We start from the raw sequence: 57,671 nt of genomic DNA on the forward strand, positions 1-57,671 counted from the left end.
TTGCAGGGAGGAATGGTAGGGAATCCTAGAGAGCTGAACGGTTCGGGATAAGTCCTCTCAGGCACACTGCTTTGGTTCTAAATTTGCACCAATTGTGCACGACGAAGATTTTTATCTACGTCAGATGAGCTACTGGGGTCTGACGGCGTCTTATATCGTGTTGCTCTGTTGGTGGATTTAACCGGAATAAGACCCTGTCTCAACGCAAAAGCCCCGCGGCGATAGCCGACGGGGCTTGTTGTCTTGCATGGCACTCAAGCATCAAAGGTGGAAATGCAATCTTCGCTGTTGATGCCTCACTTGCTCATTGACGCGTTCATTCATGAGAAGTCGGAGTGCTTATTTCTTTTCACCGAAATATTTGGTGTGGATGGTGTCGTAGGTGCCATCGGACTTCAGATCAGCCAGCGCGCCGTTGATCTGCTCGGCCAGGTCCTTGTCACGCTTGCGCATGGCAATGCCGAAACCGTCACCGAAGTACTTCTTGGGTTCAGTCACGACTTCGCCCACGGCCTTGTAGTTGCCATTGCCGCCATCAATCAGCGTTGACTTGCCGACCGGGAAATCTAGGAATGCGATGTCGAGACGACCGGCATCCATGTCGAGTACCAGATCATCGGCAGTGGTGTAGCGCTTGACGTCAGATGACTTGCTGTACAGATCGCTGACGTAGTTATCCTGCAGCGTACCGCGCTGCACGCCAATGGCTTTGCCTTCGAGTGTTTCTTGCGAGGCTTCGCTCAGCGTGCTTTTGGCCGGCGCGAACCAGGCAGACGGCGGTGTGATGTAGGTATCAGAGAACAGTACCTTTTCGCGACGCTCGTCGTTGATGGTCATCGACGACATGATCGCGTCGTACTTGCGCGCCATCAGGCCCGGGATGATGCCGTCCCATGCTTGAATGACCCACTCGCATTCGCGGTCGATCCTGGCGCAGATAGCGTTACCCAGCTCGATGTCGAAGCCGGTCAGTTCGCCGTCCGGCGTCTTGTATTCCATCGGCTCGTAAGGCACGTCAACACCGATACGCAATGCATCGGCGGCCTGTGCGCCACCGGCCATCAGGGCAGCACCCAGTAGGGAAATTCCCAGCAGCTTCTTCATGTTGTTCCCTTCCATCGTTGTTGTTTGTCGTTCTTGCTGATCAGCGCAGGTGTAATGAGTCTGGCTTATGAGACTACCCAGTGCCGCTGTCAGAATAGTCCACCCCACACTAGCCCAGACTGGCGCTGTCGAGAAGAGGGTAAATGGTCGGATTCAAACGATCGTTAAACGAGATTTATTTCGGCCAAACTAGTCATGAGTAAAGGAAAGCGCTCCATATTGAGCGCTTTCCCAGTTCAGCTTAATGGTCTCAGGTGCGCTAGCAGGCGTTTTTCTAACTGTCTGAAAATCGCGATGATCGTGAAGGTCAGACACAGGTAGATGGCCGCCACGAACAGGAAGGCCTCGAAGGGCGCGTAGAAGCGTGCATAGATATCACGCGCAGCACCGGTGAGGTCCAGCAGCGTGACCACACTACAGATGGCGCTGGCATGTAGCATGAAGATGACTTCATTACCGTAGGCCGGTAGCGCACGTCGAAAAGCGCTGGGCATGATGATACGACGCATCATCTTGCCGCGTGACATGCCATAGGCGCGGGCTGCCTCCATTTCGCCCTTGGGCGTAGACTGGATGGCACCGTGGAAAATCTCGGTGGTGTAGGCCGCGGTGTTGAGCACGAAGGCCAGCATGGCCGGCACGAAGGGATCGCGGAAGTAATCCCAAAGCCAGGTCTGCTGGATGCTTGGGATATGCACGCTACCCAGTCCGTAGGAGACATCGAAGCCGTCAAAGAACACCACGCCGTAGTAGATCAGGTAGAGCTGGATCAACAGCGGTGTTCCGCGAAACACGTAGGTGTACAGATAGACTGGCATCTTGATCCAGCGACGGCGCGAGCCGCGCAGAATCGCCAGTGGCACCGCCAGTATCAGGCCGATGATCAGCGACAGGAAGACTAGCTGTACGGTCGTGACCAGACCATCCCAGTAGTGCCAGAGAGTGGTCGCGGTGAAGATGTAGTTCTGACTCAACACATCGTTGATCATCTGACCGAGCTGAGCGATGAAGCCTGACTGGGCCACGTCGTTTAATTGTTCCATGCGCTGGCCTCCCCGAAGCCGGTGTTATAGCGCACCTTGAGGCGTGCCAGCCCCCACTCGGACACGGTGGCAATCAACAGATAGCCTGCGGCCACCGGCAACAGGAAAGTGAAGGGTTCGTGAGTCGCCTTGGCGGCCTCACTGGCCACGCGCACCATGTCGACCAGGCCTATTACCGACACCAGTGCGGTAGTCTTGAGCAGCACCATCCAGTTGTTGCCTAGCCCCGGCAGGGCGTGGCGCATCATCAACGGGAAGCGAATGCGCTTGAATACCTTCCAGTCGCTCATGCCATAGGCGCGTCCGGCCTCTACCTGGCCGGCATCCACTGCCATGAAGGCACCGCGGAAGGTCTCGCCCATGTAGGCGCCAAAGATGAAGCCGATAGTGATGACACCTGCGGTGAACTCGTCGACATTGACGAAGACATCGAAGCCATAGCTCTCGTACAGCCAGTCGGTGACCATGTTGATACCGATCTGGCCACCGAAGAACAGCAGCATCATCAGCACGATGTCCGGTACGCCACGGATTACGGTGGTGTAGAGCGTCGCGATCCAGCGCAGCGGTGTAGAACGCGACATTTTGGCCGTGGCGGTCAATAGCCCCAGCATGATGGCCAGCAGCTGTGCGAGCACGGCTAGCTGCACCGTGACCCAGGCACCCGCCAGCAGGCTTGGGCCATAGCCTTGAAGGTCGATCATGGGAAGTCTCCCGTGAAGCGCTGATACGAGAGGCCATACGGTTGCCCACAATTGGGCCTTGGCAGGCAGTATCAGCGCAAATGCTATCCGTCAGGTATTCAGCAGGTCACAGCGGTAGTGATATCACTGCCGCCAGGAGACTTACTGGCTGGTAGTCGTGGTTTTTTCCGCTGCAAAATACTTGGCGCTCAGGCGCTTGAGAGTGCCATCGGCTTTTAGCTGTTCCAGCGCAGAATCGATGGATTTCTTGAGTGCGCGATCACGCTGTTTCATGGCGATGCCGAAGCCGTCACCGAAGTATTTCTTCGGTTCACTGATGGCGGTACCGGTGTTGACGAAGTTGCCATCATTGGCATTCACCAGCGTGTCCTGTCCGACCGGCTGGTCGAGGAAAGCGGCGTCAACGCGACCGCTATCCATGTCCAGTACCAGGTCATCCAGCTTGGTATAGCGACGCACTTCTGCCACCTGGCCATAGAGATCGGTCACGTAATGGTCCTGCAGGTTACCGCGCTGCACGCCGATCACCTTGCCCTTGAGTGCTTCGCTGTCGAGCGCGCCGGTGACCTTGGCCAGCGGACTATCGGCCTTGACGAACCAGCCGGACGGCGGCGTGAAATACGGCGCGGAGAATAGCACCTGACGCTCACGTTCCGGATTGATGGTCAGTGCCGACATGATGACGTCGTACTTGCGTGCCAACAGACCCGGAACGATGCCGTCAAAGTCCTGCTCGACCCACTGGCAGTGAGTAGCGAGCTGCTTGCACAGGGCATTGCCTAGCTCAATCTCGAAGCCAGTCAGCTCACCGCTTGGCAGCTTGTAACCGAAGGGGGCATAGGGCATGTCGATACCGAGCCGCAGCGGGTCGGGCACATCGGCAGCCTGCACGGAGGTTGCGGTCATCGCGAGAGTAGAAAGGCCGAGGGTGATGCCCATCAGAGAACGTGTTACGTACTTTTTCATCACTTGTCATTCCTGAAGTCTTGTCCGCCCCGAGGCCTGCTGTAGCAGATGCACTCGTGGTGATGAATCATGTGCCGGTCACGGGATCGCCGTGCCAGCGAGGATGCCGGTCGGCAGAGTGGATAGATCAGTATTTGGGCGCAAGGAACTGCTTGAGGCGCTCGGACTGGGGATTCTCCAGCACGTCGGCCGGCTTGCCGGACTCCTCGACAAGTCCCTGATGCAGGTAGATCACTTGGCTCGAGACATCGCGAGCGAAGCTCATTTCATGTGTCACCACCACCATGGTGCGGCCTTCTTCGGCCAGGTCACGCATGACCTTGAGGACATCGCCGACCAGTTCCGGGTCGAGTGCCGAGGTCGGCTCATCGAACAGCATCACTTCCGGCTCCATTGCCAGTGCACGGGCGATCGCTCCGCGTTGCTGCTGGCCGCCGGACATCTGGGCGGGGTAGTAGTCGGCACGTTCCAATAGGCCAACGCGATCCAGCAGACTGCGGGCATGCGCGATGGCTTCCTTCTTCGGCTTGCCCAATACGTGAATCGGCGCCTCGATGACATTTTCCAGCAGGGTCATGTGCGACCACAGGTTGAAGCTCTGGAAGACCATCGAGAGGCGGGCACGCATGCGTTCGACCTGACGCCAGTCAGTGGGCTCGCGGCCACGGCGGGTGTTCTTGAAGCCAATTTGCTCACCGTGGACGAGGATATCGCCGCCATCGGGTTGCTCGAGCAGGTTCATGCAGCGCAGGAAGGTGCTCTTGCCGGAGCCAGAGGCGCCGATCAGGGTAATGACATCACCCTTGCGTGCTTCAAGCGACAAGCCTTTTAACACCTGATTGGTGCCGAAGGACTTGGTGATATTGCGGACCTCGAGAGGCAGCACCTCGCTGCTCGTGCTCTCGGTCGCGGGGGAATTCATGGTCATGCTGTCACTCCGGTCCATGCACAAGTCCCGCACCACCGACATTGTGGTGGTTGCCTTCTTGCGCCTTGAGTCTGCCGTATCGAGGCATGACTCAGGGGGTACTTGTTCGTGGTCAACGCGGCGCGAGGCGGCGTCGGGGGAATATCGGCCGTCCGTGACGCGTGCCGTACTAGCTCTGGCATCAGGGTCGCGATCGGGAAAGGGGGCCGATTCTACCAGCTCAACGCAGGGTTAACTGCTGTCGGCGAGTGTCTCCAAGTACAACTTTGGTTGAGGTGATGAGCTGTGACAGCCGACGGAGCTCTGACAAGCGGGAAATGACACGGAGAGGAAGGAGGGCGGGAGAGGTTTGCACTCAGTGGTGCGGACAATCGAAAGAGTCATGAGGGTTGCCTGTTATCGTTATGGGATGTGGCAGATGAATCAGTACAGATGAATCAGGGATAGGGCATTGCAACACCGTCGCGTAAGCAGTACGCGACGGTGTCGTGATCATTCGGAGGAGGTGTGATCTGATGCAAGAGCGACCTGCGGCGGCTCGCAAGCGGCGAGCAGTAGCGCGGCACGTGCCCCGATCTCGACTCGTGCATTTGGGAAGACCACGCTGAGCGGCGTGTCGCCGACGGTGCATGGGCCTGCTTCACCATCTTCAGCTACCACTGTGCCTGGTGTGAAGGTGGTGAAGTTGGCGACGTCGTCATTGAAGCACAGGCGAAAGTCGGTAGAGCGCCGCATCAGCTCTATCTCAACCTTGAAGTAGGCCATTCTCTCCGGTGCTGCACTCGGTGCTTCGATGCCCATCGCCAGTGCCGCCAGCAGCTGAGACATTGGGGCTAGTGCCACCATGTCATTCTCGCCGAAAGGGTGTACCTGCCCCAGCTCGAGCGTGAAGGCATCGGCATCATGGTAGTGGCGCGAGTAGTGCGAGAAGGTCCAGCTGTGCTGATGTTGATGCAGCACGGCCTGGAGGCCGGCAGCGCTCAATATCGACCACTGTGAGGGACTGATGGCCTCTCCCTCGCTGAAGGGCACCACGGCAAAGCGCGGGTAGTGGCTGTCGCGGATCGCGGTATGCATGTCGTAGTGCAGGCGTCGCGTGCCATCGGCCGGCGGGAAGCGGGCGTAGAAGTCATCCACTGCCGCCATCAGCTGGCGGGCGCGTGCCGGCTCATCATCGGCTGGACAGTCATTGGCCTTGCCGGCAGTCGCGTTGCCGGCGTCCACCGAGATGGCGGTCGCCGTCTCGGTACGTCGGAACAGCCGATTGAGGTTGGTCGCATGGAAGCGCTCACCGGTGCGGATGGCGGGCAGGTTGCCCAGAATCAGCAGCAGCGGGGCACCGGCGATCAGGTGGCCGCTCTCGAGACCGGCGATCAGCTCACCCATCAGCTCGATAGGAGCAGTCTCGTTACCGTGGATACCCGCGGAGATCACTACGGGGCGCGCGTGCGGCCCACTGTCATCAGGGCATATCTCGAGTACGCCAGGTGCCACGATTTCGTAGCGTCCGCTGGGGATGCGTCCCATGCCCCGCGCGCTGGCGTGGCCTTCAAGTGTCAGGTCAAGCCAGTCGGCAATCACGAGGGGGTGTGCTCCCGGGGAGTGGCGTTGGTGGATTCGAATATCTTGTCAGCGCTGGCGGCCACGAAGCCTTGATACAGCTGACCGTTGGCATCCGGGTAACGGCGCGCAAATTCGTAGTAGCAGGTGGAAATCTCGTGTTGCTCACCACCGGCGAAGGTGAAGGTCTGGCGGTCGGCGAGTGTAGAGGCCTGCTCCAACAGCACATCGGCAGAGCCCTTGATGCGACCACCGGCCGGATTGATGCCCAAGCCAAGCGCTTCCACGCGCGTCAGCACCTTGTCGAGCGTGTCATGACGGGTAAGTGCATTGACGCTGATGGTGAAGTGATTGCGCGCAGGCCGATGATCGACAGCCAGGCCGCGTATTCGCTCTCCTCCATCAGACGCTGATACTGCTCGAAGGTCGGCGCGTCCCACAGGCGACCTGACCACAGCACGGAGGGCTGGGTGGCGGCATCCGGCGAGATCTGGCTGACCAGACCATCGATGATCGACTGGGCGCGCTCGGAAAGCTCATGGCATTTCAGCTCGGAGAGGAAGACGCGCGGCATGTCGGGAGACGGCGGCAGATAGCCGAAGGCGCGCAGTTTCTTCTCAGCGAAATCATAGGGGGCGAAGCGGGTGTAGCCGAGCGCCAGCAGATGAGGTTCCAGCGCGCTCAGGGTGATCGGCCCGCGGTCGAAGGTCCGGAAGGCCACGTGGTCGTTGACGATGGTCTCGCCATCGGCCACGAAGGCATCCTGGATCTGTTGGGCCTGGGGCGTCATGGCGACGTAATCATCCCACAGGGCGCTGAAGAACTGCTGGATATCCATGGCACGAGCTCCCTCTGAACTGAGTTGCCCAGTGCAGCGAGGTGTCACTGACACTGGGCGACGGCATTTGGCGATTGGCAGCAGGGCAGCGCACTCGGCGAGACGCTGCCTCGGCAGATTGTCAGCTCACCATTGGCGAGCCGCTGGCGCGTGGCAAGAGGCAAGGTCGGTTGGATGAAAGCGGCTGTCCGCACCATGTAAACGTCACGTGTCGGTTTAGACCTTGGATGGAGCCTGCGCCATGAGCAAGAGTCTGCGTCTGCGTCATCAGCTCTCACCGTCAGCGACGGGGCATGCCACACCCTGCTCGACCTTGATCAGTGAGTCGGTTGCGAAGCCGAGCTCGGCGGCCTGATCGACCAGTGCTTGATAGGTGCCGTCATCCAGCTGCGGCTCGCGCGCCAGTATCCACAGGTAGTCGCGATCGGCACCGGCCACCAGCGACCACTGATAGTCGTCATCCAGTGCCAGCACGTTGTAGCCACCATAGAAGGGGCCGAAGAAGCTGACCTTGAGGGCCGCGGTCTCGCTGCCCTGCGTGAAGTAGGCCCGCCCTTCGGCCTGACTCCATTCGCCCTTGTCGGCATCAAGGCCGCTATTGATGACGCGCACGCCGCCGTCCTCGCGGGGCGAGTAATCGGCGGTGACGCAGCTCAGTCCCTCCTCGAAGCTGTTGGGCAGGCGGGCGATCTCGTGCCATTGCCCGTAGTAGCGTTCGAGCTGGAACCCCCCGACGGGCTGGGTGCCGGACGGGACACCGGCACAGCCGCCAAGGAGGCTGAGGCCAGCGAGCGAGAGGGCGAGATGCGGCAGGCGTGTCATTGGCGGGCTCCATGAGACAGGACGCCCCGGCGAATCGTCGCGGGGCGTCGTTACGTGATGAAAGGATGCACAGGCATCCTTCTCTCATTGGGGCGTCTGCGGTTGTCTCAAGAGGGAGGGGGCATCATTCGTGGTGGGCTCACAGCACCAGGCGCAGCGGGTTGGCTGCGACAACTCGCCCGCGGCCACGTTGCTTGGCTTCATACATGGCACCGTCCGCACGCGCGATGATGGTTTCCGGCGTGGCACCGGAGAAGGGGAACAGACAGACGCCCACGCTGGCGCTGACACCGATGATCAGCGGCTCGCCGTCGACCTCGAGGTGGATGGGCCTGCTGATTGCGTCCACCAGGCGATTGGCCAGTGTTTCCGGGCCCTGGCGGCTATCGCCTTCACGACTGATCAGCACGAGAAATTCATCACCTCCCAGGCGGCCGACGATATCGTTGCCACGCAGGGTGTCTCCGAGTCGTTCGCCGATGATGCTCAGGACCTGGTCGCCGATGTGGTGACCATGGCGGTCATTGATGGGCTTGAAGCCATCCAGGTCGATGAACAGCGCAGCCTGCACGACGCCGGGTGCCTGGATGTCGAGCACCTGATCGAGATGCTCCATCAGGGCGCGTCGATTGAGCAGTCCGGTGAGCGAGTCACGCGTCGCGTGGTCACGCAGATTGTCTCGCTCGTCGGTGATGTGACATTCGCGCAGGAACAGCAGGCGGCTCTGTCGCTCTCGCGAGTAGGCGCTCATGCCGGCCAGCAGGTTGGCGGACATCATGAAGAAGGCTTCGTTGGCTTCCACCAGCACGCCGGTACCACTGTGCAGGATCGCGCAGCTGGCGGTGCAGCCCATCCAGATCAGCAATCCGCAGGCCAGTGCATAGATGAACTGCAGCCCCAGCAGGGTGTAGGTCCAGAACACCAGCAATAGCAGACTGACGAAATAGGCCGGGAATTCACCCTCATGCATCTCATGGTGATCCACTGCGTGGTCATTGCCGAGATGGAACATGGCCAGCGTGCCCAGCGCCGCGCTCAGGGAGGCCAGGCACAGCAGGCCATTGACCCGGTGTCTGTATCGCGCATGGCGTGACAGCAGGAACAGGCTCAGGACACTGACGAGAATGCCGGTGCGCAGCAGCAGCAGGCTCTCGAAATGGTGGGTAAGACTTATCTCGATCAGCGCATAGGACGCGAACATCACACAGCTCAGCGGGATGGTGAACCGGCTGAGCTTGTGTGAGGTCTCGATCTGTTGTCGACGATAGCGTCGTTCCAGGGTGTCATCCGCAAAGCAGAGCGTCATGGGATTCATGGGCGGTACCTGAGTAGCCAGAGTCTCAGGATGCCATCGCCTTGCGTGGTCTGCTGCCGGGACTGGACGAATTGAATCACTGAGCTTCAACGCTCGCGGGCCGTCGTCAGTCCAGCTGGCGCGCTGTGACGCGCAATGCCGATTCCACCATGTCGTAATCGACGTAGCAGCCTTGCAGGTGCCGACGCCCGGTGGTCGGGTCGAAGGACTGGCGCCCATGCATCACGCGGCGGTTGTCGAAGGCTACCATCTGACCGGCCTCGAGCTTGAGGTGCAGGCGGAAGGCCGGCTCACGCAGGATGCTCCAGAACTGGCGATAGGCAGCGTACCAAGCCTGCATCTTTACCAGCGGCAGGCGCAGACTGTCGCGGATCCAGTTATTGAAACGTACCTCGATGACCTTGCCGCTGGCATCCAGATGGATGACCGGTTCGCGCACCACGAGATCGGTCCGCTCATCCGCGAAGCGAAAGTCCACCGGCGTCTCGGCCAGCAATTGAAATGCCTGCGGATTGCGCTGACGCAGCTCTTCGGCCACGGCCATGCCATCACCGAAGATCGATTCGCCACCGTCTGCATCATTGGCCAGACAGTAGAGCATCTGGATGTCCGGCGGCTGATGCCAGTTGGGCAGATCCGTGTGCAGTTCCAGCGCGATGGGCGTGTAGGCGGCATTGTTGGGCGCCTTCTTGGAGTAGACCTCGAAACGGCCACCGAAGTTTGTGGCGCGAATTGGACCGATGGTCGCGGCGATCTGATCGATTTCTCCACCTTCACTAGGGCCGTCATCCAGCACGGCAAAACCGTCACGACATAATGCTTCCAGCCAGCCAAGACGTGCTTCACCACCCGCCATGTAGTCACCAAAGGACGTGACATGTGTCTGATGTGACAACTGCCATGCACGGCTTTGTGGCACAGGTGTCTCAGGCAGGACATCGCTCGGGCGACGCTGTTGGAGCCAGCCGGCATCGAAGCGACTGAGGTGGCTATCGCTCCACTCGATCATGAGATTCCCTGACTCGAGAGACAGCTGCTGCACGGTGAGGGCGGCATCGTCGAGCAACATGAAGGTGCGCTCAAACGTCTGAGGGTGGCGGCAGCTATCGCAGGCACAGTGATCGCGCAACCAGATCAGCGGGAAGCTGGCCTGCTCACCGTTTGCCCAGACAAGTGTAGCCAACGACGCGTCATATTCTCCCTGTATCAGCGGCGTGCCAGTGTGATGCGGCTGATACTCTTTCATATCCCACGGTGTGCGGGAGAGAGAGTCCGTAGCGGGCGTCGCGATCTCAGTCATGAATGCAGTCCTTGTACCGGTGAACCTCCTGTTTGCAGGAGGGGAGAACAAGGCCATCTTCTCGCACATCACTACCGCTGACCAACGCGGAATATGAGGGCCATGACCAAGCTGAGCTAATGTGTCAGGCTGGCGCGCTACAAGCGAGTCGTGTTGAGAGACTGCTTGTCGTGAAAAGTCTGCCATGAAGCATCTGCTATGAAGAGTCCGCAATGAATGACACTCCCGATGAACCTCTTGACACCTCGTCCAAGCCGTTGCCGCCACTCGCCTGGCTACAGGCCTTTGAGGCCGCGGCACGGCATCTGAGCTTTACCCTTGCGGGAGAGGAGCTCAACGTCACCCAGTCGGCCATCAGTCAGCGCCTTCGTCAGTTGGAGGATCGCCTCGGCCAGCCGCTGTTTGTGCGCCATGCCCGCAGTTTGAGCCTGACGCCTGCCGGACAAGCCTGGCTGCCCGCATTGCAGAGTGGTTTTCAGCGCTTGCACGAAGGCACGCTTGAGGTGTTCGGCCCTTCGCGCGCTGCGCCCGTCAGTTTGCGTGCCACGCCGATGAGCCAGCAGGCATGGCTACTGCCGCGATTGGCAACCTTCCATCAAGCAGAGCCGGACATTGCGCTGCGACTGGTCAGTGCCTACTGGCAGAGCGATTTCGATGATGCCGATGTTGATATCGAGCTGCGCTATGGCCAGGGCGATTGGCCAGAGGCCGAAGCCATTCAGGTCGGTAACACTGAAGAGTGCATGATTGCGGTCGCCGCACCAGCCCTCGCCAGCAACCTGCACACACCGGCAGAGCTATCCGGAGTCACTTTGCTGCATGCCGCAGGTTTTGCGGTAGGCTGGCGGCGCTGGTTGATGGCGGCAGACCAGCTGGCGCTTGAAAACGCGACGCGCACCATTACTTGCGACACTCAGGTGATGACGCTTGAGATGGCGCGACTGGGGATGGGGGTGGCATTGGTACATGATGGCTTGTTCGCGCGCTGGTGCGCTTCTGGCAATCGTGGGCTTGAGCAGGTTTTTCCACTGGCGGTGCCTGCTGAGCAACACTTCTGGCTGGTGCGTTCGCGCGCACGTCCTCTGCGTCCCACGGCTCGGAAATTGTGGGATTTCCTGCTCGCGACACAGCATCTACCGATCTAGTGCGGTACTGAGCGCTTGAGCGTCGATTGACAGAAGAAGCGTTCCAGCAGGGCATACAGCTCGGGATAGGCGACTTCGAGGGTGTCCGATGCGGTGAAGAAATACTCGCAGCACACGGCGAAGCATTCGGCGGGGTGACTGGCGGCGTACTCGTCGATGGGAGTGATCTCGCCACGCTCAAGGCGGGCGTTCAGGTCATCCCATACCGCAGTAAAAGTGGTATGCCATTCGTCAGGGGTGATGCCTGCGCGTAACGGTGGAAAGCCATCAGCATCGGTGGCGTTGGCCATGTCGAGCTTATGGGCGAACTCGTGAATGACCACGTTGAAGCCGCTCCAATCACCGCTGGCGGCCAGTTCCTCCTGGCTGATGACCACGGGTCCCTGATACCAGGTTTCACCGGCCCGCGTATCCTGGAAGATATGCACGACACCGGCATCATCGATTTCCTCGACCTCTCGCGTCACGGCCTGCGCGGGCAGCATGATCTCATGCACGCGAGCGCCGGCATCGCGCCAGCGCTCAGCCTCGGGCCAGCCGTTGAGCAACAGCATGGCCTGTGTGGCCAAGGCCAGTGCCTCGACGGCATCCAGTGGTTCGGCACTGGTCAGTTTCCAGTCGTGTAGCTGATGACGCGCGCGTCGCTCCAGACGGGCCAACGACGGCTCATCCAATCCCTCGAGGATAGGCAGACGCTGCATCACAGCCTGCCACAGGCCATCCTCCTCAGCGTGTGAGGAGGATGGCGACTGCTCTTCAGAGACTGGTCGCCAAAGCTGTTGCCACCAACGCGTCACCGGCTCAGTCCTGACGGCTGCCGGATTTCCAGGACCAGTCGCGTAGGCGCAGGTCGAAGAGATCCTTGCGGCGGTCCTTGAGATTGGTGACCGAGCCTTCGCTGCGCAGCACCTTGAGGCGCTCCAGATCCAGATCCGAGAACATGATCATCTCGGTATTCGGCGTGGTTTCCGCCATCACTGCATCATGCGGGAAGGCGAAATCGGACGGCGAGAACACCGCCGACTGGGCGTATTGGATGTCGAGGCTTTCGATGGATGGCAGGTTGCCGACGCTACCGCAGACCACCACGTAGCACTCGTTCTCGATCGCTCGCGCCTGTGCACAGTGGCGCACGCGCAGATAGCTGTTCTTGGTGTCGGTCCAGAACGGCACCATCAGGATGTCCATGTCCTGATCGGCCAGCAGGCGTGACAGCTCCGGGAACTCCACGTCGTAGCAGATCAGCATGCCGATACGACCGGCATCGGTCTCGAACACGGCCAGTTCATCGCCGCCCTTGATGATCCAGTCGCGGCGCTCCTGCGGGGTGATGTGCAGCTTGGCCTGACGATCGATCTCGCCATCGCGGTGGCAAAGGTAGGTGACGTTGTAGAGCTCATTGTCCTCACCCACCTCCACCATGGAACCGGCCACGATGTTGATGTTGTAGGCCACCGCCATGCGCGAGATTTCCTGCTTGAAGCGCTCGGTGAAGCCGGCGAGGAAGCGGATGCAACGCACCGGGTCACTCTGGTCATCCAGCAGACCGATCAGCGGCGTGTTGAACAGCTCCGGGAAGACGGCAAAGTCACTCTGGTAGTCCGACAGCGCATCGACGTAGTACTCGACCTGCTTGAGTACCGCCTCGACCGACGCGAACTCGCGCATCTGCCACTGCACGGCACCGACACGAATCATCGTCTTGCGGCTTTCCAGTACGCGCTCGGCCGGCTCGAAGAGAATGTTGTTCCACTCGAGCAGGGTGGCGTAGCCTGGGAGTCCTCGTCTTCCGGCAGATACTGGCGCAACAGGCGCTTGACCAGGAAACCGTTGGCAAGCTGGAACGACAGGATGGGATCGTGAATCTCGCGGCGCTCTACCTTGTCGATGTACTCGGTCGGCGAGAGCTCAGCCGCGTATTCGTGGTACTGCGGAATACGTCCACCGGCCAGGATGGAGCGCAGATTCATGGAGCGACATAGCTCCTTGCGCGCTTCATAGAGGCGTCGGCCGAGACGATAGCCGCGGTAGGCCTTGTCGATCAGCGCATCCAGGCCATAGAGCGCATCACCGTCAGCCTTGTTGAGAATGACTTCGCGATGACCGATCAGATCATCGTATTTGTGCGGGTTGGAGAAAGCGTCGTAATCCACCAACGCCGTCAATGCGACACCGATCAGCTTGTCGCCATCCTCGATCACCAGCTGTCCATCGGGGAATTCAGCGATCAGACGATTGATGGTGTGCTCAGGCCAGGCGCCACCAATGTCGTCATAGATGCCATCCATCAGGCACTTCAGCTGGGGATAGTCTGATTCCTGTAGATTGCGCAGGTTTAAATGCAGGTCTTCGACGGACATCGGGACTCCTTGGTTGGGAAAAGATAAGGACCGTAACGAAAAGGCGGGTGTCATCTCGACACCCGCCGAAAAAATGGGCGCGGCACCTTGCTAGAAGATGTCCGACAGCGGGCTGACGGTGGTCCCCAGCCCGTCATTATTCGCGCTGTCAGGCGTGGGTGCCATCAATATCCCTTGAGCAATGCTCGGACGCTTGCCACAAAAAAGGCAGTATTCCTCTTTCAATGGGTCCTGCGGTGCATCACTGCAAGGGTGGGCGAAGTCGTGTGAGTCTCACGGGGCACGTCATGTAGGGTAAGACAGCCTCATCGCGAAGGAAAAAGCAGGCCCTTACTTGCAGATAAAGACAGCGTTCTCTTATGGTTGAATGAGTGCTCATTCTACTTGCATTTAGCCGCAACTACGTTCACAACATTGTTCAGGGCAAGGTGTGTGCAGAGGATGAATACGTCTTGTCGATCGACCATTGACACTAGAGGATGTCTGCATGACCCCAGTACTTTATGAACTACGCGGCCGTGACGATCGCCTGCGGTTCTCTCCTTTCTGTTGGCGTGCCCGCTTCGCACTGGCCCACAAGGGCCTGGAAGCTGAACTGTCACCGGTTCTGTTTACCGACAAGAGCCCGATTGAGTTCTGTGACGCATTCAGCGTGCCTGTCTTCAAGGATGATTTCGGCCTGGCGACTGACAGTTACGACATCTTCAAACATCTGGACAAGCACTACCCAGAGGCAGGCATGGGGCCGCTGATAGGAGATTCACTGGCTGAGTCGCGCCTGAATTTCGTCAAGGCCTATGCCGAGCAGGTCATGGCGATAGGCTTCTTCCGCCTCGTCGCTCTGGATCTGGTCAAGGCTATCCATCCGGACGATCGCGAATACTTCCAGAGCGCCCGTGAGGCGCGCTTTGGCATGTCATTCGAGGTCTTCAATAACGTCGAGATCGCGCGCGGCATTCTGGACAGCGCCTTCAAGCCGCTTCGCGGTGTGCTTGGCAATCAGCCGTTCCTCGACGGCGATGCACCGGCAGCCGCTGACTATCTGGTATTCGGCTTCTTCATCTGGGCGCGCATCGTCTCTGATACCTCGCCCTTCGGTGATGAGGAAGATGCTGCTGACCCGATGGTGCAGTGGCGCGAGCGGATGCTCGATCTTCACGATGGCATGGCGCGCAACGCCACGCGTGCTAGCGACATTCCCGAATAACTCGTCACCATCGCCACTGACGGCATAAAAAGGCTCGGATGCTCAAGGGCATCCGGGCCTTTTTATGGTGTTCCGCCAATAGGAGTTCATGATGATTGATCTGTATTACTGGACCACGCCCAACGGCCACAAGATCACGATATTTCTGGAAGAGGTTGGTCTCGAGTATCGCCTCATTCCGGTGAACATCAGCAAGGGCGAACAGTTCGCGCCTGAGTTTCTGACCATCTCGCCTAACAACCGCATGCCGGCTATCGTCGATCATGCGCCCGCTGATGGCGGCGAGCCGATCTCCGTGTTTGAGTCCGGTGCGATTCTTGAGTATCTGGCCGACAAGACAGGACAGTTCCTGTCGCAGAAGACACGAGCGCGCAATGATGTGTTGCAGTGGCTGCACTGGCAGATGGGCGGCCTGGGGCCGATGCTGGGTCAGGTACATCACTTCAAGCACTACGCGCCACAGCCGGTCGAGTACGCCATCGCGCGCTATCACAAGGAAGGCGAGCGTCTCTATGGCGTGCTGGAGCGTCAGCTGGCAGGGCGAGATTTCGTGGCTGGCGACAGCTTGAGCATCGCTGACATGGCGATCTGGCCGTGGCTCAAGGCCGAGAAGCAAGAAATTGACTTGACGCAATTCCCGGCAGTTGCCGCTTATCGCACGCGTTTGAGTGAGCGCGAGGGTTTCGTGCGCGCGATGGCACGTATCGATGAGATCAATCCCGCGGCCAATGTCGCCATGGATGAGGAAGCGCGTCGCCATCTGTTCGGTCAGCAATCCTGAGTGATAGAGCTCTGAGCGCAGGTCAGGGGATGCAGCGGCGGCGCTGGCACGGCATCATGGGCCGCCGTTCTCTCTCTCCATTGGTTTGGACAGGCTCCCTTTATCCGTTTCATGACCAAGGACGGCACGATGCTTCGATTCCCTCCTACGACACGCTCTCTGTTCTCATCCCACGGAGTCCCGTTTACGCGCTGGATGGCCAGTGGTGTGGTGGCGATGGTGGCCAGCCTGTCGCTGGCGCCAGTGCACGCTGCTGAGCAGGCTCAGATCCGCGTGATGGCCGCTGCGTCACTGCACGATGCGATGGATGCCATCGAAGCCCGTTATGAGCGTCTGGCCGACGTCGACATCATGCCGGTGTATGCGTCGTCGTCGACCCTGGCGCGCCAGCTGGCCAGTGGTGCACCAGCACAGCTGTATCTGTCCGCCAATGAGCGCTGGATGGACTGGCTTGAGCAGCAGCCCGGCATCGTTGTGACGGGGCGTCATGATCTGCTGGGAAATCGCCTGTCGCTGGTCGCCCCGGGTCCCAGTGAGCTTGATCCTACGCTAAGCAATGGCGCGGATGTCACCAATATCGCAGAGCGCCTGGCCGCCACTGGCGATGACACGCGCCTGGCCGTGGGTGATCCGGACCATGTGCCTGCCGGCATCTATGCCCGTCAGTCACTGGAATCACTGGGGCAGTGGGAGGCGTTACGCTCGCATCTGGCGAGTGCAGAAGACGTGCGTGCGGCGCTGGCGCTGGTCGAGCATGGTGAGGCGCCGTTGGGCATCGTCTATGCCACTGATGCCTCGGTCAGTCATCGCGTGCATCAGATAGGACTGTTGCCGGATTCCAGTCACGATCCCATCCACTATCCTGCGGCATTGATCAGCCGAGGCGGCGAATCGCCAAGTCCCGAGGCTGAAGCCTTTCGCGACTGGCTGAGCACCAACGAAGCCAGCGCCATCTTCCACCGCTTCGGCTTCACGACTCTGCAAGGCGCCAAGCTTGTGCCGGTGGCCAACGCTGACACCTCTTCTTGAAGCTTCTACGTATGCCAGCAATACATCTTTTTAATCAGCTCGTGGGAACGCGCGCACTGGCATGAGTGTCGGATAGAGTCGCCCTCATCGTGATCGCCTCACCATGACGCCGTCACGGGCGACAGATACACTGATGCCACGAGTTGACTGCCGCACGGTGGCCAGCAGCATCTGCACTGATGTGCAGTCGCCTGCGGGAGATGACCATCATCATGTTCGAGGAGAGCCGATGCTGAGTGCCCTGGAATGGGAAGCCCTGAGTCTGAGCCTCAAGGTGGCTTGCGTGGCCGTCGGTGTGAGCCTGATTCCCGGCTTTGCCGCCGCCTGGTGGCTGGCGCGCCGTGACTTTCGTGGCAAGGCGCTGGTCGATGGTCTGTTGCATCTGCCGCTGGTATTGCCACCGGTGGTGGTCGGCTATCTGCTGCTGATCACCTTCGGGCGCAACGGTGCCATTGGCCAGTGGCTGGCCAAGATAGACATCGTGCTGCCTTTCACCTGGCAGGGGGCTGCCGTAGCCGCTGCCGTGATGGCATTTCCGCTGATGGTGCGCGCCATGCGCCTGTCACTGGAGGCGATTGATCCCGGGCTTGAGGCTGCCGCCCGCACGCTGGGCGCCAATCCGCTGCGTGTGCTACTGACCGTGACGCTGCCGTTGTCACTGCCGGGCATTCTCGCGGGGGGCACTCTGGCCTTCGCGCGTGCGTTGTCAGAATTCGGCGCCACCATCACCTTCGCAGCCAACATTCCCGGTGAGACTCGCACCTTGCCATTGGCGCTCTATACCTTGATCCAGACGCCGGGGCAGGAGAATGCGGCTGCCCGGCTGTGCGCCATCGCCGTGGTGATCGCGATGATTTCACTGCTGGCATCTGAATGGCTGGCGCGGCGTGCGCGGATGCGCATGGAGGGGCGTGATGCTTGATTTCCACCTCAATCGCTTGCAGGGCACCTTCCAGCTGGACGCTACGCTCAAGGTGCCTGCGCGCGGCGTTACCGCACTGTTTGGGCGCTCTGGCAGTGGCAAGACCAGTATCCTGAGGCTGATCGCCGGACTGGAACGTCTGGATCACGGTCACCTGCGGCTGGCCGGTGAATGTCTGGCGGGGGGCGAAGACAATGTCTTCGTCCCCGCACATCGGCGTCAGCTAGGCGTGGTTTTCCAGGAGCCGCGCCTCTTCCCCCATTACACCGTGCGCGGCAATCTTTGCTATGGCATGCCGCGCGCGCTCACGCCCGGCAAGCGCCAGGAAAATCGCAATCGCCTGCACGAAATGGTGGCGCTGCTGGGAATAGAGGACCTGCTTGCGCGCATGCCAGGACAGCTGTCGGGAGGCGAGGCACGCCGTGTCGCCATTGGTCGTGCGCTGTTGTCGCGCCCGCGGATGCTGTTGCTCGATGAGCCGTTGACTGGGCTTGACGGTGCCCGCAAGCAGGAGCTGCTGCAGTACATCAGTCGGCTGGCACGTGAGATCGAGATTCCGATCCTGTTTGTCAGCCATGATACCCGCGAGCTGTTTGCGGTGGCAGACAGGCTGGCGCTGGTGGATAACGGCCGTATCACGGCCAGTGGTGAGATCGGTGACATGCTGTCACGGCTGGATCTGGCGCCTCAGACCGGCCGTTATGAGGCAGGATCACTGCTCAGTGCTGAAGTGTTGTCTCACGATGATGACTGGCAGCTGACGCGGCTTGGATTGGGGGCCGGGCTCAGCCTGCAGCTGGCGCGACTGGCAATGCCGGTCGGGCGGCGAGTACGCCTGCGCCTGCGTGCGCGTGATATCAGCATCGCGCTCAAGACTCCTGAACACACCAGCCTGCGCAATGTGTTGCCCGCGGTGATTCACGAGATAGAAACCGAGCGCGGCCATGCGAGTGCCGAGCTGGTGCTGGGGATTGCTGGCCAGCGTGTGCGGGCCCGCGTGGACCGGCTGGTCTGTCAGGAGTTGGGGCTAAAGGTCGGGCTGGGCATCAAGGCACTGATCTCCAGTGTCGCGTTGTCCGGGCCTGACGTGATCAGTCTGGATGCGTCTGCTGATGCGCCGGAGCCGTCTTCCGGCTCTGCTGCTCAGGCCGTTTCCAACACCGCATCTGACTCCAGTACTGACTCATCCTTGGCTGCAAAGCCTTCTGCGCCAGATACAAAAAACCGCTGAGGCGGACGGCGTGTCGGACGATCATCTTTCTGGCATGCTTCGGCAGACCCTCTCTTACAAGGAAGATCTCCATGCGATTGACCCATCTGTGGCGCTATCCGATGAAGTCCGGTGCTGGTGAGGCACTCGCGTCGGCCGTGGTTGGTGAAGAAGGGCTGGAGCAAGACCGTCGCTTCGTCGTGGTCGCCGCACGGGGCAAGTTCGTGACGGCACGCACGCATCCGCAACTGCAGCGCCTGAGCCTTCGTGAGCAAGCGGCAGGGCACTGGCAGCTCGCGCACCTCGATCGTCCCGAATATGGCGAGATAGCCTTCGCGACAGACCTTCAGGCTGAGCGTCTCGATATCCAGGTATGGGCAGATCAGTTCACGGCATTGAGTGTCAGTGATGAGGCGGATGCCTGGTTGAGCGAGCAGGTGGGCATGCCCGTGAGATTGCTCTGGCTGGGTGAGCAATCCACTCGCTACCGTGAGGTGATTGACCAGCGTGTCAGCGCGGCTGATGCCTTCCCGTTGTTGCTGGCCAGTGAATCGTCGCTGGCAGCGCTGAATACTGACACGCCAACGGCCGATCATGGCATGAACCAGTTCCGGCCCAATCTGGTGATCAGCGGTGCTGAGGCCTGGGCAGAAGACCACTGGAAGGAAGTGCGGATTGGCGACGTGCGCTTCCGACTGGTGTCATCCTGCACGCGGTGCGCGATGGTCAATGTAGACCCTGCTACCGGCCTCAAGCGTGACGACAAGGAACCGCTGACGACACTGGCGCGTGTGCGTCGTTTCGAGGATGGTCAGGTGCACTTCGGTTATAACCTGGTCGCGCTGGACCCCACAGAGGGCCGCAACACGCTGCACGTTGGTGATGACGTGGAAGTGATGGCCTAGCAGGCCCCTGTACGCTGAACATGCAAACGCCCGTCATCGTGAGGTGATGGGCATTTTTTTTGTGCATGGCTCAGACAGAATGGCCAAGAAGGAGTGCTTCAGGCAGGCGGCCCGAATAGTGCCGGTTCACCGTGGGCTTCGCGCCAGACGTCCAATGCCGCGCGGTGCAGCTGGCTATGGCGCCAGGCGAGCGCCTCGATATCGCGGTCGTAGCCGCCACCAATCACGCAAGCCACGGCAGCACCGGTGGCGCGACAGCGCTCGATGACGTGGCGTTCGCGTCGATAAAGACCAGCATCCGTCAGTTCCAGATGGCCAAGGCGGTCGGCCGCATGAGGGTCGACACCCGCATCGAAGATCACCAGCTCAGGGCGTACGCGAGCCAGCACCTCCTCCAGCGTACGTGCCAGTACCTCCAGATAGGCCTCATCTCCCATGCCTTTCGGCAGAGGTACATCCAGGTCACTCTTCTGCTTGCGTGCCGGGAAGTTGCTGCCGGCGTGCAGCGACAGCGTGAACACACGCGGCTCGTCAGCAAAGATCAGCGCCGTACCGTCCCCCTGATGCACATCGAGATCGACCACCAGTACCTGGCGCACTCCTTCATCGAGCGCCTGGCGTGCTGCTACGCCAATGTCATTGAGCAGGCAATACCCGCTGGCTGCTTCAGGATGTGCGTGATGCGTGCCACCGGCCGTGTTGCAGGCCAGCCCACGCGCGAGCGCTTCACGTACGGTGGCCAGCGTACCGCCGACGGCCAGCACGCTACGTTCACGCAGTGCCTCATTCCACACGAAGCCACTGCGGCGCTGGGCCTGTGTACTCAGCGTGCCGGTCAGGAATTCGTGCACGTAGCGACGGGTATGCACCTGTAGCAGGTCATCCTCATCAGCCGGCTCTGGTGTCACCCACTCTACGGCCTGCGGGTATCCGGCCAGCTGGTGATCCAGCTGGCGCTTGAGCACGCTGAACTTGTCCATCGGGAAGGGATGCTTTTCCGGCAGTGGAATCCGGTAACCGGGATGATGAATCAGCGCCAGTGGCGGGCAGCCTGCCACGTCTGGAAACGACGCCGAGCGTGGTGTCAGGCAAGGCTGGGGAGTCGTGGTCATTCAGATCTCTCGCAGTCGGGCAGTAAAAGTTGGCCAGTGAGACGTTGATCATTGCAGGATGGATCAGCGCCGTGCGAGGAAGTGAATTTCCTCACCGCTGGTCGTGAGCTGGCGGATCGCCGTTGGCCGTCCGTCGGCGTCGAGATCCACCAGCCCGATACCGCAGGCATTCAGCAGTCTCTCACCGTGACTGGCGGCATCATGACGACGTGGCGTGATTCGCATGTTGCGCCGCCGCGTCAGCAGATTGAGGGGAGAGCGGGGCGCATACAGCCAGCGGTTGAGGCGATCGAGCACGTCGAGCAGGCCAACGGGAAAGCGATTTCGGATGCCGCTGCTGGTGATCTGCCAGACGTGCGGGCTCGAACGACGATGCTTGAGGCGCACGTCGTAGGCGAAGGAGTAATGCACATCGCCGGAGAGAATCACGAAGTGCTGCGGCGTGCGTGAATGGCGGAAGATGTTGAGCATCACGCTGGCCGCACCTCGGTGCGCCATCCAGTTCTCGGCATCGACCATCAGTGGCTTGCCAGCGAGCGTGAACAGTTTCTGGATGGATTCGATCAACTTGACGCCGAACATGGGCGCCGCTGACACCAGTACCACGGCACGATGTTCCACCAGGCGTTGTTGCAGGTCGCACAGTGCCTCCCAGTCCATCAGTCCGGATGGATTGGCGAGGTTGCGCTCGCTGCGCCAGCGACGGGTGCGAGTGTCCGCCACTATCAGCGCGGGCGTGGTATCCAACTGATAGTCCCAGCGCTCACAGCGCTCCAGCTTCGTGATCAGCGCATCCTGACGGTCTGCATCGAAATGATGTTCCTCTGTCGAGCCGATGGCAGATGTTGACGGTGTCAGAGCGTACTCCGCCGGCGTGAGCAAGGCGTCGTTAAACAGTGCCGTCGCCTCCTCCAGCAGGTCACGCAAGGGTTCAGGGCCGTTACCCGCCCCCTGACACAGCAGATAGCCGGTGAGGGCGTTGCCGATGATACGCCGCGAGAAAGGATGGCCATAGGCGGCTTCTTCCCAAGCGGCGCTGAGATTCCAGTCATCGGTCACGTCGTGATCATCGAAGATCATCAGGCTGGGGACATTGGCCAGCAGGCGACGCACCTGACCAAGTCCGGCGCGGAAGCGCCGCAGATGGCTGGCCTCCTGCGCATGTCGCTGACGGGTGGCCTCGGCGTGACTTTCCAGTGCCTTCGGGTCTTCCAGTTCGATGCTCAATGCCTTCCACGGCACGTCAGACCACACCAGCAGGTACATGGCGATCATTTCCGACAGGCCAATCAGGTGATTGTCAGCACCGGTAGAGGTGAAGATGGGCTTGCGCTTGGCACCGAAGAAGCTGGCGGCCAGCCCCTCGTTGGCAGGCATGTCGGGCAGCAACTGCGGACGGTGGTAGAGGTGCGAGGGATGCTGGCGCAGCTCACGAGTATCCGACACTTCGGCGCCCATCAGCGTCTCTTCTGGCAGGCCGAGCCCGGCAATCAGCTGGTCGATGGCGCCCAGCATCGGGCCGGCGACATCGTCGGCATAGATCTGATCCCCCGTGAAGAGCATCACCTCTGGCCATTCGCGAGTGTCATCGCGGCGCTTGGCCAGCCAGTTATCCAGTGCCACCAAGCCATCGCCTGCCGGGCCATCGACGCTTTCGGACTCATTGCCGGGGGTATCAGGATGGCCATTGTCCGTCTGCTGGCGAGCTTTTTTCTCGGTCAGGCCATGATGTGGCTTGCGGCAGCTGCCATGTGCAATGCGTGACAGTGTGGCTGGCAGTCGAAAGCGTGGCAGCGGCTCGCCGGGGTAGCAGATATCGGGCCCCCAGTCGGCGATGCCGTGCCAATCGAGCGTTGTTGAGACGGTATCCGATGCGCGCTCGGCCAATGCCAGTTCGTAGGCGATGGCCGTGTCTACTGGCAAGGGAGTGGCAGGGTGCGCTTCGATCAGCATCAGCCAGGCATGTGCCCCAAGCGGCATCGCTAGATGCTCTGTCAGCGTGCAGCTCGCATGCCTGGGGAGATGATTTCCCCCCAGGTGCAGTGGCTCATCGTCATGTTCGGGCAATAGCCAGACGCGCGCTTGTTGTGGGCGTGATGTCACCAGCCAGAGCATGACCCCTTCAGGTGTGACACGCCGCAGTATTGGTCCAGCCAGTACACGGGGCAGGGTGTCTTTTGTCTCGAGAGGAGTGTAAGAATCAGGCATTGATGAAACGGACTCGGCTGATGGCAAGGGTAAGCACGACGATAGTGGGGGAGTTAGAGACATGGACAGCGTGAGCGAGCATGAGTGCAATGTGCTATCAGCATCAGAAGATTGACGAGAAGGTGCTGGCGAATCTTCTTTTACTGCTTCGCGGCACATACTCGCAACATGCAGGCCTGCTAGCGTAAAGTTGGCGCAGCATGCGGGCTTGGCGTTCGCAGAATAGCATGGGAAAAAGGCATGAATGAGCAGTCGACAGGTTACCCGCCACTAGCGTGGAGCGAGTTTGTTCAAGGCTGTCTGCGCCAGACATGCGTATGGCGTGTTTTCACATTCGGGATGGTCATGCTGGCCGGGATGATAAGTCAGACAGCTGCTGCCGAGACGACCTTCATGCCCGGTGAGCGCCACTCTCTTGCGGGTAATGATTGTTTGCCGGCTCCCAAGGGGGCCGTCGTACTGACAATCAAAGGCGCCGTTATTTGTGGCAATGCCGGGACTGTTGACTTGCCCCAGGCACATTTCGACATGGACATGCTGGATGCCTTGCCATCTCGCGTGATGGCCACTCACACTCCCTGGACACAGGGACGTGTCACTTTCACTGGCCCATTGGTACGTGAGTTGATTCACCGTGTGGCCGGTAACGTCACCTTGCTGACTGTCAGTGCACTCAATGATTTTTCCGCCGATATTCCGATCAGTGATATTGAAGACTATGACGTCTTGCTCGCCACGCAGCGTGATGGTCAGCGCATGGCAGTGCGTGATCTCGGCCCGCTGTTCATTCTTTATCCTTTCGATGCTCACCCTGAACTGCTCAATGAGCAGGTGCGCTTCCGTAGTGTTTGGCAGGTCAATGAGTTAAGTCTCAAATGAGAGCACTAGAGCCTCTTTTCCATTCGATGCCATTTCCCTTCAGCACTCCGCCGCAAGACGCTGCAGTGTTGTCGCAGGCGTGCTTGTCAGCTAGCCCTTGAACCGGGAGTCATGCAGTGAAGCGGCAGCCGGACTCATCATTACCTTTACCTGATCAGCAAAAGGAGGCGTCACATACCGCGTCATCACCTGATGCCACGGATGTCTTGACGTCTCCTGCCCCCGCGCGCTGGCCCCTCTGGCTGGGCATGGCCATCAGCATTGCCTTCCTGCTGGCCGCGTTGGGGGTGGGCAGCATCATCTTGCATAACCAGGTGCGGCTGGAAGATCGCACGCGCGATGACGCCGTCTGGACCATCTACAAGCTGGATCGGGAAGCCATGAGTCTGGCATCGACGATATCCCGTTATCCTCGCGCCACGGAGCCTGAGCGTACGTTGATCTGGCAGCAGGTATTACAGACCTACGAGCTGCTCTACAGTCGCACCTATATTTTCCGACGCGGTGACTTCCAGCGCCATCTACTGACGTTACCGGCGGTGCCGCTATTGGCCGACGAGGTGATGAGCCAGATCGATTATATCGATACGCGGCTGGCCCCTTGGCGTGGTGCTGATGCCGAGCCCGATACGGCCAGCGTCAAGGACTTGCAGGTACTAAGCGATGCTGTCAGCCGTTCCACTCAATCCCTCCTGCTGCGCGTGCGAGCGCGATTGGCTGAGGAGCTGACTGCCGAGCGCCATGAGCGTGACCAGCTTATCCGATTGATGTTGCTATTGCTGGGCCTGATGCTGCTGGCTACGTTGATGGTCAGTCGGCAGGTCTGGTTGCAGGCGCGTGGACGTGAGGAGTCTCGCCAACAGTTGTTGATGCTGTCTTCTGCTCTCAAGCACGAAGCGGCGCGCGCCGAGCAGGCCAGTCGTGCCAAATCAGATTTCCTGGCCACCATGAGTCATGAGATTCGCACACCTCTCAATGGGGTGATCGGCATGAGTGAGCTGTTGCTTGCCGAGCCGTTGCAACCCAGTGCGCGTCGTTACGCTACTAGCTTGCGTGATAGTGGTGAAGTCTTGATGGGGCTGGTCGATGACGTGCTGGATTTCTCCAAGATTGAAGCCGGCAAGCTGAGTATCGAGCGACGGCCATTTGATCTCCACCTGGCGATCAATGGCGTGATTGATCTGCTGCTACCGCAGATGGATGACACGCGAGTGGTCTTTGTTGATCGTCGTTCTCCTCTGCTGCCAGAGCACGTGATGGGTGACTCGGTGCGTCTGCGCCAGGTATTGCTCAATCTGCTCTCGAATGCCTTCAAGTTTACCGAGCAAGGCCAGGTCAGCCTGAAGATCGAGGCATTGCCTGCGGGTCGTATTCGCTTTGAGGTGAATGATACGGGCATCGGTATCAGTGATGAGCAAGCCATTCATCTGTTTGAGCCCTTCACGCAGGGTGACTTGTCGACGGCACGACGCTTTGGCGGTACCGGGCTTGGGTTGTCAATTTCACGTCGATTGGTTGAGCTGATGGGAGGCCGGCTGGGCGTCAAGCGGCGCACTGGCAGAGGGGCTTGTTTCTGGTTCGAGCTACCGTTGACGCGGACGTCAAGTATTCTCAAGCAGCTGGATGATTCAAGCACGTTGTCGAGTAGTCACGGCGAGCAGGTGCTGGTAGTGGATGACAACCACATCAATCGCGAAGTGGCGCGTGCAATGCTCGCCGGATTGGGCTATTCGGTGGCTGCGGTTGATAGTGGAAAAGCGGCGTTGGCCTGGTACGCAAGCCACCCTGACGTCGTGTTGATATTGCTCGACCTGCGCATGCCCGAGCTGGATGGCTTTGCGGTCGCGCGTCGCTGGCGCGCATTGGAGCGTAGCGAAGAACGCCCGCCTAGCTTGATTGTCGCCATGACGGCGAATGTCGAAGCAGGTGAGCGTGCCCGTTGTCTGGCCTCGGGTATGAACGATTTCTTGTCCAAGCCCATGCGGCGTCAGCAGCTCGCCAACATGCTGGTACGTTGGCAGGCTGCTGGTAATGAGCCGGGAGTCTGGCGGGTTGAGCCATTCGAGACCGAACGTTATGCAGCAAGGTATTTCGAGAAAGAGGGCTTGGAAGCCTGGCGTTACGAGACAGGACACTGGGAGGAAGAGAGTTCGACAGTGGGTCGCTTTGAGAAAGGATTTCCGAGGGTAGAATCTTTTGAGAAAGCCTCACCCATCTTGAGCAAGGCCAAGACAGCGGCAGCGCCGTACACAGCCTTGCCGCACCAGAGAAATATGAGCCCCTCACCTGCTGGGGGGCTGCATGATGAGCTGGATGCCGATAGCATCGCAGCGCTGGAAAAGGCCTTTAGCGAGCAGCTGGATCAGCAAATAGGGCGACTCCGACGTGCACTGGATGGTATGGATCTCGCCCAGCTTCGTCATGAAGCACATTTGCTGAAAGGGAGTGCAGCCACCTTGGGTTACGGGCTTCTGAGCGATGCAGCCCAGCTATTGGAGCAGCAGCTCGCCGTGCATGCACCACGTACGCGTATCGAGGCTGCCGCCACTGCCTTGCTGGCCGAGATTCGTGATCACCGTGTGATGGACAATGCCTGATGCTCACTAACCCCTTGACGCGATTGGCGTTGGTGGCCTTGTCACGTGACGGCTTGGCGTCTGCGTAGCTCACGCTCGACCAGAGTCACGCCAGGCGTGGTTTTTCCTTTGATGGCCTGCAGTGCGAGCGTCAGTGTGGTATCGGCAATGCGTTGATGGCACTGGGGAAGCGAGTGGATTGGCAGCGGTAGGAAGTCCAGCAAGCGGTCATCGCCAAAGCTGGCCATCGCCTTGGGCGGGTTAGCCGGTGTGCCGTGGCTGAACAGTACATCGAGTGCGCCATCCATCAGCGTATAAGAAGCCGTCACGATAGCCTCCGGCATTGGCGAATGCTCAAGATAGGCTTCCAAAGCCTTGGCGCCGGCATCGCGTTCATAGCGCGCGGCATGTAGCGTCGTTTCTGTTATCTCCGCACCTTCTGCCTCACGGTAGGTCTTGAGAGCCGCTTGCATACCTCGGGCCCGCTCCTTTGAAATCTCCATGTCCGGCAGTGCGTCCAGCCACAATAGTCGCTCGGGAGAGTGCTCCAGTACGGCAGCGGTCAGCTGACGTGCGGCGTCTTCATTGTTGCTGACGACGCTGGCGAAGTGACGCGTATCCAGTGCACGGTCAACGCCGATGACCGGGAAGCCATCCAGTCCTAGTTCACGATAGAAGGGATCATCCGGTGCCAGGCAGCTGGCCGTGATCAGAGCATCCACTCGACGTGCCTTGAGCATGCGTGCCAATTCGCGTTCGGTGTCCGGCATATCATCAGAGCAGACGATGAATAGCTGGTAATCACGCTCGCGTGCGCCACGCTCCAGCAGCTTGGCCAAGCGTGCGTAACTTGCGTTTTCCAGGTCTGGCAGCATGAAGCCCAGTGTGCGGCTTGCACCACGTCGTAGCGCCGCTGCTTGCGCATCAATACGATAGTGATGGCGCTGCACCACGGCCATGACTCGCTCCACCGTTTGTGGGCTGATACGTCGGGCCTGTGCCTGTCCATTGACCACGTAGCTGGCGGTGGTTCTTGAGACGCCTGCGAGACGAGCGATTTCTGCCAGGGTCATGCCGCTATCCTTGCTGGGAAAGTGGGTCGCCTGCCGCGACACCGTTCACAAGATGATGCGTATTTGTGAGGCTTGGTGCAAATCATTGGCGCCATCCCCCACCACAGGCGGGTCTACGGCCAATGTATAGTATGAGAATAGCGGGTTCTAGCGGCTTTCTACTTGATAAAATGTCGTAAACCCTCCAGCATGAAATCTATTAGGTGACACGATTCATCTAGTTGTCACCATCATGCGCGATTCACGCCACCCCATTAGCGCCCGTCTGTGAGAGGGGCCTCAAGGAGCCTGCCATGCTCAGCCTCGATCGAGAGGATATTCTCCTCGCCGCCCATGCCACTGACTGGCGTGATGCCTTGCAGCAGGCTGCCGATGCGCTGGTGGCGGGTGGGCGTGCAACAGTGGCCTATCGTGAAGGCCTGTTGGCTCGCGAAGCGCAGTCTTCGACCTATCTAGGACAGGGAATCGCGATTCCTCACGGTACGCCGGACAGTCGTGATGCGGTGTTGTCCACCGGAGTACGTGTGCTGCAGTTTCCCGACGGCGTTGAGTGGCACGATGGCAATCGTGTCTTTCTGCTGGTCACGATCGCGGCGCAATCCGATGAGCATCTCGACATCCTGCGTGCTCTGACGCGTGTACTTGATCGTGACGGCGTCAGTGAACGTCTGGCGACCGCCAGTGAGCCGGAGCAGATTCTCGCCGAGCTGGGCCAAGAGGTGAAGCCGGCGCGACTTGATGCCGATACCGTGCTGACAGGCTTCCCTGCGCGTGATCGTGATGAGCTGGTACTGGCGGCGGCGGCACGACTGCGTCAGGCCGGCTGTGTCGGCGATGGTTTCATCAGCGCCATGTTATCGGCTGAGCCGCGTGCACTGGGTCAGGGCATCTGGCTGGTACAGTCAGATCAGGACGTGTTGCAGGCTGGGCTTGCTGTGGTGACGCCCGAGAAATCGCTGGAAACGCGCCACGGGCGTATCAATGCACTGGCCTGTCTGGCGCGTGTGCCTTCACAAGGGCAACACCACAGGCCGCTGCTCGAACGCCTGTTGATCTTGTTGGAAGACGGCGGCGGTGACCGCCTGCCGGGCCTCTCTACCGCTGCACTGTTGGCCCGCCTGTCGGGAGAATCAGCTACGGCACAGGTGGTGCGCGTGACGCTGCTTAACGCGCATGGACTGCATGCGCGGCCCGCCAAGCAGTTGGTACAGGCTGCGCGAGATGCCGGTGAACGGCACGGTGTCATTCCCTCGCTGCGCCTTGAAGAGGGTGGTGATGGTGTCGTCAGTGCTGCGAGCTTGACCAAGGTGTTGGGGCTAGGGGCGCGTCGTGGTCAGGCGTTGGTATTCAGTGCCGCGACTGAGGATCAGGCCAAGGCCGAGGCAGCACTGGCCATGATGGTGGCGGCTGTACAGGCCGGATTGGGAGAAGCGGTCGAGCCATTGGCCGACCAGCGCCCGACGGCAGGCACTTCCGTGATTGAGTCAGCAGGGCAGACGTCTGATGTCGAGGCACCGACTGCGGATAGTGTAGTGCCTGCGGTGGCCGCATCGCCGGGCATGGCGATTGCCCCTTGCTGGGTGATGCGTCTACCGCGCTTTGATTACTCTGCGCGCAGTGACGCGGGCGCTGACAATGAGGTCGCGCGCCTTGAGGTCGGAATCCAGGAGGCTCGCCTGCAGCTGCAGGCGTTGGTCAATCGTGCTGAAGGTGCCGAGATGGCCGAGATCCTCTCGATGCACGAAGAGATGCTCGGTGACCCTGAGCTGTTCGTCGCCGCGCGTGAAAGCCTTGAAGAAGGCAGCAGTGCGGAAGCGGCCTGGTGGTCGGCCATCGACAGTGCCGCCCGCGCGCAGGAAAACCTGGCAGACCGGCTGCTGGCCGAACGTGCCGCTGACTTGCGGGATGTCGGGCGTCGCGTACTGGGCGTGCTGACAGAAACCCCGTTGCCGAGCGCGCCGGAAACGCCGCACGTGCTGGTGACGGAAGATATCGGCCCCTCCGATGTTGCACGATTGGACACCACGCGCGTGCGCGGGTTGGTGACGGCATTGGGCGGCGCGACCTCGCATAGTGCGATCCTGGCGCGTTCACTGGGCATTCCGGCGGTGGTCGGGGCAGGGCAGAGCGTGCTGGCGATTGCCGATGGTACTGAATTGATCGTCGACGGTGAGCGGGGTCGTGTCAGCGTCGCGCCTTCTGCCAGTCGCCGCGCCCGGGCTGAAGAGGCCATCGCTGGCCGTGAGCAGCGTCAGGCCGCCGCGTGGGAATCCCGCATGGCGCCGGCAATGACACGTGATGGTCATCATGTCGAGGTCGTGGCCAACCTTGGCAACACCGCGCATGCCGGTGATGCGGTTGAACGCGGCGCAGAAGGGGTGGGTCTGCTACGTACCGAGTTCGTGTTCATGGCGCACCCGCAAGCGCCGGATCTCGCGACTCAGATCACTCAATACGGCGAGGCGTTGGATGCGCTTGACGGTCGTCCGCTGGTGGCACGCACGCTGGATGTGGGTGGCGACAAGCCGCTGTCCTACTGGCCGCTGCCGCGTGAAGACAATCCTTTCCTGGGCCTGCGCGGCATTCGCCTAGCGCTGACTCGCCCTGAAGTGCTCGAGACACAAGTGCGGGCGCTGTTGACAGCGGCGGGTTCGCGTCCGATCCGGCTGATGTTCCCGATGGTAAAAGACCTCGCCGAGCTACGTGCTGCTCGTGTGATCGTTGATCGCGTGCGGGATGAGCTGGACGCGGCACATGAGGCCGAGCATGGTCAGCCGCCTCAGCGTGATGTGCAAGTGGGGGTGATGATCGAGATCCCCTCCGCTGCCTTGACGGCGGCGAGCATCGCGCCGGAAGTCGATTTCTTCTCCGTTGGCACCAATGACCTGACTCAGTACACCTTGGCGATCGACCGTGGCCACGCCACGTTGTCAGCACAGGCCGATGGCTTGCATCCCGCAGTGCTGCGTCTGATCGAGATGACCGTCAACGCTGCCCATGCCCACGGCGCCTGGGTAGGCGTCTGTGGTGAGCTGGCAAGCGATGATCAGGCGGTGGGGGTGTTGGTGGGGCTGGGCGTGGATGAGTTGTCGGTATCCAGTCGCCAGATTCCGCTGGTCAAGGCACGTGTCCGCGAGCTGGATTTGGCCACCGCGCGTGAGCAGGCGCGTGTCGCGCTGATTCAACCGACCTCCGAAGACGTGCGCAGTGCGCTGGATACGCTGCTCGATCATGCTGACACCGCACAGGGCACGTCACTGGATACTCTCAATCAGGAGTCGGTGTGATGGCTGGTGCAGCGAAGAACATGAGCAATGGCACGGCTTCACTGACAGGTGCAGTAGATGAGTTGACAGGTGAACTGACAGACAAGCTGGTACGTGATGCGGGCAGCTGTCCGGTGCTGTGCGTGACGCTCAATCCGGCATTGGACCTGACCATCACACTGAGCAGTCTGACGCTGGGCAAGGTCAATCGCGCAGATGGTAATCAGTTGGAAGCTGCCGGCAAGGGCATCAATGTGGCACGGGTACTGGCTTCTCTCGGGCATCCGATCACGCTGACCGGCTTTCTGGGCCGCGACAATCAGGCCGATTTCACTGCCGCCTTCTCGACCTGGGGCCTGACAGACGCTTTCGAACGTGTGTCAGGCGCAACGCGTATCAACGTCAAACTCGGTGAAACCAGTGGGCGTGTCACCGATATCAATGGGGCCGGCATGCAGGTTGATGCTGATGCATTCGCGCGTCTTGAAGCCCGCATTGATGAGTGGATCGCTCAACGAGACAGTGTTGATGGCGTTGCAGTGGTCATCGCGGGCAGCCTGCCGCCGGGTATTACGCATATGCAGTTGGCGTCGCTGGTGAGTCGTGTACGCGCTCAGTCAGTTGATTGCTGGCTCGATACCAGTGGTGCGGCGCTGGAAGCGGGTCTTGCGGCATGCCCGACGGCGGTCAAGCCCAACGAGCAGGAGCTAGCGTTGTGGGCAGGTGAGCCATTGGACAGCGACGCCGCCCGTGAGCGTGCCCTGATGCAGCTTGTCGATCACGGCATTCGTGAAGCACTGATTTCCGCTGGGCCAGAAGGCGTGCTGTGGACCCGCCCCAATGCGGTAACGCTACGTGCCCGTCCGCCACGCATGCAGGTAGTCAGTACCGTGTGCGCTGGCGATACACTGCTGGCAGCCATGCTGCATGGCGTGCTGTGTCATCCCGTGGCCTCGCCCGCCACGCGCGAACGGATACTGCGCTTTGCGACGGCCTTGTCGGCCGAAGCAGTGACGCACCCGGGGCCGGGCAATCCGCTCGCTTCCCAGCTTGAATTCCTCCAACAACACACCAGCATCGAGACACTGGCGCCTGCCGATGTCGAGACAGCCGGAGAGTCACGCCAATGAACGTCATTATCGTCACCGCCTGCCCGAGTGGCATGGCGACTACCTTCCTGGCAGCGCGCCGTCTGGAACAGGCCGCGCGTCGTCATGGTTGGAATCCTGTCATCGACATGCATTCCGAGCTTGAGGCTGGCATCACGCTGAGCGAGTCTCAGCTGGACGCCGCCGAGCTGGTGATCGTGGCAGCGTCGCCTGTCGCGAGTGCCGGGCTTGAGCGTTTCGTGGGTATGCAGGTGCATGTTGCCTCCATCGAGGAGGCCTTGCCGGACCCCGAAGCCTTCCTCGCGATGGCGGAGTCGCGTGCTCGTCGGCTGGAAAGCGCGGATCTGGGCAGTATTGATCTGACGAAATCTGGTCTGAGCAGCGCCGTGCCTGAAAATGTAGGGACGACTACTCAGACAGCCGCCAAGTCCGTGCCGTCCATCGTGGCCGTGACGGCCTGCCCGACGGGGGTAGCGCATACCTTCATGGCGGCAGAGGCGTTGAGCGAGGCAGGGCGTGCATTGGGCTATCCGACGCGCGTCGAGACCCAGGGCTCAGTTGGTGCACAGGACGCGCTCACCGAGCAGGAAATTGCGGACGCCGATGTCGTGATTCTGGCCTGCGATATCGAGGTCGATCCGACCCGTTTTGCCGGTAAACGCGTCTGGCGCACCTCTACCAGCACGGCGCTCAAGAAGCCGCGCGATACCATTGAAGAGGCCTTCGAAGGCGCACAGGTACAGCCGGCAGGCGGTGAAAAGCAGGGCAGTGGTCAGCAACAGGGCGAGAAACGCGGCCCTTATAAGCATCTGCTCACTGGCGTGTCCTTCATGCTGCCGATGGTAGTGGCGGGCGGCTTGATGATTGCGCTGTCCTTCATCTTCGGTATCAAGGCCTTCGAGGAGGAAGGGACACTGGCGGCAGCACTGATGCAGATTGGCGGTGGTGCAGCCTTCAAGTTGATGATTCCGGTACTGGCCGGCTATATCGCCTATTCCATCGCTGACCGTCCGGGCATCACACCCGGCATGATTGGCGGCTTGCTGGCCTCCACGTTGGATGCCGGCTTCCTCGGCGGCATCATCGCTGGTTTTCTGGCGGGCTATACCGCGCTCGGCCTGAGCCGTTACGTCAAGCTGCCGCAGTCGATCGAATCGCTCAAACCGATTCTGATCATCCCGCTGGTGGCGAGCTTGATCACCGGTCTGGTGATGATCTATGTCGTCGGGACGCCCGTGGCAGGCTTGATGTCGGCACTGACGAATTATCTGGAATCGATGGGTTCGGCGAATGCCGTGCTGCTGGGCATCCTGCTGGGTGCGATGATGTGCTTTGATCTGGGCGGACCGGTCAACAAGGCTGCCTACGCGTTCGGTGTGGGCCTGCTGGCCAGCGAAACCTACGCGCCGATGGCGGCCATCATGGCGGCAGGCATGGTGCCGGCACTCGGCATGGGGCTGGCCAGTTTCATCGCGCGCAACAAGTTTGCCGTGCCGGAGCGTGAAGCTGGCAAGGCCAGTTTCGTGCTTGGGCTGTGCTTCATCTCTGAGGGTGCGATTCCCTTCGCTGCCAAGGACCCGTTGCGCGTGATTCCGTCCTGCATGGCCGGTGGTGCAGTGACTGGCGCGCTGTCGATGCTGGTCGGTGCCAAGCTGGTCGCACCGCATGGCGGCCTGTTTGTACTGCTGATCCCCAATGCCATCAATGTGCCGTTGCTGTATCTGGGAGCCATCGTGGCCGGCACCCTGATTACCGGCATCGGTTATGCCATGCTCAAGAAGGGCGCACAGCAGGTCGAGACGGCTGCCGTGAGCTGAGAAGGGTGCTTGCAGCTGAACACTAAAAAGCCCCGCTCGGTTACCCGAGCGGGGCTTTTTAGTGTCTGAGAGCCCGCAGAGGTTTCCCCTGTGGGCTCTCAGGTAGCGCAGTCCTTATCAGGACTGCTTGCCGATCACGCCCGGCATCACAGGTGCTTCATTGACCGTATCGTGACGTACGAAGGCCAGATGCTGCTGGTAGGCAGTAACCACTTCATCCAGTACCTGAGCGCGCGACAGGCCGTTGAGTTCCTGACCGCTACCCCCTTCGGAAAGGTGGACTGCCAGACGCAGGTAGTAGTCGTCATTGGCATCGATGAAGCTCGGTGTCTGCTGACGTATGGAGCGCACCTGATAGACGAAGTTGGAGGCGTCCTCGAACTCGACTTCCAGCATCACACGCGGCAGCGGTTCATCGTCACTTTGCTCTTCCGTGACGGTCGACACCTGGCCACGTCGGGTGAGCTCTTCGGCCAGCTGGTTGAGTGCCGGACGGACAGAGCGCTTGAGTGTCGCTTCGGCGCTGCCGCTCTGGGCGAAGTCCAGCACGTGATCCAGACGTTCATGCCAGTCGACACCTTCATAGACGCAGCTGTTGTCCTGGCGCACGTTTTCCTTGCGGTCTTCGATCATCAGTGCCTTGTACATCCCGATCATCATGAAGATCAACACTATGGAGAAGGGTACGGCGGTGATGACCACGGCACTTTGCAGCGCGCCGAGACCTCCGACCATCAGCAGAGCGAGCGTCAGCAGACCGATGATGGCGGACCAGAAGATACGCAGCCAGATCGGCGCATCGTGGTTCACATCCTTGAGAATGGAGGTGAAGTTAGCCAGTACCAGCGCACCAGAATCAGCTGATGTCACGAAGAATACGATGCCCAGAATCGCCACGACTGCGGTGGTGATGCCTGACAGCGGCAGCTGCTCCAGGAAGGTATAGATGGTGTTCTGCGGTGCATTCAGTGCTTCGGTGGCCAGTGAGGTGACGCCTTGGTTAGCGACCATGTCGATGCTGGCGTTACCAAACACGCTCATCCAGACCATCATGAAGCTCAGCGGAATCAGCAGTGCACCGAAGACGAACTGGCGAATGGTACGACCACGTGAGATGCGTGCGAGGAACAGGCCGACAAACGGTGTCCATGCGATCCACCAGCCCCAGAAGAACAGGGTCCAGGAACTCATCCACTCATCGGTATCCGGCGTGTAGGCGTAGGTGTCGAAGCTCTTGCTGACGAACTGGGTGAAGTAGTCGCCTATGTTCAGTACCAGCGCATTGAGTAGCTGGGAGGTATCGCTGACAGCCAGTACGAAAATCAACAACGCGGTGGCGAGCAGCATGTTGAATTCAGACAGCAGACGGATGCCTTTCTCGACACCGGTAACCACCGAAATGGTTGCCAGTACCATCACGCCCACGATCAGAGCGGCCTGGACGGCGATGTTCTCGGGGATGCCCAGCATGAACTTGAGACCGTAGTTCAGCTGGATGACGCCGATGCCCAGCGAGGTGGCGATGCCGAACACGGTGGAAATGATCGCGAAGATATCGACGGCGTTACCGATCGGGCCATTGATGCGGTTCCCGAGCAGTGGATAGAAAGCCGAGCGAATGGCCAGCGGCAGGCGATGGCGATAGCTGAAGTAGGCCAGTGACATACCGGCAAGTACATAGATGCCCCAGCCGGAGAGACCCCAGTGGAAGAAGGTCTCGACCATCGCATTGCGAATCGCGACCTGGGTCATCGGGTCTCCGGTGACTGGCGCAACGTAATGGGAGAGCGGCTCCGCGATGCAATAGAATAGGATGTCGATACCGATACCGGCGGCAAACAGCATCGCTGCCCAGGACATCAGCGAAAACTCGGGGCGCGAGTCATCCGGCCCCAGGCGTATCCGTCCGAAGCGTGAGCAGGCAATCAATACGCCAAATACCAGATAGGCGACGATGGCCAGCATGTAGAACCAACCGAAGGTGTCGATGGTCCAGACCAGTGCGCTGCCGATCCACTTGTCCGCTTGCTCGGTGAACAACATCGCGAAGGCGAGAAAGCCCAGAATACCGATGATGGAGCCGTAGAAGACGGTAGGGTTGATGCGACTCGAGGACGGAGATGCGTTCTCGGCGGAAGCAGGTTTCTGCATGAGGAACTCCTGTCAGAGGGAAGTTTCACTCGTGCGTAGTGCTTTTTTGATCGTTCTTCCAATGACATCGTTGTCTGGAAAACGCCAAAAAAAGACGGACACGAACGGCACGCACCGTGCTTCGCTCAGGCTGTGGCCGAACGCGAAACGACGGTGGTGGCGACCGATGCGGCATGTCTGCATGACGTATCGGTAAGCGAGAACTGCAAATGATGAGCAATTCGCGGGCAGCGTCGAAACGCTGGAAAGCAGAAGTAGCGCCGCTATCACGTGGCTGTGGGGAAGTAGCCAGGCCCGTTACCTTGAACGCTCCGCAAGTGTTATTGGACGTCTCTATGCTTTTCGTTACGGCTCACTGCGTCTTGCTGCAGAGAGAGGCGCATTGGAAAGCTGTCGAGCTTCAGAATGTGTACGCTTGCCAGATGGAAAACGACATATACAGCATTCTGGGTCCGCTTTCCTGTGACGGTTGCATGCACCTGCCCATCTACCTGTCTACCAGGGGCTCAGCAGTCAGGAAAGCGTGACTCCACTATCACATTGCGTAATGCTCAAGGCCTCGCAGAATTATTTTAATTGATTGTTCAATGAAAATATAACCCCTTGAGTGGAAATGTGTAGGGTTGCATGTTGGTTTTTCTTATATATATGTCGTTTTCAATGCAATTCCTGTCCGAGTAAAAAGCGTGATTACCGCAAGTAAAATAGTCTATAACCCGCATGACAGCGGCTTTTTGGCAGTGCCTTCAAGTGACGGACGAGGTTTGTGAGATGATCACTGAAAACGACGACGCCGAGCACAAAAAATGTGCTCGGGGCGTCGTGGGTTAGGCGAAATAGCGCTCGACTTTTCAGATCATGCCGTCATGTCTGCTGTTGGAGCGCGAGTCGCTTACTCGAGATGCACTCGATATCGAGTCGCGTAAGATAGCGACTCAGGCTTCAGGTGCCTGTTCTACTGACTGGGTAGCATGCCCGCCATTTGAATGCTTCTGTCCAGCGTGATGGCGCATGCCGTTATCCATGAAGGCTTCCAGTGCATCCAGCTGCTCGGAAGACAGGACATCGGCCAGTTTGTCACGGCCTTCCTTGCGTAGTTCAAGACCGGCTTCACGCATCTTTTCATGCTGAGCCTTGCGACCTTCGGCCACTTCACCCGCCTGCTTGGCTTCCTGCATGTCAGCGCGTGCCTGCTTCATGCTGTCACGCATGTCGTCGCGCATTTCATCACGAATGTCCTTGAGCGCTTGCTGCTGCTCATCGCTCAGGTTCCAGCTAGCCAGCAGCGCCTTCATACCTTCTTTCTGCTGACGTTCTGCCATCTTCGGCCCGCGCTTGTCGCGCTGGTGCATGAGATCCAGCACCTTGATCTGGTCGTCGTTGAGTACCTTGCTCAAGCGCTCATGCTGAGTATCGCGAAGTGTCTTGAAGGCAGCCTTGCGTGCTTCACGTGAGTCGAAATCAGTGTCCTTGAGCGCCTTCATATCCTCGCGCATGGACGTGAAGGAATCCTTCAGGCTGTCGCGCTGGCTGTCATCCAGGTTCCAGCTGTCAAACAGTGCCCCCATCAGCGCCATACGTTGTCCGTCGTTGTCGACCATATGCTTGCCACCGGCCTTGCCGCCGTCTTTCTTGTGGCCCTGCTGCTTGCCATCGTGCTTACCGCCGCCATGTTTACCGTCGTGCTTGCCGGCATTCCAGTAGGCAGTGAGCACCGTCATCTGATTCTCGTCGAGAATCTTGGCCATTTCAGCGGCACTCTGGTCGCGTTGTGCCTTGATGGCGGCGCGACGATCTTCACGAGAATCAAATGTCTGGTTTTCAATCTGCTTGCGGCTTTCCATGCGCTGCTGCTGGAGCTCATCAAGCTGTTGCTGCTGTTCGTCGCTGAGGTTCCAGCTGGCTAGAATCTTTTCCATGCCTGCTTTACGGCTGGAGGCGTCGTGCTCGGATGTCTTTGCATTGCTGGCGGCCATAGCGGTCATCGGCAGTGCCAGAGCGGTGAGAAGACCTGAAACGATGAGCTTGCGAGAGATGCGGTTCATAGCGTACTCCGTGTGTCGAAAGTCAAAGGCCGAGCATCATTCAGTCATGTCACTGTCGTACGTAAATAGAGAGAAATCGTGCAGTGATGTGACGAACTTCGTAGCGTGATGTCGTGCCAGTACTTTTTACAGAAGCCTTGAGGAGGATCGTGCTGTCCTCTTGGCGGGATGGCCGCTGTGTTGCGGCAGTGACGTCAGTATCTCTACACAACAGGTACAAAATCGGCACTGCAGGTGCAACAAAAACGCAACTGGCGTCTGTGGTCACAGACGCCAGTTGTCATGTTTCTGCAAGGTTGTTGGTCAAATGCTCGTGACCCAACTCTCCAGCGTCAAGGTGTTGGTAACGGTGCGATCACTCCAGCACGTCAGGTTCAAACTTGTAGCCAACGGCATAGATGGAGCGGATGACGTCACGTTCCGGCCAGATGCTGGCAATCTTGCGGCGCAGTTTCTTGATGTGGGAATCCACCGTACGCTCGGAGACGATGCGATGGTCACGGTACATGTGGTCCATCAGTTGGTCGCGGGAGAAGATACGCCCTGGCGACTGCATCATTACCTTGAGTAGCTGGAATTCGACGGCGGTCAAGCCCAGGTCCTGATCATCGGCCAATGCTTGCCAGCCATCTTCATTGAGGCGCAGCTGGCCTTTGTCGGAAGTGTCGGACAGGGTTTGATCGAGTGCCTGGCTGCGACGCAGGACAGCCTTGATGCGGGCGACGACTTCACGCGGGCTGAACGGTTTGCAGATATAGTCATCTGCGCCCAACTCCAATCCCAGCAGGCGGTCAACTTCCTCGACACGTGCCGTCAACATGATAATGGGCAGCAGGCTGTTTTCAGCGCGCAGTTGGCGACACAGCGTCAGGCCATCAGTGCCCGGCAGCATCAGGTCAAGCAGCACCAGCGCAGGTGTCTCTTCACGGACGGCAGCGATGACGGCATTGCCATCATCGATGTGACGCGTGAGATAGCCGCTGCCATTGAGATAGTCGCAGAGCAGACTGGCGATCTTGGGCTCATCTTCGACCACCAGAACCAATGGTTTCTGAGTCTGTGACTGGGCATCGTGGGTGTCGGTGTGAACGTCGCTCATGCTCAGGAATCCTTGAAGATAAAAAATGACGGGGCGTGGAAAGCAGCGGTGATCAGCTGGCCAGTAGCGGCAAGCGAATATCCCAGCGCAGTCCGCCCAGTGATGACTGGCCCGGGATGAGCTGTCCATCATGTGCTGCTACCAACGCACTGGCGATCGATAGTCCCAGTCCTGAACCGCCGCTGGTGCGATTGCGCGAGTTCTCGACGCGGTATAGGCGCTCAGTCAGGTGAGAGAGTTCCGCCGCTGGTACACCGGGGCTTGAATCCTCCCAGCGCACCACCGCCCAGCCCGGATGGCCTTCGCCATCTGCAGTACGCGCGGATTCGCGGTGCAGGCTGACCTTCAGCACCCCTGGGGCATCGGTATAGGCGCGGGTATTACTGGCCAGATTGCTCCACAGTTGATGCAGGCGTTGTAGGTCACCGTTTATCTGCAGCGGCAGGTTGATGTCGGTCTCGAGGTGAATGCCGGCATCATCCAGCCAGCCACTTAAATCGTCGAGACTATCGACGAGCTGGCTGTCGAGCGCTAACGGCTCCCGCCACGCATTAAGAGTGCCAGCATCGCTCTGCGCTAGCAGGCGTAGATCAGAGACCAGTCGATTGAGAGCATCGACTTCTTGAACAAGTGACCCGAGGCTACTTTGACTCATCGGACGGAAGCCATCCTGCATGGCCTCGATCTCGCCCTTGAGTACCGCCAGCGGCGTGCGCAGCTCATGCGAGATATCGCTGACCCAACGCTGCCGTGAGTCGCGATTGGACTCAAGTGTCGCGGCCAAGGCATTGAAGTCGCCTGCCAGGCGCGACAGCTCATCCCGTCCACGCACTGGTATACGCGTGGCGTAATCCCCCGCGGTCAGGCGGCTGGCACCACTCGCCAGGTCTCGTACGCGATGCCCCAGCCACCAGGCGATGCCAGCTGCGGCCAGCAGAGAAGCGAAGGTGGAGGACAGCATGATGATCGCCAGATTACGCGATTGACGATCAAGGTATTCGTCCTTGCTACGCCTCAGTACCACGCCGATCGGAAGATAGCCCAGCTCGCCGACCTTCTGGCCATTGACCTTCAGCGGGACGAAGCGCATGCCGGGCAAGGGCCGAGGTGGGCCATTCAGGTGCTTGCCATTAGCATTCAGCAGCATGTAATCCTGCGGCCGACCGACATCTTCCGCGGCAGGAGGTGGCATGGGCATCGTCGCCTCGGAATGGATGATGCGTCTCCAGGCCTGGCGGTCCTTCACCCACTGCCAGTCACCTGACAAGCGGTAATTGTTGATGAGCTCATTGGAGACGACCTCGACGCGCTCCTTCTGAGTGCGTTTCAGATAATCCACGAAACCCTTGTCCATGCTGTGTGAAACAAACATGTAGATGCTGGTACCGATCACGGCATTGGCGATCAAGAGTGTGACGAAAAGACGTATCGACAGGCGCGAACGCATCGAAGCCAGGCGTTGAATCATGTGGAGTGCTCCTCCTGCCGATCAGTACGTGGCGCCAGTCCCAGCAGGCGCCGCAACATGTTCTGTGCATCTTCAAGCAGCAGGTACAGCGACGGCACCAGTATCAGCAGAATCACTGTCGCGAAGAGAATCCCGAAGCCAATGGAAACCGCCATGGGAATCATGAAGCGCGCCTGACGCGAGGTTTCAAAGATCATCGGCGCCAATCCGAAGAAAGTCGTCAGGGTAGTCAGCAGGATAGGACGCAGCCGTCGCGTCGCGGCCTGTAGGATCGCCTCACGAGGGCTGGCCCCTGCGAGACGTTGTCGGTTGGCATAGTCGATCAATACCAGCGCGTCATTGATGACGATGCCGGACAACGCCAGCATGCCCATCAAGCTGATCACCGACAGGCCATACCCCATCAACTGATGACCAATGACGGCGCCGATCAAGCCAAACGGAATGGCGGACATGACTAGCAATGGCTGCAGATAGCTGCGGAAGGGCAATGCCAGCAGCAGATAGAGCGCCGCCAGTGTCAGCAGCAGCGAGATCTTGAGTGACCCCAGATTATCGGCAGTCTCTTCCTGGCGACCACCATAGCCGATGCTCAGGCTCGGATACTGGCTTTTCAGCTGCGGATACACTTCCTGCTCCAGACTGGTAATTACCTGACTGACGGCATCCGAGGGGGTGACGTTGGCAGTGACTTCGATCACACGGCGTCCGTCGATACGCAAGATGCTGGAGGCCGCTCGGCCCTGCTGTATATCAGCGACCAGCCCCAGCGGCACGCTGACGCCATCGCCTGTCTGGATACCGAAGCTCTCGAGCTGTGCAAGGCTGGCACGCTGTGCTTCTGGCAGCAGCACCTTGACCTCCACCTCATTGCGGCCCTGTTGCTGTTTGAGCGCCGTGGCCCCGGAGAGCGGGCCACGCAGCTGCTGAGACAGCGTCGCACCATCCAGTCCCAGTGAGCGACCATAGGCATTGAGCTTGAGATAGATCTCGCGCTTGCCATCATCCAGGCCACTATCGATATCAGAGAGTGAGCTGTAGTCACCCAGCGCCACGCTCAGCGCGTGTGCTGCATCCATCAAGACAGTGTCGTCGGTGGAAGACACGCGAATCGTCAGCCCGGCCCCACGGCCGGGGCCACCGATATCGGACTCGAACAGTAGCGAGTCGGTATTGGCGATGGCGCCGGCTTCCTTGCGCCATGCTGAAATCACCTGCGAGGGCGACCAGTTGCCTTCTACCGTGGTGTCCAGATTGGCAATGATGCTCAGCGAGTTGCCTTCGATCTCGGCACTGGTGGAATAGATGTCGGGACTGTCTTCACGAGCACGTACGCGATCAAGTGCAGAGAGCAGCAAGGTGCGAACTTCGCGGTCCTGATTGATTGGACTGCCGACCGGGAGGTTGGCGGTGACACCGGCACGATTGGACTCTACGCGCGGCATCAGTGAGAAGCCGAGTCGTCCACTGGCCATCCACGCGAGCGCCAAAATCAGGAGTGCCAGTCCGCAGATAGCGGTCAAGCCACGATAGTCGAGACAGCGCTCCAGAAACGGTTGGAAGCGATGGCGAGTGAAGTGCTCCAGGCGCCGCTGTACGCCGTGGCGAACGCGATCGAGCGGTGCCAACCAGCGAATCGGTTTCTCACTGGTGTGCCCCAGATGCGCCGGCAGGATGAAGATGGCCTCGATCCAGCTCAGCGCGAAAATGCTGATGACCACCAGCGGGATGATGCCGAACACCAACCCGAGGAAGCCAGGCAGGAACAGCAGCGGAATGAAGGCCACGATGTTGGAAAGAATCGAAAAGGCCAGCGGTACCGCAATCTCACGCGCTCCCAAGATGGCGGCCTCACGCATGCTCGCGCCACGTTCACGATGCGAGTGAATGTTCTCACCGACGATGATCGCGTCATCCACCACGATGCCCAGCGCGATGATGAAGGCGAACATTGAGATCATGTTGATGGAGACGCCCACCAGTGGCAGGAACAGCATCGCACCAAGGAAGGCGGTCGGAATACCCAGTGTTACCCAGAAGGCCAGGCGCGCTTCCAGGAACAGCCCTAGCAGCACCAGCACCAGTGCCAGTCCCATCCAGGCATTCTTGAGCAGCAGTTCCAGACGATCCTGATAGATCAGCGAGTCATCGTCCTCGACGCTTAAGGTCAGTCCGCGCGGCAGGCTGGTAGTCAGCTCCGGCAACATGGCCATGGTCGCCTCGGAGAGCGAGGTGGGGGTCTGCTTGCCGACCTGATAGATGTCGAGGCCAATGGCGGGTTCACCGTCGTAGAGCACTTCTTTATCGCTATCGGAAAAGCCGTCACTGACGATGGCGATATCGCCCAGTCGAATGACATTACCTTCCTGGCTCGAAATGACGGGCAGCTGCGAAAACTCGACCGCACCGTCGCGACGTGCTTCATAGCGCACCAGGTACTCGCCCTGCTGGGTGTCCAGACTGCCGCCGGCCAGGTTCAGGGCCTGATTGCCGATCAGGCTGGCAACCTCCTGATGCGACAGGCCGTAGCGACGTAACGCGCCTTCATCAAGCGCGACATGAACTTCACGATCACGGATGCCCGTCAGTTCTACCTTGGTGATATCACTGCTGTCGAGCAGGCTCAGACGCAGGCGCTCTGCTACATTGCGCAGTGTCTGATCATCAGTCTGGCCATGCAGCTTCAGCTCCATCACGCTACGTGAGCGGCCAGCGAGTGAGTAGACCGGCGGATCAGATTCATCCGGCAGGGTAGTGATGCTGTCGATGGCCTGCTGAATGTCCTGATAGGCGCGCATGGTCTCGATGCCGTCCTGAAGCTCAATGGACAGCGAACCCAGGCCCTCCTGGGCCGTGGCGGTGATCTCATCGATACCTTCCACGTCCTGAACTGCGGACTCCATGGCCTGCAGCAGGCTTTCGGAAACCTCATCCGGCGTCGCGCCGGAATAGCTGACACTGACGTTGATGATCTCGAGTTCGAAGGAGGGGAAAACCTCTTTCTTGATCTGACTCGACATCAGAAGACCACCGAGGATCAGGCATAGCATCAACAGGTTGGCGGCGACACCGTGGTCGTGCATCCAGCTGATCGGGCCCTTGAGGCGAGACGGTACCGTCATGACTCGCTTCCTGTGGTCGAGGTGGTGGCTGACTGGCCACCCACCGGATTCTCGGCTCGCTTGCTGGTTTGTTGATCAGCGTCCGGTGTGGGCTCGGGGTCTTTCTTCTCATCACCACGGGCACGCAGCGCCATACCTGCCTCGACACTACTCAGCGCACTGGTGATGACGCGCTCGCCGTCTGTAAGGCCGTCGGCGACCAACAGGCTGTCATTGCCGAGATGGCGCAGTTGAATACTGCGCTTCTCGAGATGGTCGTCAGGTGTCAGCACCCAGACTTCACGATTGCTGCGCAGCGCGCTGATCGGCAGTTCGATCAATGACGCTGTGCGTGTCGGGCTTAGACTGGCTTCGACAACATCGCCAATACGCAGTGCTGGGGTGCTGGTACGTGCCTCATCAGAGACTCTCAGGGCCAGCGGGTCATCTACGGCCACCATCACTTGGGTCAGCAGACCATTGTCTTCCAATGACGGCAGTACGCTCCAGACCTCGCCGAGTCGATGCTGTCCCTCGGGCCATGCCTTGCTGGAGATCAGTACTGGCGTGCCCTGACCATCACGCGCGTGAGTCGAGAGCCATTCCATGTCGTCCTGCGGCAAGTTGAGGCGCACCCAGAAACGGTCTGAGGCGACCAGCGTCAACAAGTCAGTGAAGGCGTTGAGATCACTGCCTTCACCTACCAGCCGCTCACTGATCAAGCCATCGAAAGGCGCGCGAATATCGGTGCGCTCCAGATTGGCTTTCGTTTGATCACGATTGGCGCGAGCACTTTCCACAGCTGCCACGGCTGCCTTGAGCTGTGGCTCGCGCAGTACCAGCGCTTTTTGCGCCGCAGGGAGTGAACGGCCGAAGGTCTTGTACTCGGATGCAGCGCGGATCTGTTCACCGCGTTCGGACGCCAGACTTGCCTCTGCGGTGGTGAGATCTGCCTCTGCCTGTCGCAGTGCCAGCTGGTAATCCAGCTTGTCGAGACTGGCCAGCAACTGCCCCTTTTTCACTTCTCGTCCCGCTTCTACACCGTCTGCGAAGGGGGCAAGGCGACCGCTGACTCGGGTCGAGACCGTGGTTTCGCGGTCTGCAATGACCCGACCATAGCCTTCAAGCAGCGGGGCGCTCGACTGATGGTTCACCGTCACTACCTCAACCGTCGGGACAGGTGCCTCGACGGCTGCGCGCTTTGGCGCGCTGGGGCTATGCGTCATCCACCAGCCAGCGAGCGCCACGGCCAGTGCGAGAATGATCACGGCTAGCAGGCGCAGCCACATGAGACGCCGCGATGTGGGGGGTGTCTTTTCGGCAGAGACGGGCGGTGAAGAAGGCGTAGACGGTTCAGGGCTAGTGTCCATGCGGACTCCGGACAGAAAAGGGCCAGGACCCATATGCGCACTTATCGAGCGCACAGAGGCAGGCGATCATGCGAAAGGAAACAGGCGGAATAATGAAGGGTGCCATGATGCCATTATCTTGTCGTTTTAATCAGGGAAATAGCGTGCAACGTATGAAAGCATGCCTTTCATGAAGGCAGAAAAGAGGAAGCAAAGGAAGGGAGGAGGCGAGGGATTGTCGTTGATTGAAACCAAAAGACTGCCACGCAAGGTGACAGTCTTTTGGGAAGAGTTCAGGCGGACTTTAGTTGAGCCAGGCGATCTTTGGATACCCGATGGGAGTGCCTGAAGACTGCTGAAGGTGCTAGAAATTTATACGAATAGCCCGATCAGTAGTGCCATCGAGACGCCGATCACCCCGATCAGGGTTTCCATCACTGTCCAGCTCTTCAATGTTTCCTTTTCAGTCAGTCCGAAGTAACGACTGACCAGCCAGAAGCCGGAGTCATTGACGTGGCTAAGGACTGTCGCGCCGCTGGCGATCGCGATCACCACCAGGCCCAATACAGGGCCGGACAGACCCAGCGTGCTGATCACCGGTGCCATCAAGCCTGCAGCAGTGATCATTGCCACGGTCGCAGAGCCCTGGATCACACGGACGGCAGTGGCGATCAGGAAGGCCAACAGGATAGGTGGCAGGTTGCTGTCGGCCATCAGGTTGCCGAGTACATCACCGACGCCAGAGTCGATCAGCATCTGCTTGAAGACACCACCGGCACCGGTGACGAGGATGATGATGCCGGCCGGCTCGAGCGCCTTGGTGGCAACTTCCATTACCTGTTCACGTGTCATGCCGCGACGGGTGCCGAGCAGAGTAAAGGCCATCAAGGTCGCCAGGCTCAGTGCCACGAAGGGATGGCCGAGAAAGCCCAGCCAGCCGACCAGTGGCTGTCTTCACCGAAGATGGCGCCCGACACGGTATTGAGTACGATCAATGCCAGCGGTAGCAGCACGATGGAGAGAATCAGTCCGAAGCCCGGCGCGCGGGTCTCGATGTCTTCATCGCTCATCGCGCTGCCGGTGTTCTCCATGTATTCGGGGATCTTGGCATCGATACGCGCCGCGATGAAGCGGCCGAAGATCGGGCCGGCCACGATCATTGCGGGCAGGCCGCACAGGGCGCCGAACAGGATGACGTAGCCGAGATCAGCGCCGATCAGCTTGGCGACCGCGATCGGCCCCGGTGTCGGCGGGATGAAAGAGTGAGTGACGGCCAGGCCAGCCAACAGCGGGATACCGTAATAGAGCAACGAGCGCCCACTGCGACGCGCCAGTGCATAGACCAGTGGCACAAGAATGATGAAAGCGACATCGAGGAAGACGGGGATCGCGACCAGAAAGCCGGTCAGCGCCAGCGCCCACTGCGAGCGCGAAGTGCCGAAGCGGCCCAGCAGGGTGTTGGCCATGCGGTCGACGCCGCCTGAGACTTCCAGCATCTTGCCGAACATGGCGCCAAGGCCGACCACGGTGGCAACAAAGCCGAGAGTATTGCCCATGCCGTTGGTCACGGAATCAATGATGGCTTCCGGCTGCATGCCGGTAGCAAGGCCGACGCCAAGACTGACGACCAGCAGTGCCACAAAGGCGTGCAGGCGCAAGCGCATGACGAGATACAGCAGCAGTAGAATGCCGCCGAGGGCGGCCAGGACGAGGGTGCTATCTGGGGACATGATGGCGAACTCTTGCGGCTGGCAATGACCCGGGAAGTGGTCACTGCCCAAAGGCGTATTGTGGAAGGCGTGTTTCATCGTGCAGGATGAAAGTTACCGGTAACATAAGCGCCTGCGCAATGATCCGAAAGGTGCATGTCGCTGTAAGCAAACGGCATGGATGATTCTCGATCTGCGTTATTCTCACGTATGACCCATGGTATTGCCCTCATCGAAGGGCATGGAACCCTCTCAGGGAGAGCTCGTTACATGCAGCCGCAAGTAGACCCATCATCATCCCTCTCATCGATGTCTGAGCGTGATCGTTTGCCCGCAGAGGGTGTGCGATTGATCGTGATGGGCGTCTCCGGCTGTGGGAAGTCGCATATCGGCCAGCAGCTGGCGGCACAACTGGAGGCGGAATTCATCGATGGCGATGATTATCACGGCGAGGAAAATGTGGCCAAGATGGCGCGAGGTATCCCATTGGATGACGATGATCGTCATGGCTGGCTGGCGCGGCTGGCCGAACTGATCGAGGATGCCCGATGCGAGAAGCGCAGCCTGGTACTGGCTTGCTCATCGCTCAAGCGTCGCTATCGCGACCAGTTGCGTGGTGGGGATGATGCGCTGGGCTTTGTGTTTCTTGATGGCTCGCGGGAGCTGTTGCTTGAACGCCTGGAAGCGCGTCAGGACCACTTCTTCCGTGGTGCCTCGATGCTGGATAGCCAGTTGGCGACCCTCGAGGCACCGAATGGTGAGGAAGAGCGTCTCTATCAGGTGGATATCAGTGCTAGCCCAGATGAACTGGTCGTGCAGCTCGACGCGCGTATCCGGGCTCAGTCTCACACGGTGGTGGATGCGTAAGCTGCACTTCGTACGTTGCACTTTGCGCTATATGCAACGGGAGGCTAGAGGCTTCCGCCGGTCTGCAGGCTGAATCCCAAGTCTTCCCAGTGTCCGCTGGGCGTGGCGTCAGTATCGCCCTCAAGGCGCGCCAGCATGAGCGCGGCAGCGCGGGCACCGATGTCTCGCCGCGGTGTCACCACGCTTGCCAGCGGTGGGCAGGTGCTACGCGTCATTTCCAGTCCATTGAAGCCCGCCAGCGCAATATCTGCAGGTACGGCGATATGACGGCGCTGGCATTCGAACAGAGCACCGGCCGCCAGGTCATCGTTGCAGCAGAAGATGGCGTCCAGTTCTGGCCAGCGTTGGAGCATCTCGGCCAGTAGCTCGCTGCCTAGCTGGACGCTCGACGGCGCTGTCGTCGTCATCAGGTAGTCCTGAGTGAGACCGGCTGCCTCAAGCGCTGATTGCCAGCCGCCAAGGCGTTGCTCAACGCGCTGGTCCATACGTGCTGCCATCAAGCCAATACGCTGATGTCCACGCGTGATCATGGCCTCTGTCATGGCGCGGCCGGCGGCGTGCTGGTCCAGTCCTACTGCCATGTCGAGCGGTGCCTCGCGCTTTTCCATACATTCCACTACTGCACAGCCTGAGCGAGTAATCATTTCAATGGCGCGCTTGCTATGACGGCTGCCGCAGAGCACCAGCCATCCACGCCGAATGATAGCCAGGTCTCGATCAGGCGTTCCTCCTCCTCCATTGAATAGCCGGTGTGGCCAATCAGTAGCTGATAGCCTCGGGCAGCTAACGGAGCTTCCAGGCCGCGATGCAGCTCCGAGAACACCGCATTCGATAGCGAAGGGATCAGTAGCGCGATCAGCTGCGAGCGGCCGCTGGCGAGGCTGCCTGCCTGTCGATTGGGCATGTAACCCAATTCATGGGCGCACTCGCGCACCCGCTCGCGCATGACGTCGGAGACCTTCTCGGGCTGATTGAGTGCGCGCGACACCGTAACCTTGGTCACGCCCAGACGGGCGGCAATGTCGGCGAGTGTCACGCGTTTGAGGCGTGGTGATTTACTGGGCAGAGGCGGCATGGTCGCTCGTGCGGCTGGGAAAGATGGCATGAGTGTTACCGGTAATGATGCTCATGAGCAAGCCGACGACTCATCGCAAGCCGCCGGCACTTTCACTGCGCGCCGGTTAGGTGCCGCTTAAGGAAAGCAGGAATATGATCATGGGGGGGGAGGCCAGCGAGAGCAGGAAGCCCGAAACCACGGCGACCGGCACGCACGCCACGCCACCGGTTTGCTGGATCACCGGCAGGGTGAAGTCCATGGAGGTCGCGCCGCCGAAACCAATGGCCAGCGGCGTGAAGCGGTGAATGGTCAGTGGAATCAGTAAGAAGGCCAGCAGCTCGCGGCCAAGGTCATTGAAGAAGGCTGCACCGCCCAGAATCGGGCCGAGCTGGTCGCCGACGAGAATCCCTGACAGCGAATACCAACCAAAGCCGGCAGACATGGCCATGCCCTGATTCCAGTCGAGTTCAAGCAGTGGCGCCGCCAGTACGCCCCCCAGCAGCGAGCTGGCCATCACCGTCAGCGCGATGAACAGGCCATGACGATTGAGTAGAATCTGACGCAGGCTCATGCCCGAGCTTCTCAGCTGACAACCGATCAGCGCCAGCAGCACGTAAAGCGCCCACTCGGCGAGAGTGTCGGTGTCGAGTTGTATGTCCATCATGTTCAGCAGCACACCACCGCCTACCCCAAGCGCCACGACCGCAGCGAGTGTCAGTGAGCCGGACAGTGCCTGCCAGCGCGTCATCGGTGCGCCTTCGACCACACGAGAAGGGTCTGCGCGTAGTGAGCTGTATTTTGACAGCCACCACAGCGCTAGCAGATTCAGCGGCGTGATGATGGCAAACAGAATTAGCGCCTGACGGCTCATGGCGGCCATGCCAGCACCGAGATGCTCCAGCGCTGCCAGCCCCATGCCCATCAGGAACAAGATGACGTAGATCGAGGCGTTGACGGTGTGATTGATCATCGCCAACCGGGCAGGCTGCTCGACATGAACCAGATAGCCGAGAATCAGTGGCAGCAAAATAAAGACAAGACCCGAAAGCATGACCCTTCCTTGGTAAGACTGGCCCGGTGGGCCGCAAGACATCGATAAGCGGTATTGGCCGCAGGAGGGCCTACTGTAGCGATTGCCGGAGATAGAGGGTATCCCCGGCGCCATGTATAGGGAGACAGTTCTGGTGATGACGGATTAGCGATACTTATGGCGGTGCTAGCGACGTGAGCTACTCAGTTGATTGAGCACCAGGTGAGCGGATACCTCCGGCTCCTCACCGGCAGGGCTGTCTTCGTAGTCAAGGTAATCCAGCGCCACCATCAGCCCCGGCCAGCGAGGGGCCAGCCATATCCGATAGTGTTTTTGATCACGATGTTCACGCCAGGCATCGAGTCGCAAGGTGCGGAAGGTTTGATCGGCGGCCTGCAGCGATTCTTCGGCTTGAACTTCGTAGACCAGAGTGCGCGTGCGGCTCTTGTGGTCCAGGTAGTCGATGGAGCAGGGCACGGCTTGCGTGCACTGGCCTTGCGCCCACTGCGCATCCGCCTGCTGGCCCAGGGCAACAAGCAGGGTCTGGCGATCTGGTGGCACCATTTCCTGCGCGTTCGGTGCTTCACGCGTGTAGTCCTTGCCGATGCCGGCCAGGCGATAGCCTGAGCGATAACCTGCCGGCACAATCGTGTCATCGTTGAGCGTGAAGCGGCCCTGTTCGTAACCGCTGGCGACCTTGATGGAGGCCTCCATGCTGGCAATGAACAGTTCACCACTCTGGCTGACACGCTGGGTGATCGGCACATCAGGCCAGCCATCCAGCGCCAGAGTGTATTGCGCGGTAAAGGGGACGGGAGGCATGAGTGACGACGCGAGAGTGCTGTCGTCGGCGTGGACAACGCCCGTCATCAACATCAGTGCGGCTAGCCAAGCTCTGCCAAGGCCTTTGACGCTGAGGTTTGTAAGACCTGGAAGTTTGAAACTGACGGCGCGGCGAAGTCGAGGCTGACAAGGCAAGACAGGAGGGTTCGCAAGCATGGTAACTCCTGTGACCGGTGGTCAAATCCGTGACCGGCAGGATGAATGGGGTGTCGTGATAGAAAGGGGTGATGATTTGGAAGCATAAAGCCCTGCAAGGTTCCCTTGAGCCTGCCTATTTGCGCCAAGACGGTATTTCAGCGCTTGCTCATGCGCAATGGGTAGGTAACCTGTAGAAGCCCTGTTCGTGACCTGCACTTGTTTCCCAGGAGCCGCGCACCTTCTTCAAGCGCCGCGTAGTGCTCTACTCCCTCATTTGATTAATCAGGAGATCATCATGGCCAGCATTGTCATTATTGCCGGAGATTTTGTAGAGGATTATGAACTGATGGTGCCTTTTCAGGCACTGCAGGCGATGGGGCACCGTGTAGATGTGGTGTGCCCGGACAAGCGCGAAGGCGATATCGTCAAGACGGCGATTCACGACTTTGAGGGCGATCAGACCTATACCGAAAAACCGGGTCACAACTTCGCGCTCAATGCCAGCTTCGTTGACATCGATGCCGCAAGCTATGATGCGCTATTGATTCCTGGTGGACGTGCGCCAGAGTACCTGCGGCTGGATGAACGTGTACTGACGTTGGTGCGTCATTTCGTCGACGCTGACAAGCCGATAGCGGCGGTCTGTCATGGGCCACAGCTATTGGCAGCGGCGATGTCGCTGGCTGGCCATCGTGTCAGCGCCTATCCGGCTTGCGCGCCAGAAGTCACGCTGGCTGGCGGTGAGTTTGTCTCGCTCGAGGTCACCGACGCAATCACTTCTGGCAAGCTGGTCACGGCACCTGCCTGGCCGGCGCATCCTGAATGGCTGCGTCAATTCAATGCCCTGCTGGTCTGATGCATTGCATGCCACTCGCGTAGTGGCTGCATGATTTAGTAGCGGCATGATACAGCGGTCATTGCACAACACCCTGCCTATCGGCGGGGTGTTGTCGTTTCAAGGCAAGGTTCAGGAGCGAGCAGTCAACGACTTCAGCCACTGACGATGCGGCGCGAGGCGTACTTGATGTTGTTCATGCCATGCCTGATTACCGAAAGTAGAGGCGTAACGACTGGCCGAGTCGCAGGCCAGTATCAACCAGCTACCGCGAAGAGACTCACCGCGCATGCGACGCGCCTCCAGTGTCTGTAGCAATCCGGCGAACGCGGTGCCGGTGGAGGGCCCGGCCGCCAACTCCTCCTGTTCGGTACGTTCTGCATGCTCCGCTAGCCACAATGCTGCCGCCTGACTGCGGCTGTCTTCGATAGAGAGATAGTCATCGAAGTCCTCTGGGCGGAAAGCTTCCAGTACGCAGGGCCGCCCGATGCCCTCAATGGGATTGCTGGCACACGGCGGTGTCAGCGCGGTATGACGCACGCCATGAGTCTGAAAGTGCTGCCAGCAAGCGGTATAGACGGAGTGTTCCGGATCGACACCGATTACCTTGGCGCGCTCCCCCTTGAGGCGTAGATGACGCGCGAAGGTGGCAGCACTGCCGCCGGTGCCAGCGCCCAGAAATACTGCCTCCAGCGGTGGTAATCCGTGTGATGCAAGTTGGCTCAAGCATTCTCCGGGTAGGCTTGTGGTGCTGCGCCAGTCGCTGGCGGTGGCGGCATGACGGAATTGATCAATGAAGTGGCCACCGCTGACATCGGCCAGTCGCTGAGCGTGCTGACATAGCAGTGCGGCGTCATCGACTTTCACGACCTTCCCACCTTCGGCACGAATCGCTGCCAGCTTGTCGGGAGCGGTAGTTGTGGGTATCACAGCGATGAACTCAAGCCCCAGCTGGCGCGCCAACCAGGCCTCAGATACCGCTGTGGAACCTGACGAAGCCTCTATGACTGGCCGTCCCGGTTTTAGCCAGCCCTCGACCAATGCTTGCTCGAACAGAGACATGGCCAGCCGATGCTTGAGTGAGCCACTGGCATGGGCGCGCTCGTCCTTGATCAATACGTGAGCCTCGGCGAAGCCCGGCAAAGCGAGCACTCTCAGCGGTGTCCGCGGCGTGGCTGCCTTGAGGGCGGCCAATGTCATCAGGCTGCACTGTTGCCAGACGCGTAGTGATGTCTGTGCAGCGTAATCGGCTGATTGAGCGTGCGATGACGGCGTGACACTAGGGGAGGGGGCATCAATTGACGTCATCTGAGCGCTTTCCGTTGCTGGGGAGAGTCTCAATGGTACGGCGAGTGCCAAAGCAAAACTTGCCAGTTGGGATGCTTAAGGCCATGTTTCAAAGCAAGAGATTATTGCAAGGAGCGGAATGTGGAGAAAATTATGCTCGACGCTACCGATCGTGCCCTGCTGAGATTGCTACAGCGTGATGCCAGTCTGTCCTTGGCGGCGCTGGCGGAGGCGGTGCACCTGACGACTTCGCCGTGCTGGAAGCGTCTCAAGCGGCTGGAGGAGTGTGGCGTGATTACCGCGCGGGTAGCGTTGCTCGATGCTGAACGCGTCGGGCTAGGATTGACGGCTTTCGTACAGCTCAAGACTTGCGACCATTCTCGCGATTGGTTCGAGCGCTTTGTGGCCATCATCGAGAGCTTTGAAGAGGTCACCGAGTTCTATCGCATGGCAGGCGATTACGACTACCTGCTCAAGGTGCAGGTCGCAGACATGAATGCCTACGACCATGTTTACAAGCGGTTGGTGAATTCCCTCGAAGGCCTGAGCGATGTGTCGGCGCGTTTCGCGATGGAACGCATCAAGTCGACGACGGCGCTCCCGATATGATTGTCGCGTTGATGGGGTCGCGTTCGCACTGACGGGGTTATGTCACTCGAGTCATGCCGTCCGGATCGCTCAGTAGCCATTCTCGCGGCTGATACCAGTGAGCGTCTCGCCACGTTGCACTCGCCGAATGTTCTCCGCCAGCTGATCAGCAGCTTCGGAAATTGGTGTAGGCGCTGCCGAATGTGGCGTGATGATGACGCGCGGATGGCTCCAAAGTGGGCTTTGTGGCGCTAGCGGCTCATGTTGGAAAACATCGAGTAACGCGCCACGTAGCTGGTTGGCCTCAAGCGCTGCCACCAGGTCCGTCTCCACCACGCTGCTGCCACGTCCCGGATTGATCAACACGGCATCATCAGGTAGCGCCGCGAACACCGCTGCATTCAATACATCGCGTGTCGCTGGGGTGTTGGGTAGCAGGTTGATCACCGCCTTGAGGCCGAGCGTGCTGTCGCCAAGCACGTCATGCAACGTACGGCCATCTTCGCCTTGCTCATGATGACAGGTGATGCCCTCAAGCTGACGGGCGCTGCGGCTGAAACCATGCACCGGATAACCGTCTTCCGCCAGGCTTTGAGCGATCTGTGCACCGATCGCGCCCAACCCCAATATCGCGACGGGATACTGGCTGGGGCGTACTACGCGATGTGGCGCCCAGTCGTGACTGTCTTGTTGCACGGCATAACGATCGAAGTCGCGGCGGAAGTGCAATAAGCCGTAACGTACGTAATCAATCATGTAATCAGCCATGCCGGCATCACTCAGCTTCAGGATCGGGACATCCTTGGGCAGCGCCGGATTGCTGAGCAGGCCATCGACACCAGCGCCCAGATTGAGGATGGCTTTCACGTCGTGATCGCGGTGGCGCTCAAACAGAGTTGCGGGTGGCGTCCATACCACCAGTATGTCGCCCAGCTGTTCGCCGTCATCGGCTACGATCTCGATGCTTTCCTTGTCCAGAGCTGTGCCGCCCAGACGTTGACGCAGCGCATCGCACCAGCGCTCGGCGCGCTCATGATGAACCAGTATTCGCATGTTGTTCTCCCGTGTAGGTGACTGGACTTTGGGGCGTCGTTGATGTCCAAAAGCGACCGTGAGCAGGCGCAGGCCTTGCAAGGGCTTCGGCGAAAGGTGACAGTGCCAGAGCAGTCTTTGACCCGCTGACAGCAGAGTGACAGACTCGAATCAAGAGGGGAATTCGTATGTACGCATATACGCTGCCTGTGCTGATTGTCTGCGCAGTGCGTATTGCTCCGCCCCGACGTGCTGCTTGCCTCTAGGCTGATTGAACAGGAGCGCTGCATGAGCCAATTCCCGTCCCATTCGCACGTTATCCAGCCTCCTTTCGCCGGACTCAATACTCTGCCGGCCAACGAGGCACAGGGTGATCCTGACGGTTGGACGCCACGTGCGCTGTCAGCCGGACGCCAGGCTTTCACCATTGGTGAGTACCGTTCTCGCATTCAGCGGGTACGCGAGGCCATGGCGCGTGCTGGGCTCGATGTGATGGTAATTTCTGATCCCTCCAACATGGCGTGGCTGACTGGCTATGACGGTTGGTCCTTCTATGTTCACCAATGTGTGCTGCTGGGGCTCAGCGGTGAGCCGGTGTGGTACGGACGTCGTCAGGATGGCAATGGCGCACTACGCACTTGCTGGATGGCGGAAGACAACATTCAGTGGTATCCGGATTACTACGTGCAGAATCCGGACATGCACCCGATGGAGTTTCTGGCCCAGTCCATTCTGCCCCAGCGTGGCTGGCACGATGGTGTGATCGGCGTTGAGCTCGACAACTACTACTACTCGGCGCGAGCGCACTTGGCCCTGGTCAAGGAGTTACCGCACGCACGGTTGGTGGATGCCAATTCACTGGTCAATTGGTGTCGCGCGATCAAGTCCGAGCAGGAAATCGCCTACATGCGCGTGGCCGGACGCATCGTCGAGCGCATGCACTCACGCATCCTTGAGCTGATCGAGCCGGGTCTGCCCAAGAGTGCGCTGGTGGCGGAGATCTATCGCGTCGGCGTCGAAGGGGTGATCGGGCCGCAGGGCGAAATTCTCGGCGGTGATTATCCTGCCATCGTGCCGCTGCTGCCCACTGGCAGTGACGCGGCAGCACCGCATCTGACCTGGGACGACACTCCCTTTCGTGAGGGAGAAGGCACCTTCTTCGAGATTGCCGGCTGCTATAAACGTTATCACGCCCCCCTGTCGCGCACGGTATTCCTCGGCCGCCCGCCACGCGATTTCGTGCGTGGTGAGTCTGCGTTGCTGGAAGGCATCGAGAGCGGCCTGGCCATCGCCAAACCTGGCAATCGATGCTGTGATATCGCATTGGCACTGGGTGCTGCGATGGACAAGTACGGTTTCGACCGTGGTGGCGCGCGCTGTGGTTATCCCATCGGCTTGAGTTATCCCCCCGACTGGGGTGAGCGCACCATGAGTCTGCGCCCGAGTGACGAGACAGTGCTGGAGCCAGGCATGACTTTCCACTTCATGCCAGGCATGTGGATGGATGACTGGGGGCTTGAGATCACCGAGTCGATCCTGATTACTGAAAATGGTGCCGAGCCGCTGTGTGACGTGCCGCGCCAGCTGTTCGTCAAGTAAGTAGTGCCGAGGGGTTCTTTGATTAAAATAGTGCCATCCGTTCATCAAGTGGCACTTGCGGCTTGTGAAATCACTCGTGAAGTAACGTTTGCAGCGCGAGCAGCCCGTCCGGCCAAGGAGGCCCTGTATGCGTGAATCTCCCATCAGTCTGACCATTGATCTGAACGCCGATGGTGTTCGACACGGCTTCTTCAAATTGCCGATTTCCACCGATGACTCGGCGTGGGGCGCCGTCATGACCCCGATCAGCGTGATTGCCAACGGCGAAGGGCCGACGGTGCTGCTGACCGGCGGCAATCATGGGGATGAATACGAAGGCATCACTGCGCTTTACAAGCTGGCGGCGCGCCTGACAGTGGAGGAAGTGCAAGGTCGGGTGATCATCGTGCCGACCATGAATGCGCTGGCGGCGAAGGCGGGTCGTCGCTGCTCACCGCTGGATGGCGGCAACCTGAATCGTAGCTTCCCCGGCGACCCGGGCGCGGCCCCACGCAGCAGATCGCAGACTACTTTACTCGCGTGCTGGTGCCGCAGTGTGACTTCGCGCTGGACCTCCACTCTGGCGGGCGCACGCTGGATATCCTGCCGTTTGCCGCGGCGCATCGTCTTGACTACCTCGAGGAATCGTTGGGCGTCGAGCAGTGTCGTCATCAGGAGGCGGAGAGTCTCGCTGGCGCGCTGGCTTTCGGTGCGCCTTCCGCGATGATGATGTTCGAGCTGGATGCCGAGGCGCTGTACGACACCGCAGTGGAGCGGCAGGGCAAGATATTTGTCACGACGGAACTGGGGGGCGGCGGTTCCACCACACCGGAGCGTCAGGCGATAGCGGACCGCGGCGTCGATAACTTCCTCACTTTCAGTGGTGTGCTACGCACACGCAGTCGCGCTGACCTTGAAGAAGAGCTTGAAGGTCAGCGCGCGAGCCAGACGGCATCCCCTCTGCTGATCGACATGCCGGACGCCAGTTGCTATGTGCAGAGTGAGCATGAGGGGCTGCTGGAACTGTGTGTGGCGCTCGGTGAGCAAGTCGTGGCAGGCCAGTGCGTGGCACGGGTTTATCCCTTGGGCCGAGCTGGGCAACCGGCGGTGGAGTATCGTGCCGAACGTGAGGGTGTGCTGGTCGCGCGTCGTTTCCCTGCCCAGGTCGCGTTGGGTGATACGCTGGCAGTGATCGCGGAGGTGGTGGATAACCTCGCGCGTGATGCCACATGAGCGCGAGTCACCCCCGCATGCTGCCTGCACCGAAACTCGATGCGTTTGATCTCAAGATTCTGGCAATTCTCGAACGGGATGG

At 59.7% G+C, this 57,671-nt stretch carries 44 protein-coding genes and 3 pseudogenes (1 of these 47 running past the window's edge); 18 read left to right on the forward strand and 29 right to left on the reverse strand.

Annotation, left to right across the window (positions count from 1 at the left end):
• Nucleotides 1-339: 339 nt before the first annotated feature.
• The 11 genes from BF12_RS0115730 to BF12_RS0115775 form a co-directional block, all read right to left on the reverse strand.
• Nucleotides 340-1,104 (reverse strand): transporter substrate-binding domain-containing protein, encoded by a 765-nt coding sequence (locus BF12_RS0115730; RefSeq protein WP_024953090.1) that lies wholly within the window; start codon nt 1,102-1,104, stop codon nt 340-342.
• 236 nt (nt 1,105-1,340) lie between these two features.
• Nucleotides 1,341-2,093 carry an ABC transporter permease gene (locus BF12_RS0115735; RefSeq protein ID WP_035160365.1) on the reverse strand — a complete coding sequence of 251 codons (753 nt, stop codon included), beginning with the start codon at nt 2,091-2,093 and terminating at the stop codon, nt 1,341-1,343.
• Nucleotides 2,094-2,134: 41 nt separating this feature from the next.
• A complete protein-coding gene (locus BF12_RS0115740) occupies nt 2,135-2,851 on the reverse strand; it encodes an ABC transporter permease (protein WP_024953092.1) in 717 nt (238 codons plus the stop codon).
• 141 nt (nt 2,852-2,992) lie between these two features.
• Entirely contained in the window at nt 2,993-3,817 is an 825-nt protein-coding gene (locus tag BF12_RS0115745) for a transporter substrate-binding domain-containing protein (RefSeq protein WP_024953093.1), read from the reverse strand.
• 127 nt (nt 3,818-3,944) lie between these two features.
• The gene (locus BF12_RS0115750; RefSeq protein WP_051511085.1) at nt 3,945-4,739 is read right to left on the reverse strand and encodes an ABC transporter ATP-binding protein; all 795 of its coding nucleotides are present in this window, start codon (nt 4,737-4,739) and stop codon (nt 3,945-3,947) included.
• Nucleotides 4,740-5,237: 498 nt separating this feature from the next.
• Entirely contained in the window at nt 5,238-6,326 is a 1,089-nt protein-coding gene (locus BF12_RS0115755) for a succinylglutamate desuccinylase (RefSeq protein WP_024953095.1), read from the reverse strand.
• Complete coding sequence (locus BF12_RS23240; protein WP_282705517.1) at nt 6,323-6,694, reverse strand: 2-oxoadipate dioxygenase/decarboxylase family protein; 372 nt, start codon at nt 6,692-6,694, stop codon at nt 6,323-6,325. Before BF12_RS23240 ends, BF12_RS0115755 begins: the two co-directional genes overlap by 4 nt.
• A complete protein-coding gene (locus BF12_RS23245) occupies nt 6,598-7,143 on the reverse strand; it encodes a DUF1338 domain-containing protein (RefSeq protein WP_282705516.1) in 546 nt (181 codons plus the stop codon). The genes BF12_RS23240 and BF12_RS23245 overlap by 97 nt, the downstream gene beginning before the upstream one ends.
• 267 nt (nt 7,144-7,410) lie before the next feature.
• On the reverse strand, nt 7,411-7,965 hold the full coding sequence (locus BF12_RS0115765) for a lipocalin family protein (protein WP_024953096.1): 555 nt from the start codon (nt 7,963-7,965) through the stop codon (nt 7,411-7,413).
• Between the two features lie 139 nt (nt 7,966-8,104).
• A complete protein-coding gene (locus tag BF12_RS21305) occupies nt 8,105-9,280 on the reverse strand; it encodes a GGDEF domain-containing protein (RefSeq protein WP_024953097.1) in 1,176 nt (391 codons plus the stop codon).
• A gap of 106 nt (nt 9,281-9,386) precedes the next feature.
• A complete protein-coding gene (locus tag BF12_RS0115775) occupies nt 9,387-10,580 on the reverse strand; it encodes a TauD/TfdA family dioxygenase (protein WP_024953098.1) in 1,194 nt (397 codons plus the stop codon).
• Between the two features lie 212 nt (nt 10,581-10,792).
• Between BF12_RS0115775 and BF12_RS0115780 the strand changes: the two genes are divergently transcribed.
• The gene (locus BF12_RS0115780; RefSeq protein WP_024953099.1) at nt 10,793-11,725 is read left to right on the forward strand and encodes a LysR family transcriptional regulator; all 933 of its coding nucleotides are present in this window, start codon (nt 10,793-10,795) and stop codon (nt 11,723-11,725) included.
• On the opposite strand, the gene BF12_RS0115785 is transcribed toward BF12_RS0115780, so the two are convergent.
• Together BF12_RS0115785 and BF12_RS20555 are read right to left on the reverse strand one after the other, a co-directional pair.
• Entirely contained in the window at nt 11,722-12,522 is an 801-nt protein-coding gene (locus BF12_RS0115785; RefSeq protein ID WP_024953100.1) for a M90 family metallopeptidase, read from the reverse strand. The two genes, BF12_RS0115780 and BF12_RS0115785, sit on opposite strands and share 4 nt — an antisense overlap.
• A gap of 4 nt (nt 12,523-12,526) precedes the next feature.
• Nucleotides 12,527-14,085, reverse strand: a pseudogene (locus BF12_RS20555) (carbon-nitrogen hydrolase family protein).
• A 487-nt stretch (nt 14,086-14,572) separates the two neighbouring features.
• Here BF12_RS20555 and BF12_RS0115795 point away from each other — a divergent pair.
• From BF12_RS0115795 to BF12_RS0115820, 6 genes are all read left to right on the forward strand, one after another.
• On the forward strand, nt 14,573-15,292 hold the full coding sequence (locus tag BF12_RS0115795; protein ID WP_024953101.1) for a glutathione S-transferase N-terminal domain-containing protein: 720 nt from the start codon (nt 14,573-14,575) through the stop codon (nt 15,290-15,292).
• A gap of 91 nt (nt 15,293-15,383) precedes the next feature.
• Nucleotides 15,384-16,073: a glutathione S-transferase C-terminal domain-containing protein gene (locus BF12_RS0115800; protein WP_024953102.1), complete on the forward strand. Its 690-nt coding sequence runs from the start codon at nt 15,384-15,386 to the stop codon at nt 16,071-16,073.
• A 129-nt stretch (nt 16,074-16,202) separates the two neighbouring features.
• Complete coding sequence (modA, locus tag BF12_RS0115805) at nt 16,203-17,102, forward strand: molybdate ABC transporter substrate-binding protein (RefSeq protein WP_248623740.1); 900 nt, start codon at nt 16,203-16,205, stop codon at nt 17,100-17,102.
• A gap of 229 nt (nt 17,103-17,331) precedes the next feature.
• Nucleotides 17,332-18,024, forward strand: coding sequence for a molybdate ABC transporter permease subunit (modB, locus tag BF12_RS0115810; protein WP_024953104.1), 693 nt, complete (start codon nt 17,332-17,334; stop codon nt 18,022-18,024).
• Complete coding sequence (gene modC, locus BF12_RS0115815; RefSeq protein WP_024953105.1) at nt 18,017-19,255, forward strand: molybdenum ABC transporter ATP-binding protein; 1,239 nt, start codon at nt 18,017-18,019, stop codon at nt 19,253-19,255. The genes modB and modC overlap by 8 nt, the downstream gene beginning before the upstream one ends.
• Nucleotides 19,256-19,326: 71 nt before the next feature.
• Nucleotides 19,327-20,139 (forward strand): MOSC domain-containing protein, encoded by an 813-nt coding sequence (locus BF12_RS0115820; RefSeq protein ID WP_035160359.1) that lies wholly within the window; start codon nt 19,327-19,329, stop codon nt 20,137-20,139.
• A gap of 98 nt (nt 20,140-20,237) precedes the next feature.
• Here BF12_RS0115820 and BF12_RS0115825 read toward each other — a convergent pair whose 3' ends face one another.
• The gene (locus BF12_RS0115825; protein WP_084488166.1) at nt 20,238-21,251 is read right to left on the reverse strand and encodes a histone deacetylase family protein; all 1,014 of its coding nucleotides are present in this window, start codon (nt 21,249-21,251) and stop codon (nt 20,238-20,240) included.
• Between the two features lie 63 nt (nt 21,252-21,314).
• The gene (locus tag BF12_RS0115830; protein WP_024953108.1) at nt 21,315-23,459 is read right to left on the reverse strand and encodes a metallophosphoesterase family protein; all 2,145 of its coding nucleotides are present in this window, start codon (nt 23,457-23,459) and stop codon (nt 21,315-21,317) included.
• A gap of 240 nt (nt 23,460-23,699) precedes the next feature.
• On the opposite strand from BF12_RS0115830, the gene BF12_RS0115840 reads away from it, so the two are divergent.
• Together BF12_RS0115840 and BF12_RS20560 are read left to right on the forward strand one after the other, a co-directional pair.
• On the forward strand, nt 23,700-24,338 hold the full coding sequence (locus BF12_RS0115840; protein WP_024953109.1) for a putative pterin-binding protein: 639 nt from the start codon (nt 23,700-23,702) through the stop codon (nt 24,336-24,338).
• A gap of 206 nt (nt 24,339-24,544) precedes the next feature.
• Entirely contained in the window at nt 24,545-26,935 is a 2,391-nt protein-coding gene (locus tag BF12_RS20560) for an ATP-binding protein (protein ID WP_156941199.1), read from the forward strand.
• A gap of 41 nt (nt 26,936-26,976) precedes the next feature.
• On the opposite strand, the gene cra is transcribed toward BF12_RS20560, so the two are convergent.
• Nucleotides 26,977-27,987, reverse strand: a complete 1,011-nt coding sequence (gene cra / locus BF12_RS0115850) for a catabolite repressor/activator (protein ID WP_024953111.1) — start codon at nt 27,985-27,987, stop codon at nt 26,977-26,979.
• 293 nt (nt 27,988-28,280) lie between these two features.
• Here cra and ptsP point away from each other — a divergent pair, with 293 nt between their 5' ends.
• Genes ptsP through BF12_RS0115865 form a run of 3 tightly spaced genes read left to right on the forward strand, consistent with a single transcriptional unit; the run spans nt 28,281 to nt 34,179 of the window.
• Complete coding sequence (gene ptsP / locus BF12_RS0115855; RefSeq protein WP_024953112.1) at nt 28,281-31,274, forward strand: phosphoenolpyruvate--protein phosphotransferase; 2,994 nt, start codon at nt 28,281-28,283, stop codon at nt 31,272-31,274.
• The gene (locus tag BF12_RS0115860) at nt 31,274-32,383 is read left to right on the forward strand and encodes a 1-phosphofructokinase family hexose kinase (protein WP_024953113.1); all 1,110 of its coding nucleotides are present in this window, start codon (nt 31,274-31,276) and stop codon (nt 32,381-32,383) included. Before ptsP ends, BF12_RS0115860 begins: the two co-directional genes overlap by 1 nt.
• Nucleotides 32,380-34,179 carry a PTS fructose-like transporter subunit IIB gene (locus BF12_RS0115865; RefSeq protein WP_024953114.1) on the forward strand — a complete coding sequence of 600 codons (1,800 nt, stop codon included), beginning with the start codon at nt 32,380-32,382 and terminating at the stop codon, nt 34,177-34,179. The genes BF12_RS0115860 and BF12_RS0115865 overlap by 4 nt, the downstream gene beginning before the upstream one ends.
• Before the next feature lie 117 nt (nt 34,180-34,296).
• Here the strand turns inward: BF12_RS0115865 and betT are convergent, their stop codons facing one another.
• The 7 genes and pseudogenes from betT to BF12_RS20565 form a co-directional block, all read right to left on the reverse strand.
• Nucleotides 34,297-36,330: a choline BCCT transporter BetT gene (gene betT / locus BF12_RS0115870; protein WP_024953115.1), complete on the reverse strand. Its 2,034-nt coding sequence runs from the start codon at nt 36,328-36,330 to the stop codon at nt 34,297-34,299.
• Between the two features lie 935 nt (nt 36,331-37,265).
• Complete coding sequence (locus tag BF12_RS0115880; RefSeq protein WP_024953117.1) at nt 37,266-38,375, reverse strand: Spy/CpxP family protein refolding chaperone; 1,110 nt, start codon at nt 38,373-38,375, stop codon at nt 37,266-37,268.
• A 355-nt stretch (nt 38,376-38,730) separates the two neighbouring features.
• On the reverse strand, nt 38,731-39,474 hold the full coding sequence (locus BF12_RS0115885; RefSeq protein WP_024953118.1) for a response regulator: 744 nt from the start codon (nt 39,472-39,474) through the stop codon (nt 38,731-38,733).
• 52 nt (nt 39,475-39,526) lie between these two features.
• Nucleotides 39,527-40,942: an ATP-binding protein gene (locus BF12_RS0115890; RefSeq protein ID WP_024953119.1), complete on the reverse strand. Its 1,416-nt coding sequence runs from the start codon at nt 40,940-40,942 to the stop codon at nt 39,527-39,529.
• Nucleotides 40,939-44,064 (reverse strand): efflux RND transporter permease subunit, encoded by a 3,126-nt coding sequence (locus BF12_RS0115895; protein ID WP_024953120.1) that lies wholly within the window; start codon nt 44,062-44,064, stop codon nt 40,939-40,941. Before BF12_RS0115895 ends, BF12_RS0115890 begins: the two co-directional genes overlap by 4 nt.
• Nucleotides 44,061-45,413, reverse strand: a complete 1,353-nt coding sequence (locus BF12_RS0115900; RefSeq protein ID WP_169734542.1) for an efflux RND transporter periplasmic adaptor subunit — start codon at nt 45,411-45,413, stop codon at nt 44,061-44,063. Before BF12_RS0115900 ends, BF12_RS0115895 begins: the two co-directional genes overlap by 4 nt.
• Before the next feature lie 351 nt (nt 45,414-45,764).
• Nucleotides 45,765-47,200 (reverse strand): annotated as a pseudogene (locus BF12_RS20565) (GntP family permease).
• A gap of 171 nt (nt 47,201-47,371) precedes the next feature.
• On the opposite strand from BF12_RS20565, the gene BF12_RS0115910 reads away from it, so the two are divergent.
• Complete coding sequence (locus BF12_RS0115910) at nt 47,372-47,968, forward strand: gluconokinase (protein WP_339378978.1); 597 nt, start codon at nt 47,372-47,374, stop codon at nt 47,966-47,968.
• 44 nt (nt 47,969-48,012) lie between these two features.
• On the opposite strand, the gene BF12_RS21310 is transcribed toward BF12_RS0115910, so the two are convergent.
• The 4 genes from BF12_RS21310 to BF12_RS0115925 all read right to left on the reverse strand — a co-directional run bounded on the left by BF12_RS21310 (nt 48,013) and on the right by BF12_RS0115925 (nt 50,877).
• Entirely contained in the window at nt 48,013-48,612 is a 600-nt protein-coding gene (locus tag BF12_RS21310) for a substrate-binding domain-containing protein (protein WP_084488168.1), read from the reverse strand.
• Nucleotides 48,609-49,043 carry a LacI family DNA-binding transcriptional regulator gene (locus BF12_RS21315; RefSeq protein WP_051511082.1) on the reverse strand — a complete coding sequence of 145 codons (435 nt, stop codon included), beginning with the start codon at nt 49,041-49,043 and terminating at the stop codon, nt 48,609-48,611. Before BF12_RS21315 ends, BF12_RS21310 begins: the two co-directional genes overlap by 4 nt.
• Nucleotides 49,044-49,149: 106 nt before the next feature.
• Entirely contained in the window at nt 49,150-50,076 is a 927-nt protein-coding gene (locus BF12_RS0115920) for a LysO family transporter (protein WP_024953123.1), read from the reverse strand.
• Between the two features lie 165 nt (nt 50,077-50,241).
• Entirely contained in the window at nt 50,242-50,877 is a 636-nt protein-coding gene (locus tag BF12_RS0115925) for a hypothetical protein (RefSeq protein WP_156941200.1), read from the reverse strand.
• 454 nt (nt 50,878-51,331) lie between these two features.
• Here BF12_RS0115925 and BF12_RS0115935 point away from each other — a divergent pair, with 454 nt between their 5' ends.
• The gene (locus BF12_RS0115935; RefSeq protein ID WP_024953125.1) at nt 51,332-51,892 is read left to right on the forward strand and encodes a DJ-1/PfpI family protein; all 561 of its coding nucleotides are present in this window, start codon (nt 51,332-51,334) and stop codon (nt 51,890-51,892) included.
• Nucleotides 51,893-52,003: 111 nt separating this feature from the next.
• Here BF12_RS0115935 and BF12_RS0115940 read toward each other — a convergent pair whose 3' ends face one another.
• The gene (locus tag BF12_RS0115940) at nt 52,004-53,179 is read right to left on the reverse strand and encodes a PLP-dependent cysteine synthase family protein (RefSeq protein ID WP_024953126.1); all 1,176 of its coding nucleotides are present in this window, start codon (nt 53,177-53,179) and stop codon (nt 52,004-52,006) included.
• A 120-nt stretch (nt 53,180-53,299) separates the two neighbouring features.
• Between BF12_RS0115940 and BF12_RS0115945 the strand changes: the two genes are divergently transcribed.
• The gene (locus tag BF12_RS0115945) at nt 53,300-53,767 is read left to right on the forward strand and encodes an Lrp/AsnC family transcriptional regulator (RefSeq protein WP_345917441.1); all 468 of its coding nucleotides are present in this window, start codon (nt 53,300-53,302) and stop codon (nt 53,765-53,767) included.
• Nucleotides 53,768-53,836: 69 nt separating this feature from the next.
• On the opposite strand, the gene BF12_RS0115950 is transcribed toward BF12_RS0115945, so the two are convergent.
• A complete protein-coding gene (locus BF12_RS0115950) occupies nt 53,837-54,799 on the reverse strand; it encodes a 2-hydroxyacid dehydrogenase (RefSeq protein WP_024953128.1) in 963 nt (320 codons plus the stop codon).
• Nucleotides 54,800-55,066: 267 nt separating this feature from the next.
• Between BF12_RS0115950 and doeA the strand changes: the two genes are divergently transcribed.
• The 3 genes and pseudogenes from doeA to BF12_RS20580 all read left to right on the forward strand — a co-directional run.
• Nucleotides 55,067-56,377, forward strand: coding sequence for an ectoine hydrolase DoeA (gene doeA / locus BF12_RS0115955; RefSeq protein ID WP_024953129.1), 1,311 nt, complete (start codon nt 55,067-55,069; stop codon nt 56,375-56,377).
• Between the two features lie 127 nt (nt 56,378-56,504).
• Nucleotides 56,505-57,589: pseudogene (doeB, locus tag BF12_RS20575) on the forward strand (N(2)-acetyl-L-2,4-diaminobutanoate deacetylase DoeB).
• A protein-coding gene (locus tag BF12_RS20580) for an Lrp/AsnC family transcriptional regulator (protein WP_248623741.1) crosses the window boundary here: on the forward strand, nt 57,586-57,671 show its 5' end (the start). 409 nt of this gene lie beyond the right edge of the window; only the first 86 of its 495 coding nucleotides appear in the window; it begins with the start codon at nt 57,586-57,588; its stop codon lies beyond the right edge, outside the window. The pseudogene doeB and the gene BF12_RS20580 overlap by 4 nt, the downstream one beginning before the upstream one ends.

Origin of the sequence: Cobetia crustatorum (genome assembly GCF_000591415.1) — a bacterium.
Classification (GTDB): domain Bacteria; phylum Pseudomonadota; class Gammaproteobacteria; order Pseudomonadales; family Halomonadaceae; genus Cobetia; species Cobetia crustatorum.

Bases quoted from the DNA above. Each gene is read 5' to 3' on its own strand.
- BF12_RS0115730 (WP_024953090.1), bottom strand. From the start codon at position 1,104: ATGAAGAAGCTGCTGGGAATTTCCCTACTGGGTGCTGCCCTGATGGCC.
- BF12_RS0115735 (WP_035160365.1), bottom strand. From the start codon at position 2,093: ATGATCAACGATGTGTTGAGTCAGAACTACATCTTCACCGCGACCACT.
- BF12_RS0115740 (WP_024953092.1), bottom strand. From the start codon at position 2,851: ATGATCGACCTTCAAGGCTATGGCCCAAGCCTGCTGGCGGGTGCCTGG.
- BF12_RS0115745 (WP_024953093.1), bottom strand. From the start codon at position 3,817: ATGAAAAAGTACGTAACACGTTCTCTGATGGGCATCACCCTCGGCCTT.
- BF12_RS0115750 (WP_051511085.1), bottom strand. From the start codon at position 4,739: ATGAATTCCCCCGCGACCGAGAGCACGAGCAGCGAGGTGCTGCCTCTC.
- BF12_RS23245 (WP_282705516.1), bottom strand. From the start codon at position 7,143: ATGGATATCCAGCAGTTCTTCAGCGCCCTGTGGGATGATTACGTCGCC.
- BF12_RS0115765 (WP_024953096.1), bottom strand. From the start codon at position 7,965: ATGACACGCCTGCCGCATCTCGCCCTCTCGCTCGCTGGCCTCAGCCTC.
- BF12_RS21305 (WP_024953097.1), bottom strand. From the start codon at position 9,280: ATGAATCCCATGACGCTCTGCTTTGCGGATGACACCCTGGAACGACGC.
- BF12_RS0115775 (WP_024953098.1), bottom strand. From the start codon at position 10,580: ATGACTGAGATCGCGACGCCCGCTACGGACTCTCTCTCCCGCACACCG.
- BF12_RS0115780 (WP_024953099.1), top strand. From the start codon at position 10,793: ATGAATGACACTCCCGATGAACCTCTTGACACCTCGTCCAAGCCGTTG.
- BF12_RS0115795 (WP_024953101.1), top strand. From the start codon at position 14,573: ATGACCCCAGTACTTTATGAACTACGCGGCCGTGACGATCGCCTGCGG.
- BF12_RS0115800 (WP_024953102.1), top strand. From the start codon at position 15,384: ATGATTGATCTGTATTACTGGACCACGCCCAACGGCCACAAGATCACG.
- modA (WP_248623740.1), top strand. From the start codon at position 16,203: ATGCTTCGATTCCCTCCTACGACACGCTCTCTGTTCTCATCCCACGGA.
- modB (WP_024953104.1), top strand. From the start codon at position 17,332: ATGCTGAGTGCCCTGGAATGGGAAGCCCTGAGTCTGAGCCTCAAGGTG.
- modC (WP_024953105.1), top strand. From the start codon at position 18,017: ATGCTTGATTTCCACCTCAATCGCTTGCAGGGCACCTTCCAGCTGGAC.
- BF12_RS0115820 (WP_035160359.1), top strand. From the start codon at position 19,327: ATGCGATTGACCCATCTGTGGCGCTATCCGATGAAGTCCGGTGCTGGT.
- BF12_RS0115825 (WP_084488166.1), bottom strand. From the start codon at position 21,251: ATGACCACGACTCCCCAGCCTTGCCTGACACCACGCTCGGCGTCGTTT.
- BF12_RS0115830 (WP_024953108.1), bottom strand. From the start codon at position 23,459: ATGCCTGATTCTTACACTCCTCTCGAGACAAAAGACACCCTGCCCCGT.
- BF12_RS0115840 (WP_024953109.1), top strand. From the start codon at position 23,700: ATGAATGAGCAGTCGACAGGTTACCCGCCACTAGCGTGGAGCGAGTTT.
- cra (WP_024953111.1), bottom strand. From the start codon at position 27,987: ATGACCCTGGCAGAAATCGCTCGTCTCGCAGGCGTCTCAAGAACCACC.
- ptsP (WP_024953112.1), top strand. From the start codon at position 28,281: ATGCTCAGCCTCGATCGAGAGGATATTCTCCTCGCCGCCCATGCCACT.
- BF12_RS0115860 (WP_024953113.1), top strand. From the start codon at position 31,274: ATGGCTGGTGCAGCGAAGAACATGAGCAATGGCACGGCTTCACTGACA.
- BF12_RS0115865 (WP_024953114.1), top strand. From the start codon at position 32,380: ATGAACGTCATTATCGTCACCGCCTGCCCGAGTGGCATGGCGACTACC.
- betT (WP_024953115.1), bottom strand. From the start codon at position 36,330: ATGCAGAAACCTGCTTCCGCCGAGAACGCATCTCCGTCCTCGAGTCGC.
- BF12_RS0115880 (WP_024953117.1), bottom strand. From the start codon at position 38,375: ATGAACCGCATCTCTCGCAAGCTCATCGTTTCAGGTCTTCTCACCGCT.
- BF12_RS0115885 (WP_024953118.1), bottom strand. From the start codon at position 39,474: ATGAGCGACGTTCACACCGACACCCACGATGCCCAGTCACAGACTCAG.
- BF12_RS0115890 (WP_024953119.1), bottom strand. From the start codon at position 40,942: ATGATTCAACGCCTGGCTTCGATGCGTTCGCGCCTGTCGATACGTCTT.
- BF12_RS0115895 (WP_024953120.1), bottom strand. From the start codon at position 44,064: ATGACGGTACCGTCTCGCCTCAAGGGCCCGATCAGCTGGATGCACGAC.
- BF12_RS0115900 (WP_169734542.1), bottom strand. From the start codon at position 45,413: ATGGACACTAGCCCTGAACCGTCTACGCCTTCTTCACCGCCCGTCTCT.
- BF12_RS0115910 (WP_339378978.1), top strand. From the start codon at position 47,372: ATGCAGCCGCAAGTAGACCCATCATCATCCCTCTCATCGATGTCTGAG.
- BF12_RS21310 (WP_084488168.1), bottom strand. From the start codon at position 48,612: ATGATTACTCGCTCAGGCTGTGCAGTAGTGGAATGTATGGAAAAGCGC.
- BF12_RS21315 (WP_051511082.1), bottom strand. From the start codon at position 49,043: ATGCCGCCTCTGCCCAGTAAATCACCACGCCTCAAACGCGTGACACTC.
- BF12_RS0115920 (WP_024953123.1), bottom strand. From the start codon at position 50,076: ATGCTTTCGGGTCTTGTCTTTATTTTGCTGCCACTGATTCTCGGCTAT.
- BF12_RS0115925 (WP_156941200.1), bottom strand. From the start codon at position 50,877: ATGCCTCCCGTCCCCTTTACCGCGCAATACACTCTGGCGCTGGATGGC.
- BF12_RS0115935 (WP_024953125.1), top strand. From the start codon at position 51,332: ATGGCCAGCATTGTCATTATTGCCGGAGATTTTGTAGAGGATTATGAA.
- BF12_RS0115940 (WP_024953126.1), bottom strand. From the start codon at position 53,179: ATGACGTCAATTGATGCCCCCTCCCCTAGTGTCACGCCGTCATCGCAC.
- BF12_RS0115950 (WP_024953128.1), bottom strand. From the start codon at position 54,799: ATGCGAATACTGGTTCATCATGAGCGCGCCGAGCGCTGGTGCGATGCG.
- doeA (WP_024953129.1), top strand. From the start codon at position 55,067: ATGAGCCAATTCCCGTCCCATTCGCACGTTATCCAGCCTCCTTTCGCC.